Consider the following 55,193-nt stretch of genomic DNA (forward strand, 5'->3'; position numbering starts at 1 on the left):
CGTCTAGGGGAGACACCAAAGGCGAAAGCCGAGGAGGCTCCCCGACCGCCCGCGGAAAGCGAGTGCCCTACGTTCCAATCAACGGCCAAATTGTACAACTCATAAAAAATAGACAAACTCGATTTTCCTCGAGTTTGTCTACAGTCTGAGAAGTTCACTGTCGTGAACTTCTTTTTTTAACTATTAGATTAAATATTGTTCCAACATATCCTTTGGTACCATGCTACCACCTGTCGCCCAGATGATATGTGTATCCAATCTGTCCTCTGCCGACTTAACCCTGTTCCGCTTGGACGATTGGATCTTCTTGAACGGCTCCGTAATCTGGATTCAGCAAGAAGACTTCCATCCATCTTTATAAGATTTTAAAGTAATGGATCTTTCTCCTTCCACTCCGTCATCGATAAAACCTGCGATTTTTGCTTCTCCATAGCAGTCCCTCTTAGAATATGTATAAAAACAGTATTCATCATCTGCTATAACGCAACAAACTGCCATGGAGATTAATCATTTTTTTAGGGAAAATCAGCTTAGAATGTCAAATTCACTTTTAATTTCCCTCGCACACTATTAATAAACCAAATTTCCTCAGCGCTATTAAGGTCAGCTTTTACAATGGGCTTTTCCTTGATTTCCTTCTTCCTTATTAATTCTTGACGAAAAGTTCCAGCGAGCAGACCTGATTCCACAGGAGGGGTATAGTAGTCACCATTTATCTTCACCACTACATTCCCGTTCGTGAATTCCGTGATGAATCCTTCTTCATTCCAAAGTAGAACGTCAACGAAGTCAGGATTATTCTTTTGAAAGCCTTCATATACATCACGATTAGTCGTCTTATGAAAAAGAAAGGGATTTCCACTTGATATTGGAGTTTCAGCCAAGATAGCCGTTAATTCTGAATCAAGGGGCTTAATTGCTTGTCCGGAAACTTCCATTTCACCATTTTCTTTAAGCAGTACCCTTACCTTTTGCAATTTGCCTTGGTTTAAATCCGCATACTTTTGGAGTTCATCTCTAAGTTTCAATTCAAAGAACTTATAATTGAAGTAATCAGCAGATTGTTTCATTCGATCGATATGATCATTCAACAAATAATATTCGCCATCGCTTAGCTTCATCGATTCCAATAATTCGTAAGCAGGCCTTTCCACCGTCAATAATTTGGCCTTTAAAAAGGCTTCGTCATATTCTTCGGTTAACTCGGAATCCCAAGTGATTCCCCCGCCTACCCCATACTCGGCATTACCTGTTTCCTTTTCGATCACGACCGTACGAATCGGCACATTAAAAACGGCTTCGGATTCAGGCGTGATAAACCCGATTGCACCGCAATAAACTTCACGTGGTGAATTCTCGATATCAGTGATGATTTCCATTGTTTTTATTTTAGGTGCACCTGTTATCGAACCACATGGAAAAAGGGCCTTGAATATATCAATGATTGTTGTTCCGGGTTTCGTATCAGCTGTTATTGTGGAGGTCATTTGCCAAACGGTCGGATATTTTTCAATTTCCTTAAGTTTTGGAACCTTGACGCTTCCTGGTTCTGCAATCATTCCCAAATCATTTCTGAGCAGGTCCACAATCATGTAGTTTTCAGCTTGATTCTTTTCCGAGGCTGCTAACCAGTCTGCATTGAATTGATCCATTTTCAGTGTCGTTCCCCGCTTTACCGTTCCTTTCATAGGCCTTGTAATTAGCTGATCATCTTCCCAGCGGAAAAATAACTCGGGTGATGCCGAGAGGATACGATGTGTCCCAATGTTCAAATATGCACTATAATTCGATCGTTGAGCTCTCTTCAAGCGATCAAAGAAAGCGAAGTCGTCCCCTTCGAACTTGGATTGCAAACGCATCGTATAATTCACTTGATACGTATTGCCTTTCTCAATTTCGGATTTTATTTTTTGAAAGCCCGTATGATAGGTTGTTGAATCCATTTCTGATTGCCATTCAGCTAACTTAAAAGCCCCTGGCATTTTTTCAGGTAATTCTTCCGGTTTATCAAAAATACCGAACCATAATAATGGCATTTTGGCTCCATCTTTTACTTTAAAAGATTTTTCAAAAGCAGGTGCCGCTTCATAAGATACATATCCCGCTGCATAATGCCCCTGGTCRATCGCTTCCTGGACTTTTTGAAATTGAGGAAGGACATCCCCAATGGAATGGGCAGTGAACACTTTTTTCGGCTTCGTAAAATAGAGCGGCCTGCTCTCACCTTGTTTATCTGTGAAGTGAAATATTAAGGATATAGGGTCTTCTCGTTTCATTCTTCTCTCCTATCTTTGTTTTAAAGAGTCAATCGGTATGTATTTTATAAAAAAGCTTGCAGACAAGTGATCTGCAAGCTCATTCATTGACACTTATTTCATTCCAGTAACTTCTGCAATGATTTCATAAGAACGAAGGCGTGCATTCTGATCATAAATGGCAGAGTTTATAATCATTTCATCCGCCTGTGTTTCATCTAAAAAGGTCTGCAACTGCTCTTTTACCTCTTCCGGATTTCCGATAATGGAGGCATTCAATTGTTTCATGACAATGGCCTTTTCATATTCTGTCCAGATGCCTTCCATCGTATCAACTGGAGGAGCAAGTTGTCCAGGTGTGTTCCTTATCAAATTCAAAAACTGCTGTTGATAAGATGTGGCAATCCTTTGTGCCTCATCAGTTGTATCAGCTGCAAATACATTGACACCAACCATCACATAAGGTTTATCGAGAACGTCGGATGGTTGGAAATTATTGCGGTAACGAGCTAAAGCCGGTTGAGTATTTTCAGGGGAAAAATGGCTTGCAAATGAAAATGGCAATCCAAGCTGTGCTGATAATGCTGCACTGAAGCCGCTTGAACCAAGAAGCCAAATCGGGATGTCCTGTCCTTCGCCAGGGATGGCCCGAACACGATTATGTTTAGAATCCGCATCTAAATAACTGCGGAGCTGCGCCAATTGTTCAGGAAAATCCTGTCCATTATTACGAACATCACCCCGGAGCGCCATGGCAGTATATTGGTCGCTTCCCGGAGCGCGCCCCAGTCCTAAATCTATTCTACCAGGATACATTGCTTCCAATGTTCCAAATTGTTCTGCGATAACCAGTGGTGCATGATTTGGTAGCATTATGCCTCCAGAACCCACACGAATTCTTTCTGTCTTCCCTGCAACATATCCTATCAGCACGGATGTTGCAGAGCTTGCGATCCCAGGCATGCTATGGTGTTCTGCAACCCAGAAACGGTTGTAGTTCCATTGTTCCGCATGTTTTGCTAAATCTATAGTATTTTTAAAAGCTCCCGAAACTGTACCACCTTCAACAATTGAAGCTAGGTCCAGTACGGAAAAAGAAATGTCACTAAGTTTTTTTCCATGTTGATCAGCATTCATATCTTCAACTTCTTTCAATTATGATATTAAATGGACGCAAAGTCATCATATAGAAAATGCACACAAAATGCACATAAAATGCTCGAATGGGATTAATTGTTAAGGAGTTCCTTAGCAATCAAGCGATAAGAATTCAGCCTGTCCTCCAATTTATGAGTGATGGTTATCAGCATTATTTCATCTGCTTGATATTTTTCCTCAATTTCCAAAAGGCGATACTTCACTTGAGAAGGTGTACCAAAAATCAGTTTTTCATGCATGGTTTCCATCAGTACTTTTTCTTTTTCAGTCCAATCATGATTCCTTACCTCTTCTATACTTGGAACCTGTTTTCTTTCCCTTTGTTCACTTTGTATTTTCCATAGGGTGTTGCTAAGAGCGATTTCTTTCGCAAGTTCCTCGGTTTCTGCACATATGGCCGCAACCGAAACGATCGTTTTTGGCTCTTCAAGAAAACCTTTTGTTTGGAAGTTTTCACGGTACTGTTGAAGACTCTTCAATCCATCATTTTCACTCATAAATTCACCAAATGCGTATGCAGTACCATTTTCAGCAGCAAGTTTTGCACTTTTCCCGCTTGTTCCCAATATCCACGGTTCAGGCGGTACCTTTGGGATAGGAGCAGCAGAGGTATTTGAAAACAAATGTTCTTTCGGAAATTCATCTCTAAGAAAATTCAACAGTTCCTGAACAAGTTCAGGCATTTTGTAAACATTCTGCAAAAAATTATCGGATAATGCCATCGTAGCTTCGGCAGATCCCCCAGGAGCACGTCCTATGCCCATATCGACCCTGCCTGGAAATAGGGTGGCAAGCATATTATAAATCTCTGCTATCCGATATGGCTTATAATGCGGAAGCAGAACTGCCCCAGATCCAATTCGGATATTTTTTGTTTGCGCACCAATATAGCTTATCAATACCTCTGGAACGGAACATGCCAATCCCGGCAGATCATGATGTTCAGTTAACCAGATCCTGCTATAACCGAGTCTATCTCCTTCTTGTGCAAGTTGCAGTGAAGCCTGCAATGCCTCTTGTGCTGATTGTCCGGTTGCAATTGGTGATTGATCTAAAATGCCCAGTTTCATTTTGTTACCTCCTTTCTTCTCTTTCGTAACGTAATGGTAAATCATAATTAGCCGAAAGTCGCCTGAAAAGCTTGGTTTGTTATTTTAGTTTGCAACCTTTAGCGGAAATTATATGGAGTTGAATCCAGACTGGAGTTTGTGAGTGGAATATATATTCTGACGAGGTCTTTGGTTTAATATATTATTATTTTAGAAGGTGTTCCTATTAATATTTATTCTATCGAGGTCACTTAGGGAATATACACTTTGAAAAATGAAGAAAAGCCCTAATATAGGGCMTTTCCAGAGCTATTCACTTTTTATGAACTGAGAGAGTAATTCATCAGCCATTATTTGCGAATCCAAACGAGCCGCTATAAATGGGGGCTGGATCCGATTATTGGACTCTACGGGCAAACCTAACCAGATTACTCGTTTATCAAAGATGATAAAGGAAAAGGAAACTGGTGAACAAATAAAATGATCAGAGATGATATCAGGGTTCCTTTTTGCTGATATGATCGTCAATTTCACTGCAGGGTTTCGTTTCATTAAAAACTCTTGCCATTCTTCCGACAAACTGTTCAAATCCGGCACTGCCATTACCAACTCTTGTTTTGTTGATTCAATATCTTCCAGAAAATCGCCTAACTTACGGGCATGCATCCATTTTAATTGCGGGTGCTGGTGTATAATCCATTTTCCAATGTCTTTCTTTGACACGATTTGATCATTTTGAATTTGATGATCGACAAGTTGACGAAGTGTTTTGCTGCGATAAACATGTTTGTTAACAAATGAAGTGTCACTTACATGTACGAACTTACCCTTAGTCCTTGTTATTGCAACGTTAATGAGCCTTTCACTTTCTCTTCCGGTCAATAACATTCCTGCCCTGTTTTGCGGATAACTATCAACTGTGTCAAAAATCATCATCTCCCGTTCGCTTCCCTGGAAACGATGTACAGTTGCAGCGATGATATCGGCCGTTTGCCGTTCTTTGGCATATAAATCATCCAATAGTTTTTCCATCAAGTCTGCCTGAGCACGATACGGAGCGACATAACCAATTGATCTTGTCCCTCCCACATAAGCTTCATGAATCAGTTGAAAAGATAAAAGTAATTGCCATATATTCATTCGCGAGTGGGAAGTGCGTTCCGTGATGCAATATTCCCCTGATAAGCTAGTATCTACAAGTGCCGCCGCCTTATTGGCAAATGGTTCCGCCAGCATTATGCTCTCCCTGCTTGTGGCAACACTTTCATGATCACCTACAAAATTGTTATAGACGACACGATTAGTGAATGCTGAAATATCCGGATGCATGCGGCGCTGTTCTTTTAGTAGGAATAAATGAGGATGAAGTTCCCCTTCCTCCACAGACTGAGCAACACCCGCCCGATGAAAGATGTCTTCCTTCAGCCAAAGTTTCACAAGGGAATCACGAGCGGAAGCAATGGGCGGCAATTGTTTGAAATCACCACAAACGATAATATGTTTGGATAACGCTGCAGCGAAAGCCACCTGTGGTACGTAAGCCATGCTCGCTTCGTCCAAAATTACTAGATCATACTCCTTTTGATAAACCGTTTCATCATTTGCGGCCTTTGCCAAGGTCGTTCCGATGATTTTTGCTTCTTTTACGAATTGCATCTCTTTATGGCGTATTTTCTCCAAAACTTTTGCCAGTTTTTTCTCTATCTCGATTAATTGATCCGTATCCCTTTTGCTGAAGGAGCCAGCCAAGTCATGTTTTAATAAACGTTTCTCATCAGCTAGCTGTTCTTTTTCGTTAATTAATGCCGGTTCATGTTTACCTAATAGTTGCCCCGTAACAATATCATCATGGATGGCAAGGGATTCACCGATTTGAGACCCATAGCGAAGCACATCGCCTTCTTTGAAAAGATCTTTCTTTTTAATGAATGAAGAAATTTCAGCCATCAAAACATCGACAGCCTGGTTGCTATGGGACAAGACCAGCACTTTTTTATCTTGTAAATAATGATTGGCCACCGTACGTGCCAATGTATAGGTTTTTCCTGTTCCAGGTGGACCCCAGACAAATGTGACAGGATTGAACTTCGACCGGGCATATAATTCTTTCACACTGCTTAGTTTTTCATTTACAGGATGTTTTTGCGGCATGGACGGATCCATCAGGCGTTTGATCCGAAGCCTTTTCTTTTTGCTTCTCTTGATTTCGTCCAAGCGGATAATCAATTGTTCAAGCARTTCCCATGGATCATGGTATAAAAAGGCTTCGCCGATCATATCGCCTAACGAGCGATCAAAAACAATGATTATACTTTTCCCTTCCGATGAGAGGATCCTGCCATCCTGTTTAATTCCTCCCCATTCAAGTCGAACGACAGAACCGACAGGAACTTTTATCGATGAACCTGTTTCAAAATAATAGCTGAAAGAACCGTCACTTGTAAGCAGATGACCGTTCGAAACCAGGTATTTTGTGCTGCCATATTTTTTTAAATGCAGGATTTCAAGCTGAAGTGCCTGCTGCCATTCTTTTATAAAATTAACTGTTGAATTCATTTTTTCACTTTCCTCACAAAATATGCCATTGAAGTATTAAGAAGCTGGCCCAGTGGCTAGGCTCTGATGTAAAATAATTTACTGTCCATATGGAAATGTTTACAATGGCACCTGTTTTTTTACCATATAAAAGAAGGCCCAATCAAAAGATTGGGCCTCTCATACGCCAATAGTCTAACTATAGCATTTTTATAACAGACACACCATGGGCTCTTTTGGAAGAAATGGTTTAGATTAGCCCTCTGACAACTCTGTGAATTCGTCGACAAGATCACTGAAAATCCTCATTGCGTTTTCGATTGGATCAGGTTTAGTCAAATCTACGCCTGTTTTCTTAAGCAGCTCCATTGGGAAATCGGAACTCCCGCTTTTCAAGAAGGTCAAATAACTTTCAAGAGTTTTTTGGTCCCCAGAAAGGATCTTATCTGCGATTGTAATGGCTGAAACGTATCCAGTGGCATATTTGTAGACGTAAAACGGACGATAAAAGTGTGGGATGCGTGACCAGCCAAACTTCACTTCTTCATCAAAAATTATCTCATCTCCATTATAAGCACGGAATATCGATTCATAAGCTGTGTTAAAAACCTCGGCATTTAGAGGCTCATCATTTTCAGCTTTTTCATGTACGATTTTTTCAAATTCCGCAAACATCACCTGTGTGAAGAATGTTCCTTTAAAACTATCTATGAAATGGTTGAGTAAGTGTTTTTTCTTTTTCACGTCTTTTGTTGTTTTAATTAAATGGCGAATCAGCAGGATTTCATTCACTGTGGACGCAACTTCAGCAACAAAAATGGAATACCCTGCACTTATTTGCGGCTGGTACTTTGAGCTATAGTATGAATGCATGCCATGTCCGGATTCATGTGCAAGTGTAAATACACTGTCTAAATCATCACGGTGATTTAATAAGATGAAAGGATGAACACCATAAAGTCCTAAATTATAAGCGCCTGAACGTTTTCCAGGTGTTTCCCTGACGTCGATGTATCTTTTTTCCTTAAAGGTTTTCAGAATTGTGATATATTCTTCGCCAAGAGGTTTCAATGCTTCCATCATCAAAGCAAATCCATCATCGTAAGAAATCTCCTCTTTAGCACCTTCGACCAATGGTATACTTAAATCATATGCACGCAGTTCTTCTACCCCGAGCAATTTTTTTCTTAAATTGATGTATTTATGCATGGGTCCAATATTTTGTTTAGTAGACATAATCAAATTATCATATACTTCTTTTGGAACCTTATCTCCGAATAAGGATTTTTCCAAGGCAGATGGATAATTTCTTAGTTTTGAAAGATTCACATTATTCTTGATTGCCGTAGAAAGTGTGGAAGCGATGGTATTTTTCAACTGTACATATGGCTGATAATATGCGATATACGCCTCTTTTCTCTTATCACGATCATCGTGTTCAATCAATTTGGAATACATTCCTCGTGTAAGCTCAACCCTTTCGCCGTCTTCATTCGTGACTTCCCCAAATTTAATATCAGCATTGTTGATCATCCCGAACGTTTTTTGTGGTGCTGAAAAGGCTTCGCCTACTTGAGAAAGGACCTCTTCTTGTTCTTTCGTTAACACATGGGATTTATAGCGATAGGAATCCAGTAGATCTTCTTCAAAATATTTTAAGCCCTCGATTTCTTTTATGTACCCTTTTAATGTTTGTTCTTCAAGACTCAAAAGAAATGGCATGAAAAAGGCAGATGCATTACTAATTTTTTGCCCTAACTGACCTGCTCTATCTTGTAATGCCTGCGATGAGGTAACCCTTGTATCCAAATCTGTTTGCAGCATGGCATATACATATAGCTTGTTATAAATGTAGCCGAGTTCCTCACTTAATCGTAAATACTCGAACAAATCTTTAGCAGACTGAATATGCCCATCATAAGTTTTTAATTTTTCTGTCATCCTAAGGACTTCTTGATAATCTTTTTCCCAATTGGCCTGATCATCGTAAATATCCTTTAAGTTCCATGTTTCTTCTTCTTTGATTTCATCACGTGATTTATACGTTTGCATATGACACTTCCTTTCAGACTTATAGGCTTACCCTTTATTATAATCGACTTTCAGAAAAATCTGCATAGAAAAACCAGTATGCTAAAAATACATACTGGTTTTCCTTTTTATCAATTAGAATTTTGCTGCAGTTTCAGCAACCTTTGCCAATCCTTCTGCAACGATATCCTGTGTACGGTCTGGATATTGATTATGTCCCTCGATAACAACTGTTTCCGGGTTCGTAATGCCCCATAATTTTAAATTCATCGTTACGTATTTCACTGCCATTTCAGCAGCTTCCATTCCAGGTAAAGCATAATCCGATCCGCGAGCATTAAGTACAGCCACTTTTTTCTCAGGAATTAGACCAACTGGGCCTTCAGCAGTGTATTTAAAAGTTGTACCCGCTTGGGCAAGATAAGAAATATATGTTACAAGTGGAGCTGGTACAGTTGCGTTCCATAGTGGGAAGGCAAATACCACTTTGTCGGCAGCAAGGAATTGATTCAAGTATTGTTGCACGATATCAGCAATCTCCACTTCTTCCTCAGTCAATTCCATACCTTGGCTGCGTTTATAAAGGGCAGTAATTGCTGTATTTCCATAGTATGGTAAGTTCAGTTTAAATAAGTCCAATTCAGTTACTTCATCGTTACTATTCGCTTCCTTGTATGTGTTTAAAAAAGCTTCATACATTTTCACGCTAATGGCTTGATCCGCTGGACGGTCATTTGATTTTACAAATAATACTTTAGACATTGTCAGTTCCCCCAATAGTTAATTTTTATATTTTTGCCAGGAAAAAATAGTGCAGTTTCAAAATAAACATTCAATCCATATATCTCGAATTAACTGCAATTACTACATTCACATTATAAGACTGATAATCCAAGAAGGCAAGAAATATGTTTTTTATATTGAAATGGGCATTTCAGGAATTTTCTCTTGGTTTTTTTACAACCCTAAAGTCATAATAAACCGAGAGCAATTTGCCCTCGGTTAAGTTAACTCTTTATGATGGAAGGGACATTTCCCTTTTATCGGCTCTATATCATCCCCGATGAAAAATTGTTTCCATTCATTATGATCTACATCACCAAAATGACTGATATCAGGATGTTTAGGCAGGTTATCCCATTCCTCTACTCGTTCACGAACTTTTTCACGTGACATAATCCCGCCTTTTTCCGTTCCTTCTAATCCTTCAAAAATCATCCGGGGTTGAAATCCAAGAACAAGGCTATTTCCTAAATCACGGGTTTTTCGCTGTTTATAAGCAGGTGCATTGCCAAAGACGAAGATTGGTTCACCTGCAAAATGATAGTCCCATAAATAATGCTCGGGATCTTTCGGCTTTTTAATTGGCCAAGGTTTTTTATCCTCTTTATGTAGGTATTGCAGGATATCCCAAAACTTTTTTCGGTACAGTCCTATATCTCCCTCTATTTGTTCAGGCTCCATAAAGACAAACAGGCCATGCCTGATATATGGTGGTTCTTGAAATAAATCTAGAAAGCTTTCCACTGCTTTTGGAAGATTGGACCAATCTTCCTGTGTGATATAAGCATAACGAAGTTCCCCTTTATTTTCAGCTTTCATACCAAAATAACAAGGAAACGTTTTATCCGTCACTGTATTATGGAAAGTTTGATATTCTTTAATTAGCCATTGGGGCACTCGATCGGGATTTGTCATATCTTCTTTCGTTAACAAATTTGAATTAACAGTCAGCATCATTGGTCTCCTTAAATCGTTTTACTAAATGATACCCGCTATAAATAAACTAAAACATCTCTCGAACTGCCAATCACCACAATCAGGTACACCTCATGTAAATTCTTCTTTATTTAAGATTTGATAAGTGCCTCCCCGTTCCATTATGATTCCAATTCCCACTCAAGAAATGTAATACCGGTTCAGCAAAAAAACATTTGACTCCGCATGATAATCATTTTCTTTCCTTTAGGTTAACCTAACAAAAAACAAGGAGTGATGCTTGATGGCAAGGAGAAAAAAAATTCTGGTAGCTGAAGCACGAAAAGGACTCGATGATTTAAAAGCCAAAGTTCCTGGTACAAAGAATCCTGAAGAGGCCAAGTTTGAAGTAGCAAAAGATATTGGCGTACCGCTGAAAAAAGACTATAACGGTGAGCTGACATCCAAGCAGAATGGAAAAATAGGCGGAAAGTTAGGAGGCGGCATGGTCAAGGAACTTATAAAGATGGCACAGGAAAACTTAGGAAAAAAACATTAACCTTTCAATCCAAAATGTTACGCTCGCTTCAGTAGGCATATCATCGAAAACTGACAAAACGAATATTTTGGGACTTATCATGATGGAGGGCAGTTATTGCACTTGCAAAAAAGCTACCCTTCTTGGGTGGCTTTTTTTTAAAAGTAATGATGGTCACGGGTAAAACTCTTGAAATTTCTGAGCTTATTAATTCCGACGACTTCGGATAGTTAGTGGCAGCTGTATCCCTCAATATTGCAGTCAGCATTCTCTCCATATGTGTCTTGCTAATTCCATATCACTGAAGTCAGAGGATGCCCAGGATCAAATAGGAAACCCGGAGCTTCTCTACCACTTTCGCTAAGATCCCTTTTGAATCTTCATCATGTATTTTCACTTTAAAGGCTTTGGCTCTCAATGGGTCTATGGCAGGGTATTACTTCGGGAATTTACTCCATGACAACCGGTTATAACAACATTCACTTGCTGCATCTTGTGTAACATCGAGAAACTGCCCAACTATTTAAGCTTTGGTGCCTAAAGTCTGCTCAAAAATTTCGGAACTTTTTAACGACACCTGCATTTTCCAAACCTACATCACTCACGAGAATAATCCTATGGGCCTCATGACCATTGACTAGGTCCGGAATGATTGAACGAGTATTGGGACCACTGTAAATCTAAGGCATTAACCCGAAACTAGGATTTCCATTCACCTAAGATAAATTTGTCTTTATTTACGATTAAGATTTTTCAATTCGAGCTTCCATGTTCCTGGTGTCCATTCATTGTGGAATCCTTCTTTTGCATCCAAAATCAGAAATGCAGCATAGTAACCTGTATCGGCTTCACAAAACCCCATATTCCTTTACGTTACTTTGATAGATTTCTTCAATTCCCTTTCCTTTTGCCCTTGCCAAGATCTCCATCCGTATTGATAATTGTTTCATGGTAAAATCGAAAACAGCTTGTTTGTCATTACCAAATGGATTGCCTAACCGATCATATCCCTCTGTATTTAGCGCGATGGCCAATGGTGAAAGTTCCTCCATCCTCTTTTCAACTTGTTTAAAGATATGTGGATGTTCACTGATGATTCTCTGCAGCAGGAAAGTCCCATAAGCAATATGGCGTGATTCATCTTTTTTCAAAAGACCCACGCCCTTTAATAAACCAGGCATCATTTTACTAGCTTCGAGAGTCTGATAGAACCCGAAATATCCAGTTTCTGCAAGAACGCCCTCTGTAAACATATTATAAACAGTGGCCGCTTCTGCCAATGCTTCAGGGGATTGGTCTGATAAAAGTTTCCCCATCGCTTCCGGCAATATTTCATAAAAAATGGATTTATAAATGTCTGAGTGATAAACCGACAAATCACCCTTTTCACCAACTTGATCTAATGTATGTCGAAAGAACTCCATATGCTTCGCTTCCTCGAATAAAAATGTCGTTAAGTACATTTCTTCCTCGATTCTACCTTCTTTGGCTATCGTCATAATGAGGGGGAGCAAATCCAAAGTCACGGCTTCTTCTCCGCCCTGAAAAAGGGAGATGATCCGTAATAATACTTCCCTTTCATTATCAGTAAATGACTTCCAATCTTCTTTATCTTGGCTGAAATCAATGTCACGGGGATTCCATATACCGAATTTCTTTGCCTTTTGATAAAGTTTAAATGGTAGGGTATCTTCTCTAAAACTCCGGCTGGTGGTCGTTAAATTCTTTCTTTTCATGTAAATGCCTCCTTGAAATATGATCTGAAAACTTCTGAATCCATAAGGGATTATTTAATTTGTAAGAGTTTTCATTATATTGTAAGATATTACTAGCATTTATCCTAGCACTGAAAATGTAGGGAGGAATAAAGTCGAATGCTTGAGGAAACCCTGATGAATCATGTAAAAAAGATTTCCCAACAAAAGGATATGGCAAATAAATCACAAATGATTGTAAAGGGCTGTGTGAATTTTTTTTCTTTTCAACGTGCATCTTTATTCAGTTACTCATGTTTAACAGGAGTGGGTGAAGGAATATGCGCATGTACTGGTGAAGATACTTTTTCATTACATAATATTAAAGAAAACATTCATGATATATACCCTATCCACCAAGCTGTCATCCATAACAAACCCATATACTTAACCATTCAACATGCGCAATCCTCCATTCCTGCAAAATACGTTAAAAAATTTTCCATCTCATCATTGGCAATCATACCGATAATTGTAAATGACATGGTCATCGGTTTTGTTTTGGTTGACCCCATTCAGGCAAACGAGCCAGTTACAAAGAATGATTTAATGAAGCTGTCCCATTATTTGAAACTGGCTGTCAGTTCAACATTGGATTCGGCTCCTCCCACTTACCTTCTAAGTAAACGTGAAACGGAGGTCCTTCAATATTTAGCCAATGGTTTAGGATTAAAGCAAATGGCATCAAAAATGAGCGTTAGTGAATTTACTGTCAGAGATCATATTTCTTCTGCAATCAGGAAATTAGGAGTGAATCACCGAACTGAGGCGGTGGCTGTTGCAATAAGGCACAAAATGATTATGTAAAAACAAAAAAACCTTCAAAGAAGGTTTTTTTGTTTAAGTATCATTGAGTCACTTTTTCTTCAACTTTCGCAGTCCAATTTAACTCGTCTGAAATTTTACCTGTTTGGACACCTGTCAGTGTATCATAAAGCTTTTTAGATAGTTCCCCAGTTTCCCCGCTTTGAACGATCATTTCTTCACCATTCCATAAAAATTCACCAATTGGCGATATAACCGCGGCTGTACCCGTTCCGAAGGCCTCTTCCAGATGACCTGATTTATATGCTTCTTTGACTTCCTCCATGGAAATACGTCTTTCCGTCACGGGAAGATTCCAATGTTTAAGCAATTCTATAATGGAATCACGGGTAATACCTGGAAGGATACTTCCATTTAAAGCAGGAGTGATGATTTCACCATTAATTTTGAAGAAAACATTCATGCTTCCAACTTCTTCAATATATTTTTTCTCTACCCCGTCTAACCAAAGAACTTGGGCATAACCCATCTTTTCGGATACTTCCTGGGCTTTAAGGCTCGATGCATAATTCCCGCCCGTTTTAGCTTCTCCTGTACCACCATTAACTGCACGTGTGAAAGCTGACTCCACGGCTATTTTCACTGGATGAATGCCTTCTTTATAATAAGAACCTACAGGTGACATGATGATGATGAACTGATATTTTTCTGATGGAGAAACTCCAAGGTAAGGCTCAGTAGCAATTATGAATGGCCTGATATATAAGGATGTACCTTCTGCCTGAGGAACCCAATCCTTATCAACGCTAATTAAAGTTTTTAAGGCCTTCAATGCAAAATCAACGTCGATATCCGGTATGCACAATCGGCTATTTGAACTATTTAAGCGTTGGAAATTCTTTTCCGGACGGAATAAGATTATTTCATCTTCTGGTGTTGCATATGCTTTTAATCCTTCAAAAACAGATTGACCATAGTGGAAAATCATAGCTGACGGCTCTAGTGCGAGCGGTTGATAAGGAACAATTCTTGGATCATGCCACCCTTGCCCTTGTGTGTAATCCATAATAAACATATGATCGGTAAACTGCTTACCGAACTCAAGCTGGTCCGCCTGTGGTTTTTCTTTCTTTGTTGTACTAAGCGTGATTTGCATGTCATGTTCCTTCATTACCAAAACCCCTTGTTGAATAAATTTACAAGATTTCACTTCCATAAAATCTATCTTTAATTAGTTTACTCCTATCAGGAATCATAGTTCAAGCCTTTTGAGCAAATTTTCGGAATTTTTTAAAATAAACGAGTTAGACTTCCTACTATGATTCCTGAAAAAAGAACCGATTATTCCTAAAACTTCTCAATAAATATCAAAACCGGTTGTTCGTTCAGGTTTCTTGAATTCCTGAATATTAGGGTTAATTTTAACAAATTATCAACAATAATGCCAATGTGAAATTTCTTTCAACATGGAACAGGCAGTAATCCGCTTGTCGTTTCCACTCCTTTAAAAAGAAGTGTAGCGGATTCCTTTGAGCTACAGCATCCGAACCGATACTCAACTTAATACTTATATGTATATTAACAAGGAACATATAAGGAATGAAACACTTTTTATACCATTTCATAAAGTGGGGTCATGAATGGGTTTTTAGATATATTTCCAATTTCAATCCATTATGGTACATAGATACAAATTTGTTGTTAAATTCAATTTAGTAGTTTACTACTAAAAAATAATCTTATATACTTATCCCCAAGATAGCTAAAACGCATGCAAATCAAAATATTATAGATAAAACGCATGGTACTTTATTATTTTTGACGAGAAGGGGTAACAACATGACAAAAAACAGGTGGTTAATCGCTTTATCCGCTATCGCTATTCACCTTTCCATTGGTGGTGCATACGCATATAGCGTATACAAAAAACCTTTGGTTGAGACTATGGGGTGGTCAGAAACTGAAGTCACGTTAGCATTCACAATAATGATGGCGCTTGCAGGAACTTCTGCAGCCTTCTTTGGGAAATTTGTAGAAAAAAATGGTCCAAGAAAATCAGCTTTGGTTGCTGCTTTATTATTCGGTTTAGGACAAGCTGGTTCCGGGTTGGCTGTAATGGTCGATTCACTACCACTTTACCTATTGACATATGGGGTTTTAAGTGGTCTTGGTATGGGGATCGGGTACATTTCACCAGTATCCACTTTAGTTAAATGGTTCCCTGATCGCAGGGGATTGGCGACAGGAATGGCAGTATTAGGTTTCGGTGCCGGAGCCCTCATAACAGCCCCAGTAGCTGCAAGCCTAATGGAATCCCTTGGCATTTATACAACTTATTATATTTTAGGCGCAGGCTATTTCATCCTAATGTTCTTAGGTGCAACCTATATTGCACCTCCAAAGGCTAACTGGCTACCTGAAGGAATGATGAGAGATATTGAGTCCGGTAAAAAAGAATTGAAGAAAGACCTAAGGCAATTAACTGCAAAAGAAGCGGTTAAAACTAAACACTTCTGGATGTTATGGTCAATGAAATTAATTAATACAAGTGCGGGTATCATGATGATTTCGGTAGCTTCACCTATGGCTCAAGACGTTGTTGGGCTTTCTGTGGCAGGTGCTGCAACATTAGTCGGTATTATGGGAATCTTTAATGGCGGAGGTAGACTTGGCTGGGCAGCGGCCTCTGATTATATAGGCCGTCCAAATGTCTTCGTCATTTTCTTCATCATACAAATTGGAGCGTTCCTTTTACTTCCAACTACTACAAATACACTATTGTTCCAAGGACTCATCCTGTTAGTCGTTAGTTGTTATGGGGGAGGATTTTCAAATCTACCTGCATTTGCCGGGGATTTATTTGGAACCAAGGAAATTGGGGCCATTCACGGGTATCTTTTAACTACATGGTCTCTAGGCGGAGTTTGCGGACCAATGTTGGTTACTGCGATTMGGGAAAGTACGAACAGTTATATCCCGGTATTCTACGTTTTCGCCGTATTAATTACGATAGCATTCGCCATCTCTATCTGGTTGCGTTTGGACATTAAAAAAATGCAAAGAAGACAGAAACAAGGATTAACGAATACATTAAGTAAAATATCCTAATTTATAACAAGTATCTTATGACCTGGCAAAAAGGCATTTCTCAAGTAAACTTCCAAAAACGGTGGTTAACTTGATGATGCCTTTTTTTAGTTTTTTGAACATTATCCAATAAATATAAATCTTCACAAGCATCTGGATAGACTCCCCTTTCCTACCTTGGCGCCCGTCAAAAATATGGGAACTTCAAAAGTAAAAGAAATTCGAATTCCAGCCCTGTTACTGGTCATAGGAAACTGAACAAGTTATATAGTTTAACATGAAGCCAAATAAGGGAATCAAGTAAGAGATGGAATTAGGGGGGGATTGTTTTGTGGATCAATAAACCGTTTTTTAAATATGCAAGTGGAATAATTTTGATCATTTTAATTATATTTTTACTAGGTAAGATTGATTATGTTTTGCTCCCGCTACAAAAAACCATTGCAGCTATATTCTTCCCTATTATAGTGGCTGGGCTTTTATACTACATATTACGGCCAGTCGTTAACTTTTTAACTGAATATATCCCTAGGACTTTTAGCATTTTCATCGTCTTTTTGATTATATTTAGCATGATTGGGATGGTAAGTTACTTTGGAAGTCCTGTAATTGTGGACCAATCTCAAAAATTATCTGAAAGCCTCCCAAGCAAAGTCAAGGAATTCTCTAAAGAATCCGAAGATATAATTGAAAAAAATGACTTTGGCATGGTTAATATGGAAGATCTGAAAGAAAAAGCGGTCACACATTTAAAAGATTACTCGGAAAAACTCTTAGGGAATGTCCATACTATTTTCTCCACGATCACTAGTGTATTGACCGTTTTGGTCATTACACCATTCATTTTGTTTTATTTCTTGAAAGATGGAGATAAACTAAGACCATTTCTATTAAAATTTATTCCGAACGACGTAGAATCAGAGGGGAACACGATTTTAAAAGACGTTGATAGAGCTCTATCAATTTATATTATCGGACAATTCATCGTATCAATCGTCATTGGGACTTTGATGTATATTGGCTACCTTATTATCGGTCTCGATTATGCACTCGTATTAGCCCTATTCGCCATGATTTTTACTGTTGTACCATTCCTTGGTCCATTTATAAGCATCATCCCTGCCCTTTTCATCGCCTTACAGCAAGACATTGGATTGGCAGTGAAAGTGCTCATTGTACTTACAGTCGTTCAACAGGTCGAAGGGCACTTGGTTACACCGAATATTATGGGAAAACGGCTCAACATTCACCCACTGACGATTATTTTATTGCTGCTTGCTGCAGGATCAATATATGGTTTCATTGGCATTTTAATAGCTATCCCCACTTATTCCGTAGTAAAAACGATTATAGGAAACTTCAGGAAGTTTTATAGGTTACGAAAAAGGATCACATAATCAGGAATGGTTGTCTCCCGTTATATCCACCAATTTAAGGGGACCTATCCTAGAACTGCACCCCAATTGTTGATCACCATCTAACAATTGGAGGTTTTTTTATGACCAATTCTTCATTAAGATAAATGTAATAGCTGTTTTTCCATAAAAGGAAAGGATTCTTTTTCAACGGTTGCCACTGAAATATATTGTTAATCTAATACTTAATAAAGAATTGGGAGGCTCAATTTAAAGAACATGGCAATGTTAGTTTGGTGTCTAACATTTACGGGGCAGTTCACTTTTGCCTGCGGTCTTTTTTGTTTTAGGCTCTTTTCGTAAAGATTGTTGTTTATAAAACGAAACTATTTAAGGTTGATTGGAGCGGAGGTGCGAGACTCCTGCGGGAGCAGCGGGACAGTTGAGACCCCACAGGCGTTTACGCCGAGGAGGCTCACCGCCCGCACCAAGGAAAGCGAGCATCTGGAGGGGAAATCAACCACAACTCACTACCTGGTAAATAGCAACAAAGTATGTGAAAACAACCATGTTTTAAAATAGAAGGATTAAAACTTGAGGTGATAAGGATGCTTTCTAAACATGATTCTATTCAGCGAGATCAACTTGAAAAGATTACTTTAGATCAACTGATCCAGCGAACCATTTGGCTCGTAAAATGGAGGCCGCCATTGTTTTGGGGACAATTGTACACCTGGAAATACGCATGATAGTCACATCTTAGAGCCACTTGTTGGACAAGTAATTGAAAAAGTTGGGAAACCAGAAGCTGTTGCAAGCAGATGCAAAAGAAAAGCATGGTATGCGTTGGACTCCTTTAAGGGGACTTAAAAATTGTCGATCAGGCGATGCTCACTTTCCCTGCAATGAAAGTAAAGAAGATGGCCAATTGGTCCTGGCAAGGTCTAAAAATGGCCTAACAGCTCGTAGAGACCCAATTCCATAAAAATTGAGAAAAATTCAAAGGGAATTTCAAAAGGGGTTCGGAATGTTTTAATTCCGAACCCCTTTTGTCTACAAACTGCCTTATCCGATTTTTTTTGTTTTCAATAGGTGTAATAAGTATGGATCGAGATTGCCAATTTTAAAAATTAAGTGCCTGATTTCAGAAAAGAATAATGTCCGGCCGCAAGATAAAGCAAAGGTAGTTTACGGGCCAAGCGAAGATATTTAGTTAGGCAGCATGAACCCGATAATCTCGGGCCCATGCCTTAAAATTTCAGCTTGATTCGTTGATGATTGCAGGAATGTATATAATCTTCTAGCTCTTGTCTAAAAAATGCACGATGCTCTCGAATTCCTGTAAATAAAGTAATTCAGATATTAAACATCTTTGACTCATTTTTAGGCTTTGTTCTTCAGTGTTTGTTAAATATTTTTTTAATCCACCGTTTGAAAAACGCTTTGACGCTTTTCTTTTTTATTACTTGAATGGCTTGATTTTTCTTCTCAATATAAATTACTTCATTGTTTATGGCATTATTTTCTGCTAGTACTAGACCCAAATCGGAGTTATGGTCTTTGTTGAGAACAATTTTGTAAGGAATATTATGACTTATTGCCAATTTAATATATTTCCCTAGATATTGATAGTCCATCTGACCATTTAAAAACAAATTTGAACGGGGATGCCGCTTCATCATTTGCTCAATCTCCGGATATACATTCATTTCAAAGACTTGGCTTTTTTTTAGGACGATGACGACTCGCTCCCGTAATGTACCCAGGAATTCCCTTCGTTCTTCAGGCTTGATTTCTTTTGGACCGTAGATTCCTTGCTCTAGATAGTCCTCCACTTTTAGGCGTGACAATTCTTTCCCACCTCCGGTTTCACTTCAATAATGTATGAAAAATGGCCAAAAATAGTGCCCATCTCCTTTGGAATGCTAAATGTAAAAAGTGGTTGGGGTTAACTTTCCCCTTTTGTAGTCTACCCTTCCTAAAAAAAATTGTCACCCTAGCTTCGCTTCATGCATAGGATAGTATATGTGTGAATGTAGGTTGCATAAAAGAGGGACGGGGAAAAACATGAAAAAATTAATTGTATTTGTATTGATATTCGCTTTTAGTTTTGTTGCGTTCAGCAATACTTCAGGTGCAGCGGCAAGACAACTGATCATCATCAATAAAGCCAATAACCAGCTAGCCTATTATGAAAATGATAAATTGGTGAAGGTGTTCATCGTGGCGACAGGAAAAAAATCCTCCTATACTCCTGAAGGAAAGTTCAAGGTCGTGACAAAGATTGTGAATCGTCCCTATTATAAAGGCAACATAAAAGGAGGAGATCCAAAAAACCCTCTGGGGAAACGATGGCTGGGGATAAATGCACGGAATACACCAGGTAATACGTACGCAATACACGGCAATAATGATTCTAAAAGCATTGGCAAATATATAAGTGCCGGTTGTATTCGCATGTATAACGATGATGTTCAATGGCTGTACGATAAAGTGGGAATGAACACTGTTGTCTTAATTGCCAGTTCGAATAAATCATTTGCTTCCATAGCTGCTACGAATGGATATAAGGTGAGCGGATCTAAAAGCCTACCTGTACAGAATACCTACATTTTCCTGAAGAAAGGAAGTAGTGGCCCCCAAGTAATTGAGCTACAAAAAAGATTAACAAAACTTGGATACAGCACTAAAGGAATTGATGGGGGATTTGGAAAAAATACCGAAATGGCTGTAAAGAAATTTCAAAAGGCTAAAAATCTTACATCTGATGGGGTCGTCGGACCACAAACAAAAAAAGCACTTGGACTTAAATAATTACTATTACTGATATCCCCTGATTAGAGGATATTTTTTTTTGTCTAAACTGTAACAAACCATACATTATTACCCATATTGTCTGTAATTTCCCACCACCACTTATTAGCTTTATGTTATAATTTTTACATAAACAGCTAATTATAATTGCACTGCATTACATATAAGGAGGTAATACAAATGTACGATGAACTTCTCATATTATCCATTAAGTCAATTTTTGTTATCGGCACCATCGCAATGTTTGTGATTTTAGGATTCGTAAAAGGACGCAAGTTTTAAATTACCCAATTCTTTATAATATCCTTATTGCCTGATTACTTGTATTATGTTCATACTGGTAATCAGGTTAATTTCACTCAGAAAAAAAGCATATCCTCACTGGGCATGCTTTGCTTTACCAATTCCAGTAATCCGTTTTATCTAAAAGTTGATCAATGTCAAATGTATCAATAAGGATTGGAACTGATTCTTCTGCAATCTCTTCAGTCGCTAGCAATAATTGGTCGATATCAATAATGGCCAAAATAGTCCTCTCCCTTTTTTAATGGTCTTTACCCTCATTTTTAATACATTAAACAGTTCGTTCAAAAGATATTTTATTAGAGGGTAGCCCTTTAATTTTACATTTGACAATTATTTAAGGTGCAGTGAACCATTTTTTTCAGATCCTTCCGGAGAAAGCGTATGTATCAATTTAACCAGTTTATAAAATGTCCCACTGCAGATGGTTACCTCGGGCAGATTATGAAAAATTGATTTTTTATTAATATGATAATTGTCTTTCTCAGGTGAATACAAAATAATTTTCTTATTTAATGATAAAGCATATCCAAGCTCATAAAGATTGCCTTTGCCTGCAGTTAGGAAGATCAGCATGAAATCAGCTTCCTCAATCCCCCTTTTTTCATATTCTCCAATACCTTCAGCAATTGGGTTATTCTCATCATCCTCAATTAAATTCCAGGCATTCACACATGTAAATCCTTTTGAAGTCAATTTCTTGATCAATGACCTTACTTGCTTCAAATTTTTTTCGTCTGATGCTATATAATATTTCACTCATACACCTCCAAAATATTTAACTATTGATACTTTTTACCTATATTAACTATACTATACATATTCGTTATAAAGAACGCAATATCCTTTCCCTAAAAATTAAAAATAATTAATGACACCGTTTCAATCAAAGAAATTTGAAGCGAAAAAAACCATCATTCCTTTACAGATAATGATGGTTTTTCGTAAAAAAAATTAAATGCCGGAGCTAACCTTACAAAAAGGATCATGTACTTATGTAAAAAAATTGATGATTTAGGGCTATTAGAACCACCGATCCATTTTTGTATAGATTTTCATTCTTATAACCTGACATTCCGGGTGATAAAGTATGATTAACCCTTCAAGAAATGCAAAATAAAAACCTTGTCCTCTACCCGGCAAGGTTTTTTTATTTTTCATATGTGATATTTTCTATTTCAATCCTGAAGGGTGCAGCCTCACATATATTAATTCCCCTATCTAGATTTACCTTTTCCAAATCACTTGCATCCGGTATTGTTTTTTTATCATGAATAAAATGTTCGACCATGGATTCCAATAATTCTTGAGCACAAGCTAAGGCATCTACCCGATTCCTACCGCTAACGGTAGAAATAATTCCTTCTCGCCTAAAATCCGGGAAACAAACTTGAACGGAAAAAGAGTCGATAATCAATGGGTGTTTTTCATAATAGAATACGGCTGGATACTCAAATATTTGAATGGTCAAAATATCATCCCTTCATACAATATATAGCATTTTAGTTAATTATAACATGAAATTCTATTAAAAATAGATTTACTTACTTTTTCTTTGTTTGTCAAGATTATTTTTACATTCAATAGGTTGTTATGTCCGTATCTACTACGAAACAAAAAAACACCAGAAAAATCAAAATCACGATAACATTAAGGATTATTCCAATAATGCTGCACACTTTACCAGCTGTCACTAAACCATTTCCTGATTCACCAGTAAGATTAATTTCTTGTTTACTCTTAGATGCAAATATTAAACCTAGAATACCCAATATGATGCCGATGAATGGAATAAGCAGGGACAACACCCCCATGATTAATGATACAATCGCTTTGCTGTTGGTTGGTTTAATTTCCGACATAAATACCACCTTCTTTCTTCCTCTTATATATACGGTTATTAAAAGCAAAAGATTCATATTTTTGTATTCACCATCTCTAAGATTCCTTGCTACCCTCCCGGTAAATTCCATACCCTTGGTCGGATCCTTACATAACATACCAGTTGATTTCAGAAATCCGTCCCCTTTTCGCCAACTGTCTGACAAGGCACCTCGCCGATAGCGTCTGTGAGGCCTCCGCCAGCCAGTTATTCGGCAGGAGTTTCGCGAATTTCGTCAATTTAATGAGTGTTTCATAAAACAGGGAAAAACCATAAAGTATAAACTAGTCTTAATTAAGGGTTCGGGATCAGACCTAGCCTACAGTTTTTTCTTAAAACGTTCCAGTTGATTGGAACGGAAGGTAGAAGTCTCCCCTGCAGAAAAGCGTGTCCAAGGGTGACCCACAGGCGCAAAGAACGCCTAGGGCCGTAAGCATATCGAGCTTCAAATGAAAAAAAGACAGCAATCGCTGTCTTTTCCGTCAATCCATTATCGCATCTTCAAATGGCGCTGAAAATAAACCACTTGGCGCCAACATATCCGTATCCGATTCACGGCTTTCCCCAACTACAATATATGAACCAGCTGGAAAAAAATCAAACATATCACTTTCCTTATGTATGATCAAGAAATATTCATATAAATCATCCATAAGTTCCTGATGTTCGTCTAATTTCATGATTTCTCCACATTCATCGATTTCAAAGTTTTCATTAATTGCATCTTGGAGTTCTTCATTATTTGAATACGCGATATAAAAATCCACATCTCCACACTCCATGCATAGCAGGAGTTTTTCTTCTAGTGCTTCTTCATAGGATTTCTGAACGACCGCTTTTAAAATGGCATCAATCCTTTCAGGATTAGTTAGTTTAATTTTAGTCTTGAACACAAAATCCCTCCCCAATTAAATACAAAGGCATTGAAAATTATATGACAGTTGAATGAAAAATAAAAAAAGTAAGCTCATACTTAGAGTACATAATCGAAAATCGGTAACTGTCCGTTTCCCATTAAATCCAAATACCATAGTTCGTTCCTTTTCCAGGGCGCCGGATCCCTTTGTAGTTTCCTCCCTTATTATAACTTGATAGGAATCCTCCGTGCATATATTAATTTTGCCCGTATATTTAGAATGATAATCTTCTATAATACAAAGAAAAAGATGATCGGAAGCGTAATCAAGCTTAATGAAGTACTAATGAACGTAGCACTTGATACGAATTCAGGCTCTGTATTGAATTGGAGTGCATACATCGTAGTGTTGGCCGCCGTTGGCATGGCAGCTACGATGATCATGATATGCCTGACCATATCATCCACTGGTAAGGCAAGTGATAACAGGAAAGCAATGGCTGGGGAAACAGCAAGTTTAAGAAGCAGTGAAACTGATAGTTTTCGGTAGGCAATATTTTTCAGTGAAACGTTGGCAAGCTGCATCCCGAGTGTAATCATGATTGTCGGAATCGCTGCATTTGCAACAAGGTGAATAGCTTCCAAAACCGAATTGCTTAATGGAATGTTCACTAACTGAAAAACCGCACCTGCAATAGCCCCATACACAATAGGCATCCTACATACTGCTTTAAGAGCTGTTTGAACCCCGTTTCCTTCCGGACTGCCCTTCGCTGCGAAATAAATGCCGATAGTGCACATCACTAACTGTTGACCCACCATCAGGATAATTGCATAATCAAGGCCTGCCGCACCGAATAGCAGGAAAATGACAGGTGTTCCATAATTCCCGTTATTCATGAATGCGGACGCCAAAATCATTCCGCTTGTTTCAGTGACTGTATAATTACGGAAGAACGATATAATATAGACTACCAAGACGAGAGAAAGGCAGAGTACTATCGTGAATAAGAACAGGTAAAAATAATTAATCGAAAATTCTGCTGAATAAAAGGTTCGAAACACAAGAAAAGGTGACATTAAATATAATGCCATCGTGGAAATGGATTTTGTATCAAGTTTAAACTTTTTCTGACCGACGAACCCTAAAACAAAAATACCGAATATCGGTAAAAGAACACCCAAAAACCCCATAATATCACCTTCATAATCCTAATGATTTTATTCTAACAATATCAGTTTTATAATTTTTTGTAAAAAATTCTTTCATACCGCTCCTGATTATTCTCGTTAAGTAATTAATTTCCTTTTTTTCGGAAAATTCCCTTCAGTTTTCGTCTTCAAATGGTATATTTTTATAGTATTCACGTTAAAAAGTAACAGTAAGCTTTTGGCTTATTAAATATGAAGGGGTGTTTTTTAATGGATGTAAAATTCATGGAGATGGCTGTTCGACTTGCATATGAAAATGTATTGGCAAAGAACGGAGGACCTTTTGGTGCAATAATTGTAAAAGATGGCACAGTTGTAGGAAGAGGATGTAATAATGTCACAACAGCCAACGATCCAACAGCTCACGCCGAAGTACAGGCGATTCGTGATGCATGCAGGCACCTCAACAGCTTTCAGCTTACAGATTGTGAAATATACACTAGCTGTGAACCTTGCCCAATGTGCATTGGTGCCATTTATTGGGCACGTCCAAAAGCCATTTATTACGCATGTACGAAGGAAGACGCTGCACACATCGGCTTTGATGATCACTTTATCTATCAGGAACTTGGCCTGCCAATGGAAAAGCGCATAATTAAAATGGAACAAATGTCTTTTAATAACCACGATTTACCATTCCGAACATGGGAGACCTATATTGAAAAAGTGAAATATTAATCGGTTATATTTTTGCCAAAGGGGTTACAGAATAGATGTCGCCGCAGGGAAAACGCCTGCAGATTGCGTCATTAAAAACGGTCAGATAATAGTTGTATTAAATGGTGATGCCCTATACAGGCGACATAGCTATCGTCGATGGTTTTTTCGCCTGTATAGGGAGTTATGAGCGTATTTCAGAAATCGATGCTGCCGGAAGTTTCGTCTCCCCTACATTCATTGATGGCCATGGCCATGTCCATATTGAATTTCCGATGGTCAGGCATTCTGAACTCTCAAACATTCTCCTTTTTCGTGGTGTTACCTGCATCGTTACAGAACCCCTTGAAATAGCCAATGTTTCTGGTAAAAAGGCATTCAATTTATGATTGAACAATCCGAGCATCTTCCTTTTGACTTCTACTTCATGATGCCATATTGTGTACCTACGACGGCGTTTGAACATTTTCGTGCTGCCTTAAGAAGTGAAGATTTAATTTCATTTTACCAAAACAAAAAAGTGATTGGTTTAGCCGAAGTGATGGCCACGCAGCTGGATTATCCGAACAACAGCTCGATGTTTATATGAGTGCCGGCATTAAAACGGATCATGAATGCACTGCATCGGAGGAGGCAAAAGAATGACTGCGAAAGGGAATGTATCTTTATGATCAGGGAAGGCACCGTTGCCAAAGACTTAATAAACCTGGTTCCAGCTATTAATGAGAAGAAATCCCGCCGTTGTTTATTCGTCACCGATGATCGGCACCTGGATGATATTCTATCTGAGGGGAGTATCGATCACAATGTTCGACTATCCTTAGAAACAGGTGTCCAGCCTATTACCGCCATTCAAATGGCGACCATAAATGCAGCAGAATGCTTTGGTTTAACGGAATATGGTGTCATAGCGCCTGGATTCAAGGCAGACTTCCTTCTATTAGATGATCTTGATTCAGTCATCATCCACTAGGTCTTTAAAGAGGGAGGCTTATGGTGCAAACTAATCGTTTACTTAACTTTCCAGCTGAAAAGGAACAGGCTATTGACGACGAGTTGAAGCACTCCGTTCAATTTCATGAAATAACGGAAGATGATTTGACGATACCTTTTAAAAATAAGCTTCCTTCTATTAATATTGAATAACTACAAACAGTTTGATTACAAAGCATTCGATTGAACCGGTTAGGGTTAATCATGGTCTATTCCAGTTCCCTGAACAAGTTGATCATATAAAACTGGCTGTAATTGAACGGCATCATTTGACCAACCAATTAGGTCTTGGGATCATAAAAGGGCTCGGATTGAAATCAGGCGCAATTGCCATGACAGTAGCCCATAATTCACATAATTTAATCATTGCCGGCACGAATGACCAAGATATGCTAATGGCCGCATAGGAAATCAAAAAGACCCAGGGTGGATTGGCGGTAATTCATAAAGAGAAAATACTAGCCTCCCTCCCACCCCCAATTTCTGGATTTTGAGTAAATGAACTTATATGATGTCGTTCATTCATTGAACGAATCGATGGTGCCCCATTGAAACTCGGTGCAAACAGGCATTTCAACCCTTTCCTTACACTTGCGTTCTTGGCGTTACCTGTCATCCCGGAAATTAAACTGACTGATCAGGGCTTATTTTCCGTTTCTGCGTTTAGGCATATTCCTATCGAAGTCTCAAAGCCAGTCGATAAAATTTTACCCCCTTGTCGTTTCTTTTCTTCTCGCCCCAGTAATTTCTAAATGAATCAGGTTCCAACTCGACTTAAACCGGGAAAAGGATATAATGCGTATCATCTATGTTAAAATAAAAATAAACACAAATCTTTCTTGGAGGAGATAAATATGGCAAAACATGATCAACAAACCATAATTGGATACATTGGCACTTACACAAAAGGAAACAGCAAAGGCATTTACCGCTTTACTTTAGATACAGCAGAAGGAAAACTCAGTACACCGGTTCTTGCAGCAGAATTAACCGATCCGACTTATCTCGCCATAAGCCAGGACAAGAAGAATCTCTACGCCATTTTAAAAGAAGCGGGCAGTGGTGGAGTTTCAGCCTATTCGATAAGTGAAGAATCTGGTGAGCTTACCTACTTGGGCAAACAACTGACACCAAATGGTTCTTCCTGCCATATAAGTGTCGACAGCAAGAAACAGGTTTTGGTCACTTCCAGTTATGGAGAAGGCGTGATTGAATCATATCCGCTTCAGAACGACGCGGTCCCTTTACCTTTATCATCCACTGTTCGACATGAGGGTCACGGACCTAATGAAGAACGTCAGGAAAAAGCACACACTCACTTCGCTGGTTTCACACCGGACGAAAGATTCATTGCTGTAGTCGATCTAGGAATAGATAAAGTGATAACTTATAAAATACATAATGGGATTATGGAAGAAGTAAACAGTTTATCCGTTGCACCAGGCAGCGGACCACGGCATTTGACCTTCCACCCAAACGGAAAATTTGCGTATGTCATGTCTGAGCTTGTACCAGAAGTCATTGTTTTAAGTTTCGACAGTCTAACCGGGAGTTTTTCTGAATTACAAACGGTCCGGACCATTCCCGAAGATTTCAAGGAAAACAGCCAGGGCAGCGCCATTCATATTTCTGATGACGGTAAATTCGTATATGCCGCAAACCGCGGACATGATAGTATAGCCGTTTACCAAATCAATCAAGAAACAGGCAAATTGGCATTCGTGGAACTGGTCAATTCCGAAGGGCATTGGCCACGAGATTTTTCATTGGACCCTAGCGGAAAATTCCTGATCGCTTCTAATGAACAATCAGGAAACCTGACACTATATGCACGGAATGAACAGGACGGAAAATTAACATTATTGCAAAAAGATGTTCAAGTTCCCTTTCCCGTTTGTGTGAAATTCCTTTAAAATCTCTCATTAAAAAAGGATTGAAGCTTTTACCACAGCTTCAATCCTTTTTTTATAATTTAATTCCATTTCTCCGCCATTTCGGGGAAATCTATAAATGGGTTTCGATTACCCTGAATCTCATGTATAGCCTGGTTTCTATGTTTTTCATAAGTGCTGACTGGAAAGAGCCGGTGCCATTCCATAAGCAGTGCCAGGTCAATATTGCCGTTATCGATGATACCCTCATACCTGAGTAAAAAATACATGGTAGCCCTCGCTACAATGCCTTTGCCGTATTCAGGTTCGAATTTACCTTCGTCTGATTTCCCGCAACCCGCTTTTATTCCGGCAGCCGATGCTTCTGGGATATAATCCTCAAAATCATGGTATGGATAGTTACCCCGGCTACTGTTACAAGTTGGTTCGCAGGCGAACAGATGGTGCAAATCCCCCCTCATCGGTTCTTTTTTATTGAACCATGATTGAGGTACGACATGTTCACAATTAACGAGCATGTTCTCCATCTTCGTTGATTCAATCCCTTTTGACAACTCTTCTAGTATACGGATATCTTCCTCAATGACTTCTATAGGATCCATTCCTTTACCGGAATACAGGCTTTTCAGCTTGCCATTTTCCTGTAAGTCAACCCAAGGGTAAACATGACGATGTGGTGAGTAGTTCAGCTGGTTTTTATGGGTTGCTACTAGTAGTTTCTTCAATCCTTCTCGGTCCAAGGAACCATCTTGATAGTATTCTCGCTTAAGTTCCTGATCTTTCGTTTCATCGTAGTATTCGCGGTTTTCATTGAAGTTCACATGCGCAGCCATTGCCATTTCCCGTTCTTTTTCAAGTATTTCAAAACTATTCTTCATCCACTCATCCCCCCGATTCTATTAAAACCTAACTTTTACCATAATTTAAGTTTAATAGAAATCCTTTGAGAAAAAAAGGTGCTTTAGAAGTGTCTAACGAAGAATTTCTATAAAATGGGTAAGGATTTTCGCTGTCATTCCCCAGATTACTCGATCGTTATATAAGTAAAAATATTCTTCCATTTGTTTTGGCTGCCATTTATAATTCTCCCCGCCAACAATTAAATCTTGGGGGAAGTTTTCATGTGGTTCTATTTTATATTTCACATGATATATCTCTGGCGGTTTTTCCATGAAAAAGGAAAGCGGTACACTAAAAATGGTTTCTACCTCAGCTGGATTAGGGATTATCCGTTGATGGTTACGAACAAATCCTGCATAAGGATATACAATCATCCCAAAAGGGGATACCAAATAATCAATTGGAAAGACATTATAAATATCTTCTTTTTTCAAACCAAGTTCCTCATATGTTTCCCTAAGGGCAGCCGATTGTTCATCATGGTCCGACTTGTCTATTTTCCCGCCTGGAAAACAGATATCCCCTGGCTGCCTCCTAAGTGTGTGTGAACGCTCTTCAAAAAGAACATGGATTCCATCTTCTTTTTCTATAAGCGGAACCAATACAGCATACTTTGAAAAATTCTCACTACCTAAAATTTCAGGGGTATGTAATGTGAGTTTTTTTGTTATATCTTCATTCTTCATGTACCACACCTCTTCTGAAGTTAATATTGACAATATGAAATCGGTATTTTTCAACCAATCATTATCATTCCATTTTCAAACATCCGCTATAACTAAGCAAGGAAAACGATTCCAAAAATTCCCCCTTTAATTCGTCATAGATCTCTTATTCTTTCTATCCTTGTATTTTAAATAAATATAGGCCTTTTAAAAATCTAAGTGATAGAGGAATTAAATCTTATCCATTACTCCAAATCTAACTTTTAGACACGAAAGGGAAATTTATTTTCTATTTAACCTATGGGATAAGCTAATTTATGTATGGACAAACCACAGCCTTTTAGCGTTTTTTTACGCGTTATACCCGGTCCTTTGACCATATATAAAAGCACCGTTCAAAGGTTCTGAACGGTGCTAAAACTAAACGCAGCTTCCTCAATTAAAAGGAAATATTTCCGAAAAAAACCGAATGTTAAAATAGGGAAAATCAACAAGTACATATTGAACTCTATTTATATACCGAATTTTCAGGAAACGTATTTCAAGGCTACCTATTCTATTTCTGAAGTTTTTTTATTTATAGTTCTGTTAGTGTTCGCTTTACAGTCATTACGATGAATAAGAAATCCTCTTCAGTGATACTTAGTGGGGGAGCGAGAGTCAGGACATTATTGAAGCCTGCAACTGTATCACCATTTTTACCTATAATCAGCCCCTTTTCTTTGCATGACGCAATCACTTTATTGATTTTGGAAAGATCGATCGGTCGTTTTGTCTGTTTATCTTCCACTAGTTCAATCCCTACCAACAAACCTTTCCCGCGTACATCCCCAACATTAGGATGAGATTTGATTTCTTCAAACTCTTGCAGAAAGCGAAGCCCTAACTCTTCAGACCGTTCTATTAGTTTTTCATTTTCATATATTTCAATATTTTTTAAAGCAAGGGCACAGGAAGCTGGATTGCCACCAAATGTATTTACATGTCGAAAGCGGTCATATTCATCTGAACCAATGTACGCTTCATAAATTTCACGTTTGACGGCTGTAGCGGATAATGGCAGGTAAGCGCTTGTGATTCCTTTAGCCATTGTTACGATGTCCGGTTTTACATCATAATTCATAAATCCGAATTTCTTTCCAGTACGGCCAAACCCGCAAATGACCTCATCCGAAATGAGCAGGACACCATTTTTCTCACAAATTTCTTTTACCCGCTTCATATATCCATCAGGTGGCATCAGGATTCCGCCTCCGGTGATGATTGGTTCCATGATTACCGCGGCCACCGTTTCGCCCAATTCCCATGTAATGGTACGGTCAATTTCAGCCGCACTTTTTTCACCGCTTTCATCCTCTGGGTTTCGGTATGAATCCGGCGGTGATACATGAAGAAAACCTGGGGCGAGTGGTTCATATTTAAACTTTCGTTGTGCTTGCCCGGTAGCTGCCAGTGCCCCCATTGAATTGCCATGATAACCTCGATAACGGGAAATGAATTTATAACGTCCATGTTCACCTTTTTGCTGATGATACTGTCGAGCAATTTTAAAAGCTGTCTCATTTGCTTCTGAACCGCTGTTAGAGAAGAAAATCACATAATCCCCACCCAGCCATTCATTTAACTTCTCTGCTAGCTTAATAGCCGGGATGTGGCTGTTCGTTAAAGGGGCATAAGGAAGCTCTTTCAACTGCTCGTAAGCTGCCTCGGCCAGCTCCGTACGACCATATCCTACGTTGACACACCATAAGCCTGACATCCCATCCAGGAAACGATTCCCATCAACATCCGTAATCCATGCTCCTTGCCCTTTTTGGACTACCATTGTCCCAGGGTTGGGTTCAGCCCCTTTCATATGATGCCAGACATATTTGCCATCCATCGTTTTAAGATCATGACCCTGTTTTTTAACGGGCATATGCCACACTCCTCCTATAATAATGTATAAAGCTATAAAGGAAGGTCGACCACAAATAGCGTCGACCCCTTTTTCCTATCAATATCTTGCCGTTAACATTTTCTTTCTAGTGTAAAATTCCACGCCGTCCTTTCCATTGGCATGAAGGTCTCCATAAAATGAACTTTTATAGCCGGAAAAAGGAAAGAATGCCATAGGCGCGGGTACACCAAGGTTAATACCAAGCATCCCTGCATCAATTTCTTCACGAAATTCCCGGATGGCTTTTGCACTATCCGTATAGAGGCAGGCACCATTGGCAAATTCGGATTTATTGGTCAAATCGATTGCTTCTTCAAGCGTATTAACCCTTACTATGGATAAAACAGGGGCAAAAATTTCATCCTTCCATATTTTCATGTTTGTTTTTACATGGTCAAATAATGTCGGCCCAACATAATAGCCATTTTCCTGATCGCCTTCTTTTCTGCCATCACGAAGGAGAACCGCTCCTTCTTTTTCCCCGATTTCAATATATTGTTCTGTTCTCTTTTTATGAGTATCACGGATCACAGGGCCCAAGAAAACGTCCTTATCCATTCCATTGCCAATCTTGATGTCATCCGCTGCAGCCTTTAATCTCTCAACAAGCAAATCTCCCACTTCGCCTACCGCAACAACCACCGACGCGGCCATGCAACGCTCGCCTGCTGACCCGAAGGCGGCATTCGTTATGTTCGTTACGGCATTATCCAAATCCGCATCAGGCATGACGATTGAATGATTTTTCGCTCCTGATAAAGCCTGGACACGTTTTTTATTGGCAGCTGCCGTTTTATATACATACTCTGCTACAGGTTGGGATCCGACAAATGATATCGCTTTAATGTCTTCATGCTCCAAAATTCCATTCACGACATCGTGGGCACCATGGACAATATTGACAACACCATTCGGAACGCCGGCTTCCGTCAGTAATTCTACAAGGCGGTTGGCTAAAAGCGGAGTCCGTTCTGAAGGTTTTAAGATAAACGTATTTCCACAGGCTATTGCAAGCGGGAACATCCAACAGGGAACCATCATTGGGAAATTAAATGGCGTAATCCCGGCAACGACACCCATTGGATAACGATACATGCCAGATTCAATTCCAGGGGATATATCAGGAAGCTGACTGCCCATCATCAAGGTAGGCGCACCTGCAGCGAATTCAACGCATTCAATTCCACGTTGAACCTCACCATATGCTTCTGTATAGCTTTTTCCATTTTCTATCGTGACCAGCTTTGCAAGTTCATCCCAGTGTTCTATCAATAATTGCTGGTAACGGAATAAGAAGCGCGCTCTTTTTGGCACGGCCACCTTTTTCCATTCTTTATACGCCTTTTTAGCAACCTGCACCGCCTGGTCGACATCTTCCTTTGTGGAAAGGGGTACGATTGCCAAAGCTTCTCCTGTTGCCGGATTAGGCACTTCCTCATGTTTCGATGTTGTGGAATTCACCCACTTGCCACCGATATAATTTTTCAACGTTTCTACATCATTGATAACAGTCATTAAAGAAACCCTCCATTTCAACACGATTTCATAGTTTTATTATATTTTTCAAACGGGCTTTTTACATTAGACGTTTTGTATAGTTTTTGATTCAATATTTGCACAAATTGTTTGATTTCGATTTTCCTATATTCATAATAATCATGAAAAGAAATTTCCCCACTCAATACTCATGGTAAAATCCGCTTTTAACCTTTTAGAATATTTCTTTCCCTTGAATCAGCAGGCTTTCAAATCAACCTTTAATAATCGAGTATAACTTTAGGTCCTCATGCTTTCCTTTAACAAACATCCCTTTCCTTATGATTCCCTCAAAAGACATTCCAGCCTTTTGCATGACTCGCTCCGAAGCCAAATTTCCTACAAAGCAGCGCGCTTGTATTCGGACAAGGTTCATATTATCGAAGCCAAATTCGATTATCTTTTTGGCTGCCTCCGTCACCAAGCCATTCCCCCAATATTCTGGTGCCAGCACATATCCAATTTCAGCTCTATGATGATCAACCTGCCATGAAACAAAGTCAATAGTGCCAATCAGCTTACCGCTTTCCTTGTATTGTATTCCCCATGGAGCGATTTTCTTATCCTCATAATTCTGTAAGGCAAATCGGATAAAATCCCTTGTATCACATAGGGAACGATGGGCTTCCCATGTGACGAAGCGGGATACATCACTATTGGATGCATAAGCGAACATGTCTTCTGCATCATTCATGGTGACTTTCCTCATAACTAAACGTTTTGATTCTATGGTAGGCAGCTGTCCATATATGTCTTTCACATTCATGATTACACCCCATTCCATTAATTATTTGTATTATAGCAAGATTGGAAAGCAATCACTGTTCCCAATTGAAATATCATTGAACTTATGTATAATTCGGAAAAATAGGCAGGGGGAGAATCATGCCAAGAAAACTCATAATAAGCCAGGCTTGTATGGACCTTTATTACAGRGAGTTAAAGAATTGGTACCCGAGTGGATTGTGATTTCCTGAAGATCTCCGGAAATTTGGAAGGATCATATAACCGATTCGGAAGTGATCGCAGGCTGGAAAAAGGAAATGTCTGAATCAATTGACACAAACGAAATAAAAAGGTTCCAGACATGGAGTGCCGGAGTGAATGCTTGACCCCTGGAAAACTTAGAAAAAAAGAATGTGCAGATTACAACTGCAAATGGCGTCCATACCATCCCCATTTAGAACCCATTTTTCTTGTTAAGGCTTGCTTTAACAAGAAAAATATATGTACTAAGCAAAAGCTGGAAAAGGCTTGGCATCACGCAAATATAAGCAGGAAATTCATGAAAAGACCATCGGAATCATCGGTGTTGGGAAAATCAAAAAAGAAACCGCTAAAATTGCCAAGTCTTTCCCTTGACCGAATTATGAATGCCCATTCCGGTAAATCAGAAATTGTCGATGGGATGTTCACACAAAACAATTGAATCCCTTCTTCCTAAGTCCGATTATATTGGCGGTACATTACCCGCACACATCCGGAAATACGGAATTTTACGAGAACGGCTTATTCAGGATTTTCATGCCGAATTTAATGAACGATCTTAATGGTAAAAAATCCTCCAACAAATTTACTTGATTACAAAAAAGGGCATTAATAATTTTTTAACATCTAGCATTATAAATAATCTTGCTTTGTTTACTTGCAGATTCCGACAATATCTGTTATATTTAATAAGAATTATTTTTGTTCGGGAAGATTGATAAGTGAAACACTTTTCGTCTAATGATTGAGCAAGGGTAGTAACACAATGTGTGGATTCACACTAGGAGGCAACAACAATGGAACAAGGTAAAGTAAAATGGTTTAACGCAGAAAAAGGATTTGGCTTCATCGAACGCGAAAACGGAGACGATGTATTCGTACATTTCTCAGCTATCCAAAGCGAAGGATTCAAATCATTAGACGAAGGTCAAGAAGTTACTTTTGAAGTWGAGCAAGGTCAACGTGGACCCCAAGCTACTAACGTTCAAAAAGCATAATTTTAAATACACTATATAACGGACTCTACTTGTAGAGTCTGTTTTTTTTATTGAATTGCAATAATTAAAAAACCCCTATTCACAGGGAATAGGGGAACATGAAACAAGTTTAGTAAATGGTAAACACAGTATAACACACTAAGAAACGAAACCCTAATTTATCCGAAAAGTAAAAATTATCACGCACTTCCCTAGGCTTTTACCCTACCATTCATTTCTTATCCACTTCATATGTTCGATCCGTTCCCCAAGGATAAAACGGGGGCATATCGGAGCTGCTTTTCATTTTGAAATCAGCTTTCCTTTTTTCAAGGAAGGCTTCGATTCCTTCTTGTGCATCCGCTTGTTTTCCGGTCCAATGAATCATTTTCGATTCTATTTTATGCGATTCAACAGGATGGTTTGCACCGAGCATGGTCCACATTAACTGGCGGGATAACGTCACTGAGACGGAAGATGTATTTTCCGCAATGTCTGCTGCAATTTCCATTGCCGCAGACATCAATTCTTCCGGCTCAACGATCTTGTTTACCAATCTTCCCTCATATGCTTCACTGGCAGAAATCATTCTGCCGGTAAAAATCCATTCGGAAGCTTTGCCCATTCCGACAAGCCTAGGTAAGAACCAACCGCTGCATGCTTCCATCGTTATCCCTCTCCTGGCAAATACAAAACCCATTTTTGCATCTGTTGAAGCGATTCTAATGTCCATAGGCAAAGTCATTGTTATCCCAATCCCAACTGCCGCTCCATTAATGGCTGCTATCATGGGTTTCTTCATCTCAAAAATCCGTAATGACAACACCCCCCCTGCATCACGGTATTCAACCAAAGGGGTGTGATCCATAAAGGTTTCTGCACCTTTCTCCAAATCCATTCCAGCACAGTAAGCATCCCCAGCGCCAGTTAAAATAACGGCTCGTACGTCATCACTTTCATCCGCTTCATCTAAAGCAAGAATCATCTCCTCACACATCTTTTCATTGAAAGCATTCATTCTTTCAGGACGATTAAGCGTAATTATCATGACACGATTGACGATTTCACTAGTTATCGTGGAATACAATATCAATCCCTCCTTCTCTTACAAATTGGTACAAGAAACAATTATTTATTTTTACATATAATTACATTTTATATGTTTTATTTTCAGATTCCTAGTTATTTATTTTGACATACTATAAAATAATTTATTCTTCAAGATAATCGCTTATATCTAAAAATATTTTAAATAAATATGTAAAAAAGGACCAGTCGCAAACGCAACTGGTTTTTTTGTTTACCAATATAAATGACAAGCTACGAAATGTCCCGGTTTTTGTTCTTTCCATTCAGGTACAGCACTGGAGCATATCTCCATCGCTTTAGGGCAGCGAGTCCGGAATACACAGCCGCTCGGCGGATTTATCGGACTTGGTACATCGCCTTTAAGTACGATTCTTTCCCGTTTAATAGTGGGGTCCGGAATCGGCACTGCCGAAAGCAAGGCTTGCGTGTATGGATGTAGCGGATCATTCGTTAAAGAATCACTATCCGAAAGTTCCATCATCCTTCCAAGGTACATGACTAAAATGCGATTTGAAATATACTTGACCATCGATAAATCATGTGCGATGAATAAATAGGTCAAGCCCATTTCTTTTTGTAGCTCTTTTAATAAGTTAACCACTTGAGCTTGTATCGAAACATCCAGGGCAGAAATCGGTTCATCACAAACGATGAATTTAGGATTTAATGCCAAAGCCCTTGCAATTCCAATACGCTGGCGTTGTCCACCGCTGAATTCATGCGGAAAACGAGTGATATGTTCCGGACTTAAACCAACCAGCTTTAATAGGTCTTCCACCCTTTTTCTTCTCTCTTTACCTTTTGATATCCCATGTATGGCAAGTGGTTCCCCAATCAATTCCTCCACCTTCATCCTTGGGTTCAAGGATGCGTAGGGATCTTGGAAAATCATTTGTATTTCACGGCGGATTTGTGACATTTCCCCCTGTTTGTAATCGAAAATATTTTTCCCCTGAAAAAGAACTTCGCCATCTGTCGGTTCATATAGCCTTGTGATTGTACGCCCTGCAGTCGATTTACCACAACCGCTTTCCCCAACAAGACCGACAGTTTCCCCCGGATAGATTTTGAGATCCAAACCATCTACCGCTTTCAGCGTCTGAGAACCAACGGGAAAATACTTCTTCAGATTCTTTATTTCAACAAGAGGAGAATTTTCGTTGACTGTCTTTTCTTTAACTGACTTATTTTTTAGTGAAACCATTGGTTCTCCTCCTTTATACATTAGTCGGTGCTTGTACCTGTGTTGCTTTTGCCATTGGGTGGTGCAGCCAGCATGCAGCTGTCTGACCCTCTTCCACTACTTCAAGTTCCGGATCATGGTCTTTGCACACTTTCATTGCGGATTCACATCTTGGATAAAATGGGCAACCTTTTGGCGGATCCAATAAATCCGGTGGTGATCCGATAATGGGAACCAACGGAGCCGTTTTTTCCATATCCAGCCTTGGCACCGTTTTAAGCAGGCCTCTTGTATATGGATGCTGTGGGTTTGAAAATATAGCTCCTACCGTTCCCGTCTCCACAACCTTGCCTGCATACATGACGACTACCCGTTCACAAGTTTCCGCAACCACACCTAAATCATGAGTGATTAATATGATGGAAGTATCCATTCTACGTTGGATATCTTTCATCAGTTCCAAAATTTGCGCTTGTATCGTTACATCCAATGCCGTTGTAGGTTCATCCGCAATTAGCAATTTCGGTTCACAGGCTAAAGCCATTGCTATCATTGCCCTTTGGCGCATACCACCTGAAAACTCATGTGGATATTGTTGCATCCTTTTTTCCGGCTGAGGAATACCTACAAGTTTAAGCGTCTCCAACGCCCGTTCGTACGCATCTTTTCGGGACATATTTTTATTATGCTTTAAAATACCCTCCATGATTTGGCTGCCAATTTTTGTCGTTGGATTAAGCGAAGTCATTGGATCCTGAAAAATCATGCTGATTTCATTTCCGCGAATCTTCTGCATTTCCTTTTCACTCATTTTAATAAGATCTTTGCCGCCAAAGTTTATAGACCCTTTTCCATACTCTGCTGGAGGTGTTTCCAATAATCTCATGATGGATTTCGCAGTAACACTTTTACCGCATCCGGACTCTCCAACAATGGCAACGGCTTCCCCTTTTTTCACTTCAAAGTTCACGCCGCGAACCGCCTGCACTTTTCCTGCATAAGTATGGAAGGTGATGTGTAAATCATTGACTTCTAATAGGTTCTCCATCATCGTCCCTCCTATTCTAGTAATATCAAATCTTTATGTTAGGACTCTATTATTTCCGAAGTTTTGGATCCAGGGCATCCTGCAGTCCGTCACCAGCCACATTGAACGCGAACATGGTTAAGGAAATCAATATTGCCGGGATTAAAAGTTGATAGAAATTCCCTACCAAAATGCTTCCCAGGGCATCACTTGTCAATGTTCCCCAGCTTGCTTGAGGCGCTGGCACTCCAAGACCTAAAAAGCTTAGTGTAGCTTCGGCAAAAATCGCAGTGGGTACAGTCAACGTTAAATTGACCAGGATCGGTCCCATTGTATTTGGAATCATGTGTTTTCTTAAAGTCCAGCTCGTATTGGCTCCAGAGATGGTTGCTGCATGGATATATTCATTCTCTTTAAGTTGTAAAACCTGTCCCCTTACTAGTCGTGCCATGGGAATCCACCCTGTAATCGACATCGCAATGATGATCGGCAGAATACCAGGTTTTAATACGACCATCATTAAGATAACCATCAATAGGTAAGGGATTGCATAGATCACTTCAGCAAACCGCATCATGATATTATCTGTGCGTCCGCCACGAATGGCTGAAATCCCGCCATAAAGGACACCAATCAAGAAGTCAATCAGCGCAGCCATCAATCCAATGAACAACGATATCCTCGCACCATACCAAGCTCGCGTGAATAAATCCCTTCCTGAAGAATCCGTTCCAAACCAATGCTCGGCATTTGGACTAAGATTCTTTTTCTCGAAATCTTGTCCATAATAAGTATACCCGTTAATATATGGACCAAAAATCGCCAGTAAAACCAAGAGGATAATAAGTACGAATCCCGTCATTGCCAATTTATTTTCTCTAAAACGACGCCAGACGTCAGACCAATATGAAACTGTAGGCCTGGCAATTTTTTCAGCTTCCTTAAAGTTTCCTTCAGCGGGTTGGAACATATCTTCGGTTAAATGCACTTTATCTGCCATTATTTCTTCTCCCCCGTCACTTTAATTCTTGGATCAATCAACGTGTAGGCTATATCAACGATGAATATCAATAGGATAAGCACTGCACTATACACAATTGTGGAACCAAGAATGACCGGGTAGTCTCGGTTGGATATTCCCTTTACGAACATATCTCCCATGCCTGGAATACCAAAAATACGTTCAATGATGAAGCTTCCTGTAACGATATTAGCCGTCAGGATACCTAGAATCGTGATAATCGGCAATAACGCATTCCGAATAGCATGTTTGATTATGACACCGCTCCGTTTTAATCCTTTGGCCTTTGCAGTCAAAATGTAATCCTGCCCCATTACTTCAAGCATACTTGTCCGCATCAATCTGGCGATGAAAGCAAGAGGCATCATTGACAGGGCAATGGATGGTAAAATGGTATGCTGCCATGTCGCCCATGTAGCAACTGGGAATATATGCCATTTTATTGCGAAATAATTGATTAAAATAGTCGCCAAGATAAAGTTTGGAACAGAGATCCCTACGATGGCAATGACCATTGATAAATAGTCGGGCCATTTATTTCTTTTCAGTGAAGCAACTACACCCAAAATTAGCCCAAAAAAGATGGCAATCACCAATGCTTGTGCCCCTAAGTGCAACGACACTGGAAATCCTTTCAAAATGTAATCATTCACAGAAATGGATGAGGATTTCAATGATGGACCAAAATCGAATTGTACGACTTCCAATAAATAATTCCCATACTGGGTCAACAACGGCTTGTCCAATCCATAGTGGACTTGAAGGTTCTCATAAACTGCAGGAGGCATTGCTCCTTCTTTAGCAAATGGATTTCCCGGAATCGTATGCATTATGATGAACGTTAATGTAATAACCGCCCATAAAGTAATAATCGCCCATTTAAAACGGTTTAATGTATATCTCAACATGGTAATCACCCCAATCATCGATTTTCTAAGGAGTTGAAAACGGAAATGAATTCATGAAATATTCAAATTCGCAATTGAAAAATGGGGTATGTCCTTAATCGGACATACCTCCCATTTCACTTTTATCCTTCTCTTATTTTTTATCCGCGTAAATAAAGTTCGGATAAGCATTAATCGGTGCATAAACTCCAGTAACATTCGATTTAACCATGTATGGTTTTGTGTAGAAGTACACCGGAAGGATTGGCATATCTTCAATCAGAACTTCCTCTGCTTTATGTAAAGCAGCCATGCGTTCTTTTGGATCCATTGTAGATTTTGCCTCTTTTAATAAATTATCATATTCTTTGTTGGACCAACCTGCATCATTATAGGCACCATCTGTTTCCCAAAGCATGAAGGTCATCGGGTCAACATAGTCACCAACCCATCCGGCACGGGAAATTTCAAAGTCGCCAGCTTTTTCACGGTCAAGCTTAACTTGGAATTCCGCATTTTCAAGTGTTACTTTAACACCCAGGTTATCACGCCACATTTCTTGAACCGCTTCAGCAATTTTCTTGTGGGAATCTAAAGTGTTATACAAAATTGAAAACTCAGGTAATTCTTTCATGCCTTCTTCAGCAAGTCCTTCTTTTAACAATTTCTTAGCTTCGGTAACATCTTCCTTAAATAGGTTACCTGTATTTTCCTGGAAATCTCCAGATGCATCAGGAATACCCGGAGGGACTACGCCGAAAGCAGGCTTTTGTCCGCCTTGAGCAACATTTTCGGTGATTTTTTGACGCTCGATAGCCATTGAAAGCGCTTTCCTTACTTTAGCATTATTGAAAGGTTTCACTTTCGTATTAAAGTTGTAATAGTAAACGGCAAGTTCTTTGCCCATTTTGAATTCTTTATCATCAGAATTGACCATTTGACCTTGAATATCTACTGGCAGTGGATAAGCGAGGTCCAATTCGCCACTCTGATACATTTGCCATGCTGTATTTTCATCTTCAATTAGAGCAAAGTTAACTGCATCCAATTTGATTTTATCTTTATCGTAGTAATTTTCATTCTTTTCGATTTTCAGGCTTTCTTTATGTTTCCATTCCGTTAATTTGAACGGCCCGTTTGAAACGTGTGTCTTTGCATCCAAAGCCCATTTTGGATTTTCTTCCTGTACCTTTTTATCGATTGGATAGAAAGTATAGAAGGAAGTCAAGTCAAGGAAATATGGTGTAGGCTGCTCCAAAGTAACCTCTAATGTAAGATCGTCTATAGCTTTAACCCCTACGTCCTCTTCCTTGCCTTTCTTGCTGTTGTAGGCTTCTCCGCCTTTAAGATAATAAAGCTGGTAAGCATAATCAGCAGCAGTTTCTGGTTTCAAGGCATATTTCCAAGCATATTCGAAATCATTAGCTGTAAGCGGGTCTCCATTTGACCATTTCAAACCATCTCTCAATTTGAATGTCCATGTTAGTCCATCATCACTGATTTCCCATGATTTTGCAGAACCAGGGACGATTTTACCTTCTTCTGTTTTCTTAGTCAGCCCCTCAAACGTATGTTCAAGGATCCATGATTCATGAGTACCTTGGGCATTGGCAGGGTGAAGCGAACCAGGTTCACTCGAGTTGTTTACGTTTAATACTTTTGATTTGGTGGAGTCACCCGAGCCACCTTCTTTTTCATTCGAGGTTTCCTTCGAACCGCCGTTGCATGCCGCAAGTATAAGCATGATGGCCATAAGAAGAGCAAGCACTGAAAATTTAGACTTTTTCAAAAAATATTCCCCCTATCTTTAATCTTTCTTCGAATATTCCCATTTAAGGGATTATCCTTATACCACCTATTAATTGTTGGTATAGTACATTCTGAATATCAGCGTGGAAAGTTAGAAGCATTCATAGCAGGAATTCACCGAAAACAACTAGCGAACCGTTTGCATAAATCTGTGAATCTCCTAAAAAAACCAATTAATGCAGTTTACTAGTTAAAAAGCACACTCTTTCCAACCTCGCTAAGGGTACTATACCTCGAATTAAAGATGTTGAATTTTAAGTATATTACGAATAAACCGAAAAATCAATAAACCAATGAGTACTTTTTCACAACATAGTAATTATTTGCTAATCAATTCGATCTAGATATTAGGTAAAAAGAATGGAAAACCTAATTAATATAAAATGACTACCGACATCTTGTGGTTTTTTCAAACTCTTTTATACCAGTATTCATATAGTTTCGCTTGTCTTTTTTTCACTAAATATTCTAACAATTACAGTTAGTCCGGTTGCTAAGACCACTTTCCTAGCAAACCGATTCCTGATCAAATAATATATTTTAGTAGGATAATACTTTTTCCATTGAGGTCTTTTCAAGAAAATCCCAAATAACGGATAATAACTATGTAGGAATAAAGTTATTCATCAGTCTCTCACCTATATGCACCCTGTAAATCCAATGATTAATGATGACCATTCCTCATTTATGATTAAATAAATATAATGACACGAAAAGCAAACATATTCCTGCAACCTTTTTCGCATCCAATGGGATGCGAACCCCGCCGAATAAACCAAAATGGTCAATGAGGGCCCCAATCAGTATCTGGCCTGCGATAACCCCAACCAAGGCAGGAGCCACTCCAATCTGAGGGATAACCACTATTATAACAATGACATAAATGGCCCCTAGAAGTCCGCCTATCAATTGCCATTTTGGTACAGACGCGATGGCGGAAATGTTTCCATTTCCCGCGAACAAAACAATAAATAATAAAGCGAGTGTCCCGATGCCAAACGAAATGAAAGAAGCTTCAATAACCCCCACTTTTTTCCCTAATCCACCATTGATTTGCCCTTGTATGGCAATGGTGATGCCACCTAGGACCGCAAGCAACGGAAATAATATCTTCACAATGATTATCCTCCTTTTTATGTCCACCCGGACTGATTAACTGACTTCGCTTTCTAATTTTAACATGAAGAATACGTATATTTTCCCTACAAGTGGAGAAACATTCTTTAACTTAAAAAACTGGCACTATTGGCCAGCTGCTATCTTCTATCAACTTTTTTGAAATGAATCCTAAACGCTTTGCTGTGGTAATTGACTATACTCTGTGCTTAACAAGGAAAATACTAGGGCATCATGCGATTGTTTACGATGAAATATATAACTTCTGAGACTTCCTTCCTCTTTAAAACCAAATTTCTTCAAGAGGTTTCTGGATGCAAAATTATCCTTGAAAGTTAATGCAGCCATTCTGTTTAGTTTCAATTCTCCAAATGAATAGCGCAATACTTCGTTGACAGCCTCGGACGTAAAGTGTTTTCTCCAATATTCAGGATGGATTTCATACCCGATTTCAGCTCGTTTGTTGGCAAGGCTCAATTGATTCAGGCCAACGGTACCAATGAATTTACCTGAATCTTTCACAACAACTCCCCACCGTATCCCCCGTTTGTTTATATAAGCACTTTTAAACGAGTCGATTAAACGGCGGGCATCTTCAACTTGTGTTAAACTTTCTATCCCATCATATTTGGTCACTTCATCTTTAGACAAAATGTCAAATAGACTCTCAGAATGCTGGTGACCTATTTCAATTAACTGCAGCCTTTTTGTTTCCAATTCCCTAAACCCCATCGAAGAATCCCCCCGTATATTCAACTGTCTACTTAATTCTATTCCTGAAGAAGAGATACCTGTCTTAAAGAACAATACTTTTTGATAAACTCCTTCCCTTAACATACAATGCCGCGTCCTTATAACCGTCCTTTATAATTAAAACCCGAATGAATTTGTTAAAGAATGATACTGAAGGCCGTCCAGGTTCCCGCATACTCTAATAAGAAAAAAGATTTAGGCTGATCAGGATAGAACTCCTGTTGTCCGTATACCACCATGGGCCCGCCGTAGATGACGACCCGATTCATTCAAGCCATTTATTTAATCCCGTGATCATTTTTTCTCGCTAATAAATAAATCCGTGCCGTTTCCCAAATCATCCTATCCTCAAGCCTTTGATTTGTTGCGATGGCAAATAACGCATTTTATCCTTAACTTCTCCCTGGGCTTCACACCCATTTGCAAAAATGATCGCCAGTGCAAGTATCATATCCGTGGTAAATGCCTGAGTTTGTTTCTCTTTTAAAGTCTTTCCATTGATTTTCGTTTTGAATATTCGCATATGCCTTTCAAAATGCCTTTTCAATCAATGTGCATGTACATAAGGATAGATTTCGGCTTCTCAAACAGTGCTCTTGATTGAAAACGAAAACTTGTCTCAAATCTCTTTTTCAGGATAATATTTCACAGGAAAATATCCCCTATATACTTAATATCTATCCTTCCCAATACCCTCCCGGCCTTAAGATCCATAAAGCTCAACCCTAAGGGCAATTTATTATCATTTCCACATTATTATAATTACCTCCATTTAAATGCTTTTCGTTTTGATGTCCATATTATTTACCCTGACAAACATATCCCGCAAACGAAAAATGATTCTTTTTTTACATGAAATAATTCTTCCCGTCTACCAAAAGGCCCTATGATTTTGGTTTACTATAAACACTCTCAGGTCATATGGACCCTCATCATGCATGCTCCCATTCGCTACCTTCTGCCCATTTCAATAAAGAATGGGCATGACCTAATTTTACATACAACAATTTTTATAGGATACTAGACTTCCAATCCAGATATTCTACTAGGAGGAAACAAAATGAAGAAAATCATCCTTTTATCAGCACTATCCCTATCCCTATTATCTCCAACAGTTGCTCAGGGAGCCAATACTTACGAGGTTGCAAAAGGGGATACCCTAACGAAAATTGCGTCTGAATATGAAGTCAGCCTTTCCGAATTACTTAAGACGAACACGGCTATAAACAATTCAAATCAAATTCAAATCGGACAAATCATAAATCTTCCTTCAACCATCCACACAACTAATCAAGAAAAAGGTCAGTCAGTTGAACAGCAGGTTCTTAGGTTAGTTAACGAAGAACGTTCAAAGTCGGGCCTCCCTTCCCTTGAAATGGATACCGCCGTTTCCAACATTGCAAATATGAAATCTGAAGATATGCGTGATAATAATTATTTCAATCATACAAGCCCAAATTACGGATCGCCCTTCGATATGATGAAATCCTTTGGGATCGGCTACAAATACGCAGGGGAAAATATCGCAGCAGGTCAACCTAGTGCGGATGCTGTCATGAAATCTTGGATGAACAGCCCTGGACACAAGGCAAACATCCTGAACAAGAACTATACCCATATTGGAATTGGGCATGCGACAGGAGGGAAATACACCCACTATTGGACTCAGCAATTCATTGGGAATTGAGATCGTAAGAGGTGGCAGATTGCCGCCTCTTTTTTTAACCTATTTCCAATTCCAAATCTAGGGCTTCCCCTCATCCGTTATCATGAATTAATATTAATTCTCTGACAATAAGATAGAGTGACCTTTCCCACTTAAATCGAAAAGATGTCATGCAGTTTGATAGCTTCAATAAAAAAACCGAACGTCATTATTTTTTTGTTGGGCGGATATACAGGAAAAATACTTAAAGTAGTTATATCATACTATTTTTCAATTATTTTACTGATAAAAATAAAATTATGTTAAAATAGAATTCTAGACATAGGTATAAAGGGGCAATTGCAATGAAAATAGAGGTTGGCTCTGTTATCAACGAGTTAAGAATCAAACAAAATCTTACAAGAGAAGAACTGGCAAAGGATATATGTGAACCTAATACCCTGTTAGATTATGAAAGGAGCATCACTTCTCCAACAATTGATGAATTGKCACTTTTTGCGGATAAACTTAAAGTTGACCTGCCGTATTTCTTCACTACCAAAAATGAACCAATATATAATTACATAGAAACCATTAAACTATTGATAAACAAATATAAACGTACACGTAATTTTGAAGCAATCTATGAAATAGTCCAAAAAGAAATGGCAACGGCACCGGAAAAATCAATATCTTTTTATCAATTCTTGAAATGGCATGAAGGTATATCTTTTTTTTATTTGTACAATGACAAACAAAAGGCTATAGACTTATTGAATGAGGCCATTCAGATTACAATGGGTAAACGTGTCATTTTTCATCAACAGGAGATAGAAGTTTTAAATAGTATTGGAATTATCCATTTTAAAACAAAAAATTATGAAGAGGCCATCACCATCTTCAATGAAGCACTGGAATTCATCGAGAATATTCCCCATGTGAATCAAGAAGGTACAATTGTCGTGAAGATCATTCATGGATTAGCACTGACTTTGTCTGAACTTCATTACTATCAAGAATCGCTAAATTATACCCTTAAAGGGATCAACATTTGCAATTCGACAGAATCATTATATTTATATGCAGAACTCCATCTTTTAACTGGTAAGAATCTGATTCATCTTCAGCAGCCTGACGAAGGACTGCAATATATAAATAAATCCAAGAGCATTTTCAGACTTCAAAAAAAAGAAGAGACTATACAAATCGTCGACCATGAATTGGAAATCATTTTACAATGCTTGTGAACTTCAACTAATAAAAAGATAGAGATTGCTGTGAATCTCTATCTTTTATAAAATAGTTCGATTCGAAGGGAAATCTCTTTAAACTATGTTATACAACCTCGTCTTTACCAAAACATATAGGTTTAATGTTATCCTCGTCCCAACCAGCATGTACCATGCACCTCATTCTGAAACCCTTCACTTACCAAGTGATTTTTGGTAATGCCTAATTGTTTTTAGGTCATTCTGAAAGGGCCATTCAAAATGACCTAAAAACAATGCATCACACTTCCAATCGCTATCCTATGTCAGCTATAATAGATGAATGTAACCCAACTGGAGGAAAAAAAATTGTCTAATAGAATAGGTTTAGTGCTAGACGTAGAAACAACTGGTTTACGTCCCTCTTCTGATGAAATTATCGAGCTTGCCCTTATACTGTTTACCTATAACAGCGAAACCGGGGAAATTATTAATCTTATTGATCAAGAATCATTTTTAAGGGAGCCTCTCTCCTATCAAGCAAGAATGAATTATGATCAAGCATACAGGATTCATGGAATTCCATATAGCACCGTGGAAGGAAAAAGTTTTCACGATGAAAAAATTAAATCCTTCATTGCCCGCACTGATTCGATTTTCGCACATAATGCTTCTTTCGATAGAAGTTTTCTCTACCAAATGTATCCGGAAATCAATGATCAAAAGTGGTTCTGTACGATGCGGAATGTTCCTTGGAAGCAATATGGGTTTGAGAATAGTAAACTCTTAACATTACTGCAGGCACATAATATTACCAATTTCCAAACACACAGGGCTTTAGATGATATTTCTTACCTAATGGAACTTATGAGGAAACCGGGTCCTTCAGGTCTTCCTTATTTAAAAGATGTCATTGCTAAAAATCCGATGAAGAAATATGCACCTGCTTCTCAAAAGACAAGGGTATAGCTGTTAACAACATGTACAAGTGATTAACATGGTTTTGTCACTTTAAACGTTTTTTTACATATTTCCCTTTCCATGGGAGCAGCAGCATATTTACGGGTGTGATTAACGGGGGCTTTTTTCACGCATTTGTTGGAAGCGCTTGGCAAATATTATCAGGATATTAATGAAAAAACAGCGACCCATGATGGGTCGCTGTTTTTTCATTGTTATACTGTTGCCTCTTTCTGTTTTTCATCTAATGCACCATTCAATTTTTTATACCGGTAAATAAAGTAAATGAGTGATAATATTAATGCTACAACAAGGAATATGGCCAATATGCTAAGATTATGCCACATGAAGCTATAATCTCCTGTTGAGATGACTGCCCGAAAAGCATTAATAGAATAAGTCATCGGTAAGAATGGTGTGAATCCTTGCAGGAAGCCAGGAACCAATTCATTTGGGAATGTTCCGCCACTGCTGGTCAGTTGAAGAATCAAAATTAATAATGCTATGAACCGGCCAGGATTATCAAAGGCTGAACCTAAGAACTGAATGATAGCCATGAATGTGCAGCTAGCAAGAATGCTTACTGCAAAAAATAGCGGCAGGCTCGTAACATGAATTCCAAGTCCTAAAATTAAAATCGAGTCAACCAATATGGCTTGACAGATTCCTATGACAGCCATGACGCTGTATTTACTAATAAACCAGCTAAATCCACTTCCAGGCTTAACAGCAGGATCTCTTAACGGGAAAATGATTGTCAGGACGATTGCCCCGATAAATAAACTCAATGAAATTAAATATGGTGCAAAACTAGTGCCATAGTTCGGTACATTATTAATTGGCAATTTATCCAGTTTAACTGGGCTTGCAAACATGTCATATACTTCTTCATTCGATTTTATGTTGCCAGCTTCGTTTGCCCCATCCTTCAATTCGTCATGTAATTCTTCAGATCCATCTGAAAGTTTAGCGATTCCATCTTGTAACTTAATGGCCCCATTAGCAAGTTCTCCCATACCACTAGTAAGGCTGGATGAACCTTCTTTCAACTTATCCGTTCCTGTAACAAGACCTTTCGAGCCTTCCGAAAGCTGTGAGGTTCCACTTGATAATTGCTTTGAGCCATCTTCAAGCTGATCAAGGCCGCTTACCAAGTTATTGCTGCCTTTGGTTAACTGTCCAAGCCCACTCTGTGCTGAATCTATACTGGCGCCAAAAGTTGTCAATCCAGATACCAATTGACCTTGACCATTTTTCAGTTCATTCGCTCCATTAGCGAGTTTATCCTGAGCTTGCTTCAATTGAGTAAAACCACCGCTTAGCGCATTTGTGCCTTCACCTACCTGATTTGCGCCATCACTAAGACTGTTTGAGCCTTTTGCAATATCAGATGCACTGGCTGATAGTTTTCCCACTCCTTCAGAAACACCTTTACTACCTTCACTGATGCGGGATAGAGAAGCAACCACTCCATCCAAACGCGCTTTCTCGGCTGGATCATCCGTAGCATCTGATTGTTGTTTCAATCCGGAAATAACTTCTTCCAAACCTGCTGAGACTTCAGATGCCCTCGCTTTCGCTTCGCTCGATGCTGCACTCCATTCAGATAATGCACCTGACAGCTGATCAGCACCTGCAGCTACGCCATTTGCCCCCTCTGTCAAAGCGGGCAGCTTTTCTTCTATTTGATTGAAGCCCTCTAGTGACTGTTGCAGTCCAGAAGCCAATTCACCGGTTCCCGCTTCAGATTTCTTGGCACCTTGCAAAAGCTCGGATTGTCCATCTTTCATTTGTCCAACACCTGAGCTAAACTGTTGTAACCCTTGATTGAGCTCTTTTGATCCTGCAGCTGCCGAACCGACCCCATTCGAAAAGGTCAATGATTTTTCAGCTAGTTTTTCCAGGTTTTCATGGATCTCGACGGAACCTGAATGAACGGAATCAATCCCTTCATCCACTTTTTTGGAACCTTCTTTAGCTGAGTTAATCCCATCACCAAGTTCGCTTGTTCCGTTCTTCACTGTATCTGTTCCATCTTTCAATTCTCCAGCTCCATCACTGGCACTTTTGAGTCCGTCAGCCACTTCGTTCAAATTGTCAAACATTGACTCCGCATAGGTTTTCGTTACGGCAGACGAAACTTCCCCTTTGATTCTCTCTGAAGCTGCGTCACCTATTTTAGTAGATATATAGTTGAACCCTTCATTAGACGTGTAAATTAAATCAAGTTTTTGCGGATTGTCCTCCTGTAAGGTCGTTGCATTTTTCGAAAAGTTTTTCGGGATTTCTATTTTCATGTAATAATCTTGATTTTCCAGACCTTCATTGGCTTCTTTTTGACTGACGAAATGCCAATCGAAATCCTTTTTCTCCTTTAACTCTTTGACTAAATCTTTTCCTATTGTCAGTTCCGAATCATTGAACTCGGCTCCCTCATCCATATTGACAATGGCAACAGGCAATTGGTCCACCTTACCATATGGATCCCAAAATGCCCAAAGAAACGTACCGCTGTATAATAAGGGGACCATTATGATCCCTATTATAGAAATGAGTATCATAGGGTGTTTTAGTATGGCTAAAAATTCACCCTTAAAAGATTTTAACACGCCTAACAATTCCTCCTTTACGACGAATATGCCGTTTAATTTATCTATTTCAGTGATAAATGGATTGAAGAATACTTAATTAAATCATTTGCTTCTGCAATATATATTTAATGATTTTATCTTCACCATTAATATATATAACTTTCAAAACAACTAATGACTATTTTGTTCATTCGGTCATTATCACGAAAATAATATAACACTTATATATTCTTTTATCAATATTTTTTTCACTGTCTTATATCCTTTTTACTATTTTTCTCAGTACATTCTATTTTCATGGTATTTTTTTAAGAGAAGAGGCTTTTATCATCAGCTGAAAAAATCAGCCCTGTTATCATGCAAAAAAGGGCATCCCTTATGGATACCCTTTTTCACGTGAAAATAAACTATATTTGCATAATTATTGAAGCGCTTTCATATCACTTGGATATAATGCCTTTTAATTTTTCCGCATGCCCGGTCAATGTCTCTAAAGATTCATGATACTCTCTTTCTAATTGTTTGATGATGCCGGCAGCGGTATCTATTTTTTTTATAGCCCCTACACCATGACCTGCCGACCAAATATCCCGCCACGCTTTAGACTCAGATGACTTGGACATGCTGTCAAAATCGACCTTATCTTTTTTTGCTAATTGATCTGGGTCCATGCCTTCCTTTCTTATGCTCGGTTTCAGCATATTACAATTAACGCCGGAAAATGCATCAGTCAAGATAATGTCATCATGATCAGAATCGACAAGCATTTCACGATATTCATCATTTGCCCTGCTCTCTTTTGCCACGATAAAACGTGTACCCATATAAGCAAGATCTGCTCCCGCAGCCTGAGCTGCCAAGATACTGTGACCAGTACTAATGGACCCGGCAAGCAAAATGATTCCGTCCCAGAATGTCCTTACGCTGTCAACGAAAGCAAAACTATTTATCTCACCCGCATGACCACCGGCTCCAGAAGCAACTAAGATCAATCCGTCCACACCTGACTCAGCTGCTTTTTTTGCAAATTCCACACTGCTTACATCTGAAAAGACCAAACCACCATAACTATGTACGACATCCACTACGTGTTTTGGTGAGCCTAATGATGTAATGATGACGGGAGGCTGATGCTTTTTGACCAGTTCCAGCTCTTCTTCAAGACGGCTATATGTACGGTGGACAACCATATTCATTGCCCATGGAGCAATCTTGCTGTCTGGTTTTTTAGCCCTTGTAGCAATCAGTGTGTCGTTTATGTCACCCATCCATTGATCCAGTACCTCTATCGGCCGCGCATTTGGCGCTGGAAATGAGCCAATCACCCCATTTAAACAGCATTCTTTCACTAACTCAGGACCAGATATTAAAAACATGGGTGCTGAGATAACTGGTAAAGATAATTGATTCCACCAATGTTCAGGCAAACTTCTTCTCATCTATGAAACCTCCCATTTTTAATACATTACCAAAATATAACACTACTAGATTATCTTACTTCTAAAATACACAATTTTCAAGAAATTAATTCAGAGCTATTTTTCATATCGTTCAGGCCATTTCAATAAAAAAACTCCATAAATGTTAGTTTGTGTCTAACATTTATGGGGCAGTTCAAAAACGTCCCATATACCGTTTCGATTAGTTTGAAAGCACCCATTTACGAATGGCTTTGGCCACACCGTCTTCTTCATTTGTTGCTGTAACCCAATCTGCTTTTTCTTTCACAATTTCTTGGGCATTACCCATTGCAACTCCCACTTTTGCTTCAGAAATCATGGCAAGGTCATTAAGGCTGTCTCCTACCGCCATAACATTATTCATAGTAATATCGAGCAATGAACAAACAAGCTCTATAGCTTTCGCTTTATTGACGCCCATGGCATTCACTTCAATATTCGTTGGACTTGAATTGCTTATTTCAAAGTTTCCTTTTGATACCAGTTCATCCATGATGATTTGGCGGGTGGCTTCATCATTTGTATCAAAACCGAATTTAAGCCATTGCGAATCATGGATTTTTTCAGGCATTTCAGCCCTGTAAATATTATCGCAACTTATCGCCCAGAAATGTGTGCCATGTTTTTGGCTTAATTCCCACATCCATTGTATGGACTCACTATCAACGGTATTTCTTTCCACCAGTTTTCCTTGATTATCGTAAATTTCACTTCCGTTTACCGTTATGAGGTATGAGCGGAGTTCCATTGACTTTGCGAAATCGCTGCATGTCGCATAGGATCTTCCTGTGCTCAATACAACAAAAACCCCTTGATTTTCAGCTTCTTTAATCGCTCTCCGGTTTTCTTCAGAAATCGCTCCTGCGATATTCAGAAGCGTGCCATCCATGTCAAGTGCAACTAATTTAATATCTGGTTTCTTCATTCTCATTCACCCTTTCTTAATCCTTCTTTATGTATCTAAGTCCATGATAGCTTATTTTGCTTACGTAAGGAAAGAACGTGAAGAATTGAACAGAGATTCCTTTGAAGGAAGGTTGTGATTTCTCCATTTTCAAATTGAGATATCAGACCTTGATGTTTTTGGATTTGAAAAAGGTCACAAAAATTTTTGTGACCTTTTTCATCAGGTTCCACTGATACTAATCAATCATATATATCCTAATCCGACACTTTATATTTTACCAGTCAATCACCTGCTACTCCCTTTCCTTTTCCTTTTCCATTTCATTCGATTCCTTTTCAATCTGACCTTCCCATTTTGGGACACCATCATTTTCATCAAATTCTATAATGACATCCGTTACACCTCTTTCCTTGAATATCTCATCAAATAGCCGGTCTTTAATGTCATCAGCCTGGGCAATTGAAATATTGGGATCGAGTTCCACTTCAAGTTCTACATGAAAGTCTTCCCCTTCTTTTAATACTGCCAGTTTCTGTATATCTCTTACATCTGGGTCACCCATTACCAAAGTTCCAATCTTTTGACGCATTTCTATATCCGCTTCCCCTAGAGCACCCGCAGCATTGTCAAGGAACACCCTTCCAACTACATAGAACATACCGAGACCAATCATGACAGAAGCGACACCTTCCGCTTGAATGAAGGGCGTGAAGTTTGCCAATAAAATGGCAATTATCGCAAGCACCCCACCCCCAGTTGCCACCATATCTTCCATGAATACTAATTTCGTAGCTGGTTTTGCCCGTTTTAAACCATTAAAACTCTTAAAGATGACGGCTGCTCCTTTTGCTTCAATTCCAGTCTCATGCAACACTTCTTTCATAGCTTTAAATAAAACATATGATTCCAACACAACCGCTAAGGAAAGGATGGACAAATTAATAATGATTCCAGTTGATTCTACAGGGTGGAATATGTGATGGAACCCTTCTTTAATCGTTTCATAAGACATGATCCCGACAACCAATACCGCACCTAATAATACGAGGTTTACTAAACGCCCAAAGCCATCGGGGAATCTATCAGTTGGTGACTTTTTACTTAGTGCTGAACCAATGAAGACGAAAAACTGATTCGCAGCATCACCCAAAGTATGTAATGTTTCAGCAAACATAGCGACATTCCCTGTCATGAAATAAGCAATCCCCTTAAGTACAGCGACGATACTATTCACACAGGCAGCAATGAACGCCGATTTATTACCCTGTTTTAATAACTGAAATAACTCTTTCAAATAAATGCCCCCCCATCTTTTCAATTATCTTAATGTATTATCCCCAACACTGGAATATATGAAACCACAAAAGGGAAAAACCCGAACGATACGAATGGAAAATGATCTGGCATTACTTTGGTGTTTACATGTTGTACCTACCACACACGAATATATTCCAGAACACAAAAACCTATTTGAAACTGATAATGCAATGAGATATGCATACAAAAAAGGGAGTCAGCAGCGGCTGAGGGCACTGAAAAAGTCCCTTCCGGGCCAATAGAGGTAGATTTTCTCAGTTTATTCTGAGGAAATCTACCTTTTTTTGTTTTATAATCAAGGTAATAAATTTATGTGGGTGAGTACGATGATTCAAAAACAAACGTCTATGGTTTTTAGTCCTCATATGGCCATTTATGATGT

51 protein-coding genes and 2 pseudogenes are annotated in these 55,193 nt (G+C 38.9%); 19 read left to right on the forward strand and 34 right to left on the reverse strand.

What is annotated here, in order from left to right:
• Positions 1-530 precede the first annotated feature (530 nt).
• The 7 genes from pabB to AC1DVK_RS18090 form a co-directional block, all read right to left on the reverse strand.
• On the reverse strand, positions 531-2,276 hold the full coding sequence (gene pabB / locus AC1DVK_RS18060; protein ID WP_477627064.1) for an aminodeoxychorismate synthase component I: 1,746 nt from the start codon (positions 2,274-2,276) through the stop codon (positions 531-533).
• A gap of 93 nt (positions 2,277-2,369) precedes the next feature.
• A complete protein-coding gene (locus tag AC1DVK_RS18065) occupies positions 2,370-3,392 on the reverse strand; it encodes an LLM class flavin-dependent oxidoreductase (RefSeq protein WP_289321214.1) in 1,023 nt (340 codons plus the stop codon).
• Positions 3,393-3,484: 92 nt separating this feature from the next.
• The gene (locus tag AC1DVK_RS18070) at positions 3,485-4,483 is read right to left on the reverse strand and encodes an LLM class flavin-dependent oxidoreductase (protein WP_410863173.1); all 999 of its coding nucleotides are present in this window, start codon (positions 4,481-4,483) and stop codon (positions 3,485-3,487) included.
• Between the two features lie 288 nt (positions 4,484-4,771).
• Positions 4,772-7,018, reverse strand: coding sequence for an AAA domain-containing protein (locus tag AC1DVK_RS18075; protein WP_477627065.1), 2,247 nt, complete (start codon positions 7,016-7,018; stop codon positions 4,772-4,774).
• A 234-nt stretch (positions 7,019-7,252) separates the two neighbouring features.
• Positions 7,253-9,049 (reverse strand): oligoendopeptidase F, encoded by a 1,797-nt coding sequence (pepF, locus tag AC1DVK_RS18080; RefSeq protein ID WP_477627066.1) that lies wholly within the window; start codon positions 9,047-9,049, stop codon positions 7,253-7,255.
• 114 nt (positions 9,050-9,163) lie between these two features.
• On the reverse strand, positions 9,164-9,805 hold the full coding sequence (locus AC1DVK_RS18085) for an FMN-dependent NADH-azoreductase (RefSeq protein WP_061463396.1): 642 nt from the start codon (positions 9,803-9,805) through the stop codon (positions 9,164-9,166).
• A 225-nt stretch (positions 9,806-10,030) separates the two neighbouring features.
• On the reverse strand, positions 10,031-10,765 hold the full coding sequence (locus tag AC1DVK_RS18090) for a YqcI/YcgG family protein (protein ID WP_061463397.1): 735 nt from the start codon (positions 10,763-10,765) through the stop codon (positions 10,031-10,033).
• Positions 10,766-11,030: 265 nt separating this feature from the next.
• Between AC1DVK_RS18090 and AC1DVK_RS18095 the strand changes: the two genes are divergently transcribed.
• On the forward strand, positions 11,031-11,285 hold the full coding sequence (locus AC1DVK_RS18095) for a small, acid-soluble spore protein, alpha/beta type (RefSeq protein WP_477627067.1): 255 nt from the start codon (positions 11,031-11,033) through the stop codon (positions 11,283-11,285).
• Between the two features lie 827 nt (positions 11,286-12,112).
• Here AC1DVK_RS18095 and AC1DVK_RS18100 read toward each other — a convergent pair.
• Positions 12,113-13,000: a R2-like ligand-binding oxidase gene (locus AC1DVK_RS18100; RefSeq protein ID WP_477627068.1), complete on the reverse strand. Its 888-nt coding sequence runs from the start codon at positions 12,998-13,000 to the stop codon at positions 12,113-12,115.
• Between the two features lie 138 nt (positions 13,001-13,138).
• Between AC1DVK_RS18100 and AC1DVK_RS18105 the strand changes: the two genes are divergently transcribed.
• Positions 13,139-13,825, forward strand: a complete 687-nt coding sequence (locus AC1DVK_RS18105; protein WP_061463402.1) for a response regulator transcription factor — start codon at positions 13,139-13,141, stop codon at positions 13,823-13,825.
• A gap of 40 nt (positions 13,826-13,865) precedes the next feature.
• On the opposite strand, the gene AC1DVK_RS18110 is transcribed toward AC1DVK_RS18105, so the two are convergent.
• The gene (locus tag AC1DVK_RS18110; protein ID WP_061463403.1) at positions 13,866-14,954 is read right to left on the reverse strand and encodes a branched-chain amino acid aminotransferase; all 1,089 of its coding nucleotides are present in this window, start codon (positions 14,952-14,954) and stop codon (positions 13,866-13,868) included.
• 668 nt (positions 14,955-15,622) lie between these two features.
• Here AC1DVK_RS18110 and AC1DVK_RS18115 point away from each other — a divergent pair.
• The 4 genes and pseudogenes from AC1DVK_RS18115 to AC1DVK_RS18130 form a co-directional block, all read left to right on the forward strand.
• Positions 15,623-16,891, forward strand: coding sequence for an L-lactate MFS transporter (locus AC1DVK_RS18115; RefSeq protein ID WP_410863166.1), 1,269 nt, complete (start codon positions 15,623-15,625; stop codon positions 16,889-16,891).
• 308 nt (positions 16,892-17,199) lie between these two features.
• The gene (locus AC1DVK_RS18120) at positions 17,200-18,267 is read left to right on the forward strand and encodes an AI-2E family transporter (RefSeq protein WP_410863164.1); all 1,068 of its coding nucleotides are present in this window, start codon (positions 17,200-17,202) and stop codon (positions 18,265-18,267) included.
• A 327-nt stretch (positions 18,268-18,594) separates the two neighbouring features.
• Positions 18,595-18,807: a hypothetical protein gene (locus AC1DVK_RS18125; protein WP_477627069.1), complete on the forward strand. Its 213-nt coding sequence runs from the start codon at positions 18,595-18,597 to the stop codon at positions 18,805-18,807.
• A gap of 235 nt (positions 18,808-19,042) precedes the next feature.
• Positions 19,043-19,184 (forward strand): annotated as a pseudogene (locus AC1DVK_RS18130) (IS5/IS1182 family transposase); the annotation flags it as partial.
• A gap of 438 nt (positions 19,185-19,622) precedes the next feature.
• Here the strand turns inward: AC1DVK_RS18130 and AC1DVK_RS18135 are convergent.
• Positions 19,623-20,075 carry a YueI family protein gene (locus tag AC1DVK_RS18135; RefSeq protein WP_410863162.1) on the reverse strand — a complete coding sequence of 151 codons (453 nt, stop codon included), beginning with the start codon at positions 20,073-20,075 and terminating at the stop codon, positions 19,623-19,625.
• A 217-nt stretch (positions 20,076-20,292) separates the two neighbouring features.
• On the opposite strand from AC1DVK_RS18135, the gene AC1DVK_RS18140 reads away from it, so the two are divergent.
• Positions 20,293-21,039: a L,D-transpeptidase family protein gene (locus AC1DVK_RS18140; protein ID WP_477627070.1), complete on the forward strand. Its 747-nt coding sequence runs from the start codon at positions 20,293-20,295 to the stop codon at positions 21,037-21,039.
• A gap of 397 nt (positions 21,040-21,436) precedes the next feature.
• Here AC1DVK_RS18140 and AC1DVK_RS18145 read toward each other — a convergent pair whose 3' ends face one another.
• The 7 genes from AC1DVK_RS18145 to AC1DVK_RS18175 all read right to left on the reverse strand — a co-directional run bounded on the left by AC1DVK_RS18145 (position 21,437) and on the right by AC1DVK_RS18175 (position 25,274).
• Positions 21,437-21,565 carry a hypothetical protein gene (locus tag AC1DVK_RS18145; protein ID WP_284149524.1) on the reverse strand — a complete coding sequence of 43 codons (129 nt, stop codon included), beginning with the start codon at positions 21,563-21,565 and terminating at the stop codon, positions 21,437-21,439.
• 110 nt (positions 21,566-21,675) lie between these two features.
• Entirely contained in the window at positions 21,676-22,101 is a 426-nt protein-coding gene (locus tag AC1DVK_RS18150; RefSeq protein WP_089364246.1) for a nucleoside 2-deoxyribosyltransferase, read from the reverse strand.
• Positions 22,102-22,492: 391 nt separating this feature from the next.
• A complete protein-coding gene (locus AC1DVK_RS18155; protein ID WP_061463409.1) occupies positions 22,493-22,813 on the reverse strand; it encodes a type II toxin-antitoxin system HicB family antitoxin in 321 nt (106 codons plus the stop codon).
• Between the two features lie 109 nt (positions 22,814-22,922).
• Entirely contained in the window at positions 22,923-23,204 is a 282-nt protein-coding gene (locus AC1DVK_RS18160; RefSeq protein WP_061466093.1) for a DUF4190 domain-containing protein, read from the reverse strand.
• A gap of 127 nt (positions 23,205-23,331) precedes the next feature.
• The gene (locus AC1DVK_RS18165; RefSeq protein ID WP_477627071.1) at positions 23,332-23,463 is read right to left on the reverse strand and encodes a hypothetical protein; all 132 of its coding nucleotides are present in this window, start codon (positions 23,461-23,463) and stop codon (positions 23,332-23,334) included.
• Between the two features lie 243 nt (positions 23,464-23,706).
• Positions 23,707-24,117: a hypothetical protein gene (locus AC1DVK_RS18170; RefSeq protein ID WP_410863160.1), complete on the reverse strand. Its 411-nt coding sequence runs from the start codon at positions 24,115-24,117 to the stop codon at positions 23,707-23,709.
• 254 nt (positions 24,118-24,371) lie between these two features.
• A complete protein-coding gene (locus AC1DVK_RS18175; protein ID WP_410863158.1) occupies positions 24,372-25,274 on the reverse strand; it encodes an AEC family transporter in 903 nt (300 codons plus the stop codon).
• 228 nt (positions 25,275-25,502) lie between these two features.
• Between AC1DVK_RS18175 and AC1DVK_RS18180 the strand changes: the two genes are divergently transcribed.
• The 7 genes and pseudogenes from AC1DVK_RS18180 (at position 25,503) to AC1DVK_RS18210 (ending at position 28,855) form a co-directional block, all read left to right on the forward strand.
• Positions 25,503-25,970 (forward strand): nucleoside deaminase, encoded by a 468-nt coding sequence (locus AC1DVK_RS18180; protein ID WP_289320283.1) that lies wholly within the window; start codon positions 25,503-25,505, stop codon positions 25,968-25,970.
• Between the two features lie 101 nt (positions 25,971-26,071).
• Positions 26,072-26,338 carry a hypothetical protein gene (locus tag AC1DVK_RS18185; RefSeq protein WP_477627072.1) on the forward strand — a complete coding sequence of 89 codons (267 nt, stop codon included), beginning with the start codon at positions 26,072-26,074 and terminating at the stop codon, positions 26,336-26,338.
• The gene (locus tag AC1DVK_RS18190) at positions 26,335-26,538 is read left to right on the forward strand and encodes a hypothetical protein (RefSeq protein ID WP_477627073.1); all 204 of its coding nucleotides are present in this window, start codon (positions 26,335-26,337) and stop codon (positions 26,536-26,538) included. The genes AC1DVK_RS18185 and AC1DVK_RS18190 overlap by 4 nt, the downstream gene beginning before the upstream one ends.
• Positions 26,539-26,922 carry an amidohydrolase family protein gene (locus AC1DVK_RS18195; protein WP_477627074.1) on the forward strand — a complete coding sequence of 128 codons (384 nt, stop codon included), beginning with the start codon at positions 26,539-26,541 and terminating at the stop codon, positions 26,920-26,922.
• Positions 26,923-26,945: 23 nt separating this feature from the next.
• Entirely contained in the window at positions 26,946-27,095 is a 150-nt protein-coding gene (locus tag AC1DVK_RS18200) for a hypothetical protein (protein WP_477627075.1), read from the forward strand.
• An 11-nt stretch (positions 27,096-27,106) separates the two neighbouring features.
• A pseudogene (locus AC1DVK_RS18205) lies at positions 27,107-27,694 on the forward strand (adenine deaminase C-terminal domain-containing protein).
• Between the two features lie 102 nt (positions 27,695-27,796).
• On the forward strand, positions 27,797-28,855 hold the full coding sequence (locus AC1DVK_RS18210; RefSeq protein WP_410863153.1) for a lactonase family protein: 1,059 nt from the start codon (positions 27,797-27,799) through the stop codon (positions 28,853-28,855).
• A gap of 59 nt (positions 28,856-28,914) precedes the next feature.
• Here AC1DVK_RS18210 and AC1DVK_RS18215 read toward each other — a convergent pair whose 3' ends face one another.
• The 5 genes from AC1DVK_RS18215 to AC1DVK_RS18235 form a co-directional block, all read right to left on the reverse strand.
• Positions 28,915-29,712, reverse strand: a complete 798-nt coding sequence (locus tag AC1DVK_RS18215; RefSeq protein ID WP_061463414.1) for an endonuclease I family protein — start codon at positions 29,710-29,712, stop codon at positions 28,915-28,917.
• 93 nt (positions 29,713-29,805) lie between these two features.
• Entirely contained in the window at positions 29,806-30,420 is a 615-nt protein-coding gene (locus AC1DVK_RS18220) for an NUDIX hydrolase (protein WP_089364254.1), read from the reverse strand.
• Positions 30,421-30,976: 556 nt separating this feature from the next.
• Entirely contained in the window at positions 30,977-32,317 is a 1,341-nt protein-coding gene (locus AC1DVK_RS18225; protein ID WP_289320276.1) for an aspartate aminotransferase family protein, read from the reverse strand.
• Positions 32,318-32,395: 78 nt separating this feature from the next.
• Positions 32,396-33,853 carry a CoA-acylating methylmalonate-semialdehyde dehydrogenase gene (locus AC1DVK_RS18230; RefSeq protein ID WP_289320275.1) on the reverse strand — a complete coding sequence of 486 codons (1,458 nt, stop codon included), beginning with the start codon at positions 33,851-33,853 and terminating at the stop codon, positions 32,396-32,398.
• A gap of 235 nt (positions 33,854-34,088) precedes the next feature.
• Positions 34,089-34,640 carry a GNAT family N-acetyltransferase gene (locus AC1DVK_RS18235; protein WP_089364256.1) on the reverse strand — a complete coding sequence of 184 codons (552 nt, stop codon included), beginning with the start codon at positions 34,638-34,640 and terminating at the stop codon, positions 34,089-34,091.
• Positions 34,641-35,128: 488 nt separating this feature from the next.
• On the opposite strand from AC1DVK_RS18235, the gene AC1DVK_RS18240 reads away from it, so the two are divergent.
• Together AC1DVK_RS18240 and AC1DVK_RS18245 are read left to right on the forward strand one after the other, a co-directional pair.
• On the forward strand, positions 35,129-35,236 hold the full coding sequence (locus tag AC1DVK_RS18240; protein ID WP_477627076.1) for an NAD(P)-dependent oxidoreductase: 108 nt from the start codon (positions 35,129-35,131) through the stop codon (positions 35,234-35,236).
• A 422-nt stretch (positions 35,237-35,658) separates the two neighbouring features.
• Complete coding sequence (locus AC1DVK_RS18245) at positions 35,659-35,859, forward strand: cold-shock protein (RefSeq protein ID WP_029714163.1); 201 nt, start codon at positions 35,659-35,661, stop codon at positions 35,857-35,859.
• A gap of 211 nt (positions 35,860-36,070) precedes the next feature.
• Here AC1DVK_RS18245 and AC1DVK_RS18250 read toward each other — a convergent pair whose 3' ends face one another.
• The 8 genes from AC1DVK_RS18250 to AC1DVK_RS18285 form a co-directional block, all read right to left on the reverse strand.
• Entirely contained in the window at positions 36,071-36,925 is an 855-nt protein-coding gene (locus AC1DVK_RS18250; protein ID WP_477627077.1) for a crotonase/enoyl-CoA hydratase family protein, read from the reverse strand.
• A 213-nt stretch (positions 36,926-37,138) separates the two neighbouring features.
• Positions 37,139-38,131: an ABC transporter ATP-binding protein gene (locus AC1DVK_RS18255; RefSeq protein ID WP_061463421.1), complete on the reverse strand. Its 993-nt coding sequence runs from the start codon at positions 38,129-38,131 to the stop codon at positions 37,139-37,141.
• A gap of 13 nt (positions 38,132-38,144) precedes the next feature.
• Positions 38,145-39,158 carry an ABC transporter ATP-binding protein gene (locus AC1DVK_RS18260; protein ID WP_061463422.1) on the reverse strand — a complete coding sequence of 338 codons (1,014 nt, stop codon included), beginning with the start codon at positions 39,156-39,158 and terminating at the stop codon, positions 38,145-38,147.
• A 49-nt stretch (positions 39,159-39,207) separates the two neighbouring features.
• Positions 39,208-40,137 carry an ABC transporter permease gene (locus AC1DVK_RS18265; RefSeq protein WP_061463423.1) on the reverse strand — a complete coding sequence of 310 codons (930 nt, stop codon included), beginning with the start codon at positions 40,135-40,137 and terminating at the stop codon, positions 39,208-39,210.
• A complete protein-coding gene (locus tag AC1DVK_RS18270) occupies positions 40,137-41,066 on the reverse strand; it encodes an ABC transporter permease (protein ID WP_053346403.1) in 930 nt (309 codons plus the stop codon). The genes AC1DVK_RS18265 and AC1DVK_RS18270 overlap by 1 nt, the downstream gene beginning before the upstream one ends.
• 133 nt (positions 41,067-41,199) lie before the next feature.
• On the reverse strand, positions 41,200-42,834 hold the full coding sequence (locus tag AC1DVK_RS18275; RefSeq protein ID WP_286141069.1) for a peptide ABC transporter substrate-binding protein: 1,635 nt from the start codon (positions 42,832-42,834) through the stop codon (positions 41,200-41,202).
• A gap of 701 nt (positions 42,835-43,535) precedes the next feature.
• Positions 43,536-43,970, reverse strand: a complete 435-nt coding sequence (locus AC1DVK_RS18280) for a DMT family transporter (protein ID WP_061463424.1) — start codon at positions 43,968-43,970, stop codon at positions 43,536-43,538.
• A 171-nt stretch (positions 43,971-44,141) separates the two neighbouring features.
• Positions 44,142-44,702: a GNAT family N-acetyltransferase gene (locus AC1DVK_RS18285; protein WP_477627078.1), complete on the reverse strand. Its 561-nt coding sequence runs from the start codon at positions 44,700-44,702 to the stop codon at positions 44,142-44,144.
• A 1,081-nt stretch (positions 44,703-45,783) separates the two neighbouring features.
• On the opposite strand from AC1DVK_RS18285, the gene AC1DVK_RS18290 reads away from it, so the two are divergent.
• The 3 genes from AC1DVK_RS18290 to AC1DVK_RS18300 all read left to right on the forward strand — a co-directional run bounded on the left by AC1DVK_RS18290 (position 45,784) and on the right by AC1DVK_RS18300 (position 48,545).
• Positions 45,784-46,410 carry a CAP domain-containing protein gene (locus AC1DVK_RS18290; RefSeq protein ID WP_061463426.1) on the forward strand — a complete coding sequence of 209 codons (627 nt, stop codon included), beginning with the start codon at positions 45,784-45,786 and terminating at the stop codon, positions 46,408-46,410.
• Positions 46,411-46,733: 323 nt separating this feature from the next.
• Positions 46,734-47,615 (forward strand): tetratricopeptide repeat protein, encoded by an 882-nt coding sequence (locus AC1DVK_RS18295; protein WP_477627079.1) that lies wholly within the window; start codon positions 46,734-46,736, stop codon positions 47,613-47,615.
• A gap of 330 nt (positions 47,616-47,945) precedes the next feature.
• Positions 47,946-48,545, forward strand: a complete 600-nt coding sequence (locus AC1DVK_RS18300) for an exonuclease domain-containing protein (protein WP_284470595.1) — start codon at positions 47,946-47,948, stop codon at positions 48,543-48,545.
• A 206-nt stretch (positions 48,546-48,751) separates the two neighbouring features.
• Here AC1DVK_RS18300 and AC1DVK_RS18305 read toward each other — a convergent pair whose 3' ends face one another.
• The 4 genes from AC1DVK_RS18305 to AC1DVK_RS18320 all read right to left on the reverse strand — a co-directional run bounded on the left by AC1DVK_RS18305 (position 48,752) and on the right by AC1DVK_RS18320 (position 54,788).
• Positions 48,752-51,145, reverse strand: coding sequence for a YhgE/Pip family protein (locus AC1DVK_RS18305; protein WP_477627080.1), 2,394 nt, complete (start codon positions 51,143-51,145; stop codon positions 48,752-48,754).
• A gap of 422 nt (positions 51,146-51,567) precedes the next feature.
• Positions 51,568-52,566: an NAD(P)H-dependent flavin oxidoreductase gene (locus AC1DVK_RS18310; RefSeq protein ID WP_477627081.1), complete on the reverse strand. Its 999-nt coding sequence runs from the start codon at positions 52,564-52,566 to the stop codon at positions 51,568-51,570.
• Positions 52,567-52,768: 202 nt separating this feature from the next.
• A complete protein-coding gene (locus tag AC1DVK_RS18315) occupies positions 52,769-53,518 on the reverse strand; it encodes a Cof-type HAD-IIB family hydrolase (protein ID WP_477627082.1) in 750 nt (249 codons plus the stop codon).
• Positions 53,519-53,786: 268 nt separating this feature from the next.
• Entirely contained in the window at positions 53,787-54,788 is a 1,002-nt protein-coding gene (locus tag AC1DVK_RS18320; RefSeq protein ID WP_477627083.1) for a cation diffusion facilitator family transporter, read from the reverse strand.
• Positions 54,789-55,193: the final 405 nt, after the last annotated feature.

The sequence above is a fragment of the Peribacillus sp. P4_B1 genome (assembly GCF_056402395.1).

Excerpts from the sequence above, each read along its gene's own strand:
- AC1DVK_RS18190 (WP_477627073.1), top strand. The coding sequence starts at position 26,335 with ATGATTGAACAATCCGAGCATCTTCCTTTTGACTTCTACTTCATGATG.
- pepF (WP_477627066.1), bottom strand. The coding sequence starts at position 9,049 with ATGCAAACGTATAAATCACGTGATGAAATCAAAGAAGAAGAAACATGG.
- AC1DVK_RS18220 (WP_089364254.1), bottom strand. The coding sequence starts at position 30,420 with ATGAAGAATGAAGATATAACAAAAAAACTCACATTACATACCCCTGAA.
- AC1DVK_RS18070 (WP_410863173.1), bottom strand. The coding sequence starts at position 4,483 with ATGAAACTGGGCATTTTAGATCAATCACCAATTGCAACCGGACAATCA.
- AC1DVK_RS18100 (WP_477627068.1), bottom strand. The coding sequence starts at position 13,000 with ATGAAAAGAAAGAATTTAACGACCACCAGCCGGAGTTTTAGAGAAGAT.
- AC1DVK_RS18315 (WP_477627082.1), bottom strand. The coding sequence starts at position 53,518 with ATGAGAATGAAGAAACCAGATATTAAATTAGTTGCACTTGACATGGAT.
- AC1DVK_RS18310 (WP_477627081.1), bottom strand. The coding sequence starts at position 52,566 with ATGAGAAGAAGTTTGCCTGAACATTGGTGGAATCAATTATCTTTACCA.
- AC1DVK_RS18230 (WP_289320275.1), bottom strand. The coding sequence starts at position 33,853 with ATGACTGTTATCAATGATGTAGAAACGTTGAAAAATTATATCGGTGGC.
- AC1DVK_RS18105 (WP_061463402.1), top strand. The coding sequence starts at position 13,139 with ATGCTTGAGGAAACCCTGATGAATCATGTAAAAAAGATTTCCCAACAA.
- AC1DVK_RS18160 (WP_061466093.1), bottom strand. The coding sequence starts at position 23,204 with ATGTCGGAAATTAAACCAACCAACAGCAAAGCGATTGTATCATTAATC.
- AC1DVK_RS18065 (WP_289321214.1), bottom strand. The coding sequence starts at position 3,392 with ATGAATGCTGATCAACATGGAAAAAAACTTAGTGACATTTCTTTTTCC.
- AC1DVK_RS18285 (WP_477627078.1), bottom strand. The coding sequence starts at position 44,702 with ATGGGGTTTAGGGAATTGGAAACAAAAAGGCTGCAGTTAATTGAAATA.
- AC1DVK_RS18215 (WP_061463414.1), bottom strand. The coding sequence starts at position 29,712 with ATGAAGAATAGTTTTGAAATACTTGAAAAAGAACGGGAAATGGCAATG.
- AC1DVK_RS18180 (WP_289320283.1), top strand. The coding sequence starts at position 25,503 with ATGGATGTAAAATTCATGGAGATGGCTGTTCGACTTGCATATGAAAAT.
- AC1DVK_RS18210 (WP_410863153.1), top strand. The coding sequence starts at position 27,797 with ATGGCAAAACATGATCAACAAACCATAATTGGATACATTGGCACTTAC.
- AC1DVK_RS18260 (WP_061463422.1), bottom strand. The coding sequence starts at position 39,158 with ATGGAGAACCTATTAGAAGTCAATGATTTACACATCACCTTCCATACT.
- AC1DVK_RS18225 (WP_289320276.1), bottom strand. The coding sequence starts at position 32,317 with ATGCCCGTTAAAAAACAGGGTCATGATCTTAAAACGATGGATGGCAAA.
- AC1DVK_RS18185 (WP_477627072.1), top strand. The coding sequence starts at position 26,072 with ATGGTGATGCCCTATACAGGCGACATAGCTATCGTCGATGGTTTTTTC.
- AC1DVK_RS18110 (WP_061463403.1), bottom strand. The coding sequence starts at position 14,954 with ATGAAGGAACATGACATGCAAATCACGCTTAGTACAACAAAGAAAGAA.
- AC1DVK_RS18270 (WP_053346403.1), bottom strand. The coding sequence starts at position 41,066 with ATGTTGAGATATACATTAAACCGTTTTAAATGGGCGATTATTACTTTA.
- AC1DVK_RS18235 (WP_089364256.1), bottom strand. The coding sequence starts at position 34,640 with ATGAATGTGAAAGACATATATGGACAGCTGCCTACCATAGAATCAAAA.
- AC1DVK_RS18090 (WP_061463397.1), bottom strand. The coding sequence starts at position 10,765 with ATGCTGACTGTTAATTCAAATTTGTTAACGAAAGAAGATATGACAAAT.
- AC1DVK_RS18290 (WP_061463426.1), top strand. The coding sequence starts at position 45,784 with ATGAAGAAAATCATCCTTTTATCAGCACTATCCCTATCCCTATTATCT.
- AC1DVK_RS18175 (WP_410863158.1), bottom strand. The coding sequence starts at position 25,274 with ATGGGGTTTTTGGGTGTTCTTTTACCGATATTCGGTATTTTTGTTTTA.
- AC1DVK_RS18095 (WP_477627067.1), top strand. The coding sequence starts at position 11,031 with ATGGCAAGGAGAAAAAAAATTCTGGTAGCTGAAGCACGAAAAGGACTC.
- AC1DVK_RS18140 (WP_477627070.1), top strand. The coding sequence starts at position 20,293 with ATGAAAAAATTAATTGTATTTGTATTGATATTCGCTTTTAGTTTTGTT.
- AC1DVK_RS18265 (WP_061463423.1), bottom strand. The coding sequence starts at position 40,137 with ATGGCAGATAAAGTGCATTTAACCGAAGATATGTTCCAACCCGCTGAA.
- AC1DVK_RS18255 (WP_061463421.1), bottom strand. The coding sequence starts at position 38,131 with ATGGTTTCACTAAAAAATAAGTCAGTTAAAGAAAAGACAGTCAACGAA.